General features: G+C 62.5%; 54 protein-coding genes and 1 pseudogene (2 of these 55 running past the window's edge). 23 read left to right on the forward strand and 32 right to left on the reverse strand.

The annotated features are described in order from the left end of the window. The 3 genes from dxs to HWE01_RS02055 form a co-directional block, all read right to left on the reverse strand. Positions 1-57, reverse strand: the 5' end (the start) of a protein-coding gene (dxs, locus tag HWE01_RS02045; protein WP_008331873.1) for a 1-deoxy-D-xylulose-5-phosphate synthase. 1,809 nt of this gene lie to the left of the window's left edge; 57 of the gene's 1,866 nt are visible here — the first part of the coding sequence; its start codon is at positions 55-57; the stop codon falls past the left edge of the window. Between the two features lie 91 nt (positions 58-148). After that, the gene (locus tag HWE01_RS02050; RefSeq protein WP_034350971.1) at positions 149-1,096 is read right to left on the reverse strand and encodes a polyprenyl synthetase family protein; all 948 of its coding nucleotides are present in this window, start codon (positions 1,094-1,096) and stop codon (positions 149-151) included. After that, positions 1,096-1,380 (reverse strand): exodeoxyribonuclease VII small subunit, encoded by a 285-nt coding sequence (locus tag HWE01_RS02055; RefSeq protein ID WP_241820972.1) that lies wholly within the window; start codon positions 1,378-1,380, stop codon positions 1,096-1,098. Before HWE01_RS02055 ends, HWE01_RS02050 begins: the two co-directional genes overlap by 1 nt. A gap of 267 nt (positions 1,381-1,647) precedes the next feature. On the opposite strand from HWE01_RS02055, the gene HWE01_RS02060 reads away from it, so the two are divergent. From HWE01_RS02060 to HWE01_RS02070, 3 genes are all read left to right on the forward strand, one after another. Then, entirely contained in the window at positions 1,648-2,769 is a 1,122-nt protein-coding gene (locus HWE01_RS02060; RefSeq protein WP_034350972.1) for an aromatic ring-hydroxylating oxygenase subunit alpha, read from the forward strand. Positions 2,770-2,999: 230 nt separating this feature from the next. After that, complete coding sequence (locus HWE01_RS02065; protein WP_008331881.1) at positions 3,000-3,917, forward strand: DMT family transporter; 918 nt, start codon at positions 3,000-3,002, stop codon at positions 3,915-3,917. A 50-nt stretch (positions 3,918-3,967) separates the two neighbouring features. Beyond that, positions 3,968-4,825 carry a sulfurtransferase gene (locus HWE01_RS02070; RefSeq protein ID WP_241820973.1) on the forward strand — a complete coding sequence of 286 codons (858 nt, stop codon included), beginning with the start codon at positions 3,968-3,970 and terminating at the stop codon, positions 4,823-4,825. Between the two features lie 79 nt (positions 4,826-4,904). Here the strand turns inward: HWE01_RS02070 and HWE01_RS02075 are convergent, their stop codons facing one another. The 4 genes from HWE01_RS02075 to HWE01_RS02090 form a co-directional block, all read right to left on the reverse strand. Continuing rightward, positions 4,905-7,088, reverse strand: coding sequence for a chemotaxis protein CheA (locus HWE01_RS02075; protein ID WP_241820974.1), 2,184 nt, complete (start codon positions 7,086-7,088; stop codon positions 4,905-4,907). Positions 7,089-7,121: 33 nt separating this feature from the next. Continuing rightward, a complete protein-coding gene (locus HWE01_RS02080) occupies positions 7,122-9,296 on the reverse strand; it encodes a methyl-accepting chemotaxis protein (RefSeq protein WP_241820975.1) in 2,175 nt (724 codons plus the stop codon). A 104-nt stretch (positions 9,297-9,400) separates the two neighbouring features. After that, complete coding sequence (locus tag HWE01_RS02085; protein ID WP_008331889.1) at positions 9,401-9,985, reverse strand: chemotaxis protein CheW; 585 nt, start codon at positions 9,983-9,985, stop codon at positions 9,401-9,403. A gap of 462 nt (positions 9,986-10,447) precedes the next feature. After that, complete coding sequence (locus HWE01_RS02090; RefSeq protein ID WP_006461975.1) at positions 10,448-10,600, reverse strand: rubredoxin; 153 nt, start codon at positions 10,598-10,600, stop codon at positions 10,448-10,450. A 98-nt stretch (positions 10,601-10,698) separates the two neighbouring features. Between HWE01_RS02090 and thiD the strand changes: the two genes are divergently transcribed. Then, complete coding sequence (gene thiD / locus HWE01_RS02095) at positions 10,699-11,547, forward strand: bifunctional hydroxymethylpyrimidine kinase/phosphomethylpyrimidine kinase (RefSeq protein ID WP_008331894.1); 849 nt, start codon at positions 10,699-10,701, stop codon at positions 11,545-11,547. Positions 11,548-11,583: 36 nt separating this feature from the next. Next, positions 11,584-12,867 carry a glutamate-1-semialdehyde 2,1-aminomutase gene (gene hemL / locus HWE01_RS02100; protein WP_241820976.1) on the forward strand — a complete coding sequence of 428 codons (1,284 nt, stop codon included), beginning with the start codon at positions 11,584-11,586 and terminating at the stop codon, positions 12,865-12,867. A gap of 164 nt (positions 12,868-13,031) precedes the next feature. On the opposite strand, the gene erpA is transcribed toward hemL, so the two are convergent. The 6 genes from erpA to rplM form a co-directional block, all read right to left on the reverse strand. Next, positions 13,032-13,397: an iron-sulfur cluster insertion protein ErpA gene (gene erpA / locus HWE01_RS02105; protein WP_241820977.1), complete on the reverse strand. Its 366-nt coding sequence runs from the start codon at positions 13,395-13,397 to the stop codon at positions 13,032-13,034. Between the two features lie 73 nt (positions 13,398-13,470). Next, positions 13,471-13,866, reverse strand: a complete 396-nt coding sequence (locus HWE01_RS02110; RefSeq protein WP_008331899.1) for a bactofilin family protein — start codon at positions 13,864-13,866, stop codon at positions 13,471-13,473. A 9-nt stretch (positions 13,867-13,875) separates the two neighbouring features. Then, a complete protein-coding gene (locus tag HWE01_RS02115; RefSeq protein WP_008331900.1) occupies positions 13,876-14,589 on the reverse strand; it encodes a DUF6776 family protein in 714 nt (237 codons plus the stop codon). A 23-nt stretch (positions 14,590-14,612) separates the two neighbouring features. Next, the gene (gene argC, locus HWE01_RS02120; protein WP_008331901.1) at positions 14,613-15,650 is read right to left on the reverse strand and encodes an N-acetyl-gamma-glutamyl-phosphate reductase; all 1,038 of its coding nucleotides are present in this window, start codon (positions 15,648-15,650) and stop codon (positions 14,613-14,615) included. Between the two features lie 293 nt (positions 15,651-15,943). Then, complete coding sequence (rpsI, locus tag HWE01_RS02125) at positions 15,944-16,336, reverse strand: 30S ribosomal protein S9 (RefSeq protein WP_006461968.1); 393 nt, start codon at positions 16,334-16,336, stop codon at positions 15,944-15,946. Positions 16,337-16,345: 9 nt separating this feature from the next. Next, the gene (rplM, locus tag HWE01_RS02130) at positions 16,346-16,774 is read right to left on the reverse strand and encodes a 50S ribosomal protein L13 (protein WP_006461967.1); all 429 of its coding nucleotides are present in this window, start codon (positions 16,772-16,774) and stop codon (positions 16,346-16,348) included. Positions 16,775-17,417: 643 nt separating this feature from the next. Between rplM and HWE01_RS02135 the strand changes: the two genes are divergently transcribed. Continuing rightward, positions 17,418-17,876: an OsmC family protein gene (locus HWE01_RS02135; protein WP_034350979.1), complete on the forward strand. Its 459-nt coding sequence runs from the start codon at positions 17,418-17,420 to the stop codon at positions 17,874-17,876. A gap of 80 nt (positions 17,877-17,956) precedes the next feature. Here the strand turns inward: HWE01_RS02135 and coq7 are convergent, their stop codons facing one another. The 9 genes from coq7 to HWE01_RS02180 all read right to left on the reverse strand — a co-directional run bounded on the left by coq7 (position 17,957) and on the right by HWE01_RS02180 (position 28,918). Then, positions 17,957-18,583 (reverse strand): 2-polyprenyl-3-methyl-6-methoxy-1,4-benzoquinone monooxygenase, encoded by a 627-nt coding sequence (gene coq7, locus HWE01_RS02140; RefSeq protein ID WP_008331904.1) that lies wholly within the window; start codon positions 18,581-18,583, stop codon positions 17,957-17,959. Between the two features lie 100 nt (positions 18,584-18,683). Then, positions 18,684-19,718, reverse strand: a complete 1,035-nt coding sequence (pyrC, locus tag HWE01_RS02145; protein ID WP_008331906.1) for a dihydroorotase — start codon at positions 19,716-19,718, stop codon at positions 18,684-18,686. 225 nt (positions 19,719-19,943) lie between these two features. Then, on the reverse strand, positions 19,944-20,672 hold the full coding sequence (locus HWE01_RS02150; protein ID WP_008331909.1) for an amino acid ABC transporter ATP-binding protein: 729 nt from the start codon (positions 20,670-20,672) through the stop codon (positions 19,944-19,946). A gap of 82 nt (positions 20,673-20,754) precedes the next feature. Next, positions 20,755-21,450 (reverse strand): amino acid ABC transporter permease, encoded by a 696-nt coding sequence (locus HWE01_RS02155; protein ID WP_008331911.1) that lies wholly within the window; start codon positions 21,448-21,450, stop codon positions 20,755-20,757. A 3-nt stretch (positions 21,451-21,453) separates the two neighbouring features. Continuing rightward, complete coding sequence (locus HWE01_RS02160) at positions 21,454-22,203, reverse strand: amino acid ABC transporter permease (protein ID WP_241820978.1); 750 nt, start codon at positions 22,201-22,203, stop codon at positions 21,454-21,456. A gap of 187 nt (positions 22,204-22,390) precedes the next feature. Then, positions 22,391-23,338 (reverse strand): amino acid ABC transporter substrate-binding protein, encoded by a 948-nt coding sequence (locus HWE01_RS02165; protein WP_034350981.1) that lies wholly within the window; start codon positions 23,336-23,338, stop codon positions 22,391-22,393. 926 nt (positions 23,339-24,264) lie between these two features. Continuing rightward, complete coding sequence (locus tag HWE01_RS02170) at positions 24,265-25,557, reverse strand: Glu/Leu/Phe/Val family dehydrogenase (RefSeq protein ID WP_241820979.1); 1,293 nt, start codon at positions 25,555-25,557, stop codon at positions 24,265-24,267. A 328-nt stretch (positions 25,558-25,885) separates the two neighbouring features. After that, positions 25,886-26,926, reverse strand: a complete 1,041-nt coding sequence (locus HWE01_RS02175; RefSeq protein WP_241820980.1) for a LysR family transcriptional regulator — start codon at positions 26,924-26,926, stop codon at positions 25,886-25,888. Positions 26,927-27,013: 87 nt separating this feature from the next. Next, positions 27,014-28,918 (reverse strand): ABCB family ABC transporter ATP-binding protein/permease, encoded by a 1,905-nt coding sequence (locus tag HWE01_RS02180; protein ID WP_241820981.1) that lies wholly within the window; start codon positions 28,916-28,918, stop codon positions 27,014-27,016. A 167-nt stretch (positions 28,919-29,085) separates the two neighbouring features. Between HWE01_RS02180 and HWE01_RS02185 the strand changes: the two genes are divergently transcribed. Both HWE01_RS02185 and HWE01_RS02190 read left to right on the forward strand, forming a co-directional pair. Continuing rightward, positions 29,086-29,520, forward strand: coding sequence for an acyl-CoA thioesterase (locus HWE01_RS02185; protein WP_241820982.1), 435 nt, complete (start codon positions 29,086-29,088; stop codon positions 29,518-29,520). A 113-nt stretch (positions 29,521-29,633) separates the two neighbouring features. After that, positions 29,634-30,584, forward strand: coding sequence for a 2-hydroxyacid dehydrogenase (locus tag HWE01_RS02190; protein WP_241820983.1), 951 nt, complete (start codon positions 29,634-29,636; stop codon positions 30,582-30,584). A gap of 143 nt (positions 30,585-30,727) precedes the next feature. On the opposite strand, the gene HWE01_RS02195 is transcribed toward HWE01_RS02190, so the two are convergent. The 7 genes and pseudogenes from HWE01_RS02195 to HWE01_RS02225 all read right to left on the reverse strand — a co-directional run bounded on the left by HWE01_RS02195 (position 30,728) and on the right by HWE01_RS02225 (position 40,054). After that, complete coding sequence (locus tag HWE01_RS02195; protein ID WP_008331924.1) at positions 30,728-31,090, reverse strand: DUF1851 domain-containing protein; 363 nt, start codon at positions 31,088-31,090, stop codon at positions 30,728-30,730. 48 nt (positions 31,091-31,138) lie between these two features. Further along, a pseudogene (locus HWE01_RS02200) lies at positions 31,139-31,288 on the reverse strand (GAD-like domain-containing protein); the annotation flags it as partial. Continuing rightward, complete coding sequence (locus tag HWE01_RS02205) at positions 31,224-32,432, reverse strand: DUF2169 family type VI secretion system accessory protein (protein WP_241820984.1); 1,209 nt, start codon at positions 32,430-32,432, stop codon at positions 31,224-31,226. The gene HWE01_RS02205 and the pseudogene HWE01_RS02200, both read right to left, overlap by 65 nt. Positions 32,433-32,445: 13 nt before the next feature. Then, the gene (locus tag HWE01_RS02210; protein WP_241820985.1) at positions 32,446-34,530 is read right to left on the reverse strand and encodes a type VI secretion system Vgr family protein; all 2,085 of its coding nucleotides are present in this window, start codon (positions 34,528-34,530) and stop codon (positions 32,446-32,448) included. A 326-nt stretch (positions 34,531-34,856) separates the two neighbouring features. Then, positions 34,857-36,557: a long-chain fatty acid--CoA ligase gene (locus HWE01_RS02215; RefSeq protein ID WP_241820986.1), complete on the reverse strand. Its 1,701-nt coding sequence runs from the start codon at positions 36,555-36,557 to the stop codon at positions 34,857-34,859. A gap of 252 nt (positions 36,558-36,809) precedes the next feature. Further along, positions 36,810-37,946: an aminopeptidase gene (locus HWE01_RS02220; RefSeq protein WP_241820987.1), complete on the reverse strand. Its 1,137-nt coding sequence runs from the start codon at positions 37,944-37,946 to the stop codon at positions 36,810-36,812. An 8-nt stretch (positions 37,947-37,954) separates the two neighbouring features. After that, positions 37,955-40,054 carry a molybdopterin-containing oxidoreductase family protein gene (locus HWE01_RS02225; protein ID WP_008331938.1) on the reverse strand — a complete coding sequence of 700 codons (2,100 nt, stop codon included), beginning with the start codon at positions 40,052-40,054 and terminating at the stop codon, positions 37,955-37,957. A gap of 107 nt (positions 40,055-40,161) precedes the next feature. Between HWE01_RS02225 and HWE01_RS02230 the strand changes: the two genes are divergently transcribed. Beyond that, positions 40,162-40,971, forward strand: coding sequence for an AraC family transcriptional regulator (locus HWE01_RS02230; RefSeq protein ID WP_241820988.1), 810 nt, complete (start codon positions 40,162-40,164; stop codon positions 40,969-40,971). On the opposite strand, the gene HWE01_RS02235 is transcribed toward HWE01_RS02230, so the two are convergent. Then, complete coding sequence (locus HWE01_RS02235; RefSeq protein ID WP_502798412.1) at positions 40,968-41,591, reverse strand: LysE family translocator; 624 nt, start codon at positions 41,589-41,591, stop codon at positions 40,968-40,970. The two genes, HWE01_RS02230 and HWE01_RS02235, sit on opposite strands and share 4 nt — an antisense overlap. 158 nt (positions 41,592-41,749) lie before the next feature. Here HWE01_RS02235 and HWE01_RS02240 point away from each other — a divergent pair, with 158 nt between their 5' ends. From HWE01_RS02240 to HWE01_RS02255, 4 genes are all read left to right on the forward strand, one after another. After that, positions 41,750-42,943, forward strand: a complete 1,194-nt coding sequence (locus HWE01_RS02240; RefSeq protein WP_008331944.1) for a M20 aminoacylase family protein — start codon at positions 41,750-41,752, stop codon at positions 42,941-42,943. A 130-nt stretch (positions 42,944-43,073) separates the two neighbouring features. Then, positions 43,074-43,424, forward strand: a complete 351-nt coding sequence (locus HWE01_RS02245; RefSeq protein WP_008331946.1) for a DUF1304 domain-containing protein — start codon at positions 43,074-43,076, stop codon at positions 43,422-43,424. Positions 43,425-43,439: 15 nt separating this feature from the next. Next, positions 43,440-43,958, forward strand: coding sequence for a DUF695 domain-containing protein (locus tag HWE01_RS02250; RefSeq protein ID WP_241820990.1), 519 nt, complete (start codon positions 43,440-43,442; stop codon positions 43,956-43,958). Between the two features lie 216 nt (positions 43,959-44,174). Further along, the gene (locus HWE01_RS02255; protein ID WP_008331958.1) at positions 44,175-44,894 is read left to right on the forward strand and encodes a DUF4088 domain-containing protein; all 720 of its coding nucleotides are present in this window, start codon (positions 44,175-44,177) and stop codon (positions 44,892-44,894) included. A gap of 18 nt (positions 44,895-44,912) precedes the next feature. Here HWE01_RS02255 and HWE01_RS02260 read toward each other — a convergent pair whose 3' ends face one another. Then, entirely contained in the window at positions 44,913-45,689 is a 777-nt protein-coding gene (locus HWE01_RS02260) for a DUF3047 domain-containing protein (RefSeq protein ID WP_008331961.1), read from the reverse strand. 228 nt (positions 45,690-45,917) lie between these two features. Continuing rightward, positions 45,918-46,910: a LysR family transcriptional regulator gene (locus HWE01_RS02265; protein ID WP_008331968.1), complete on the reverse strand. Its 993-nt coding sequence runs from the start codon at positions 46,908-46,910 to the stop codon at positions 45,918-45,920. Between the two features lie 242 nt (positions 46,911-47,152). Here HWE01_RS02265 and araD1 point away from each other — a divergent pair, with 242 nt between their 5' ends. From araD1 to HWE01_RS02315, 10 genes are all read left to right on the forward strand, one after another. Then, a complete protein-coding gene (gene araD1 / locus HWE01_RS02270; RefSeq protein ID WP_008331969.1) occupies positions 47,153-48,148 on the forward strand; it encodes an AraD1 family protein in 996 nt (331 codons plus the stop codon). Between the two features lie 201 nt (positions 48,149-48,349). Next, the gene (locus tag HWE01_RS02275; RefSeq protein WP_008331973.1) at positions 48,350-49,033 is read left to right on the forward strand and encodes an amino acid ABC transporter permease; all 684 of its coding nucleotides are present in this window, start codon (positions 48,350-48,352) and stop codon (positions 49,031-49,033) included. 9 nt (positions 49,034-49,042) lie between these two features. Next, a complete protein-coding gene (locus HWE01_RS02280; protein WP_008331975.1) occupies positions 49,043-49,693 on the forward strand; it encodes an amino acid ABC transporter permease in 651 nt (216 codons plus the stop codon). Then, a complete protein-coding gene (locus HWE01_RS02285; protein ID WP_034350988.1) occupies positions 49,677-50,411 on the forward strand; it encodes an amino acid ABC transporter ATP-binding protein in 735 nt (244 codons plus the stop codon). The genes HWE01_RS02280 and HWE01_RS02285 overlap by 17 nt, the downstream gene beginning before the upstream one ends. Positions 50,412-50,478: 67 nt before the next feature. Continuing rightward, the gene (locus HWE01_RS02290) at positions 50,479-51,285 is read left to right on the forward strand and encodes a transporter substrate-binding domain-containing protein (protein WP_008331980.1); all 807 of its coding nucleotides are present in this window, start codon (positions 50,479-50,481) and stop codon (positions 51,283-51,285) included. Positions 51,286-51,384: 99 nt separating this feature from the next. Then, entirely contained in the window at positions 51,385-52,920 is a 1,536-nt protein-coding gene (locus HWE01_RS02295) for a UxaA family hydrolase (protein ID WP_034351254.1), read from the forward strand. A 258-nt stretch (positions 52,921-53,178) separates the two neighbouring features. Further along, a complete protein-coding gene (locus HWE01_RS02300; protein WP_175344997.1) occupies positions 53,179-54,354 on the forward strand; it encodes a fumarylacetoacetate hydrolase family protein in 1,176 nt (391 codons plus the stop codon). A gap of 16 nt (positions 54,355-54,370) precedes the next feature. Further along, on the forward strand, positions 54,371-55,135 hold the full coding sequence (locus HWE01_RS02305; RefSeq protein ID WP_008331986.1) for an SDR family oxidoreductase: 765 nt from the start codon (positions 54,371-54,373) through the stop codon (positions 55,133-55,135). Between the two features lie 150 nt (positions 55,136-55,285). Further along, positions 55,286-56,236: an SMP-30/gluconolactonase/LRE family protein gene (locus HWE01_RS02310; protein WP_241820991.1), complete on the forward strand. Its 951-nt coding sequence runs from the start codon at positions 55,286-55,288 to the stop codon at positions 56,234-56,236. Between the two features lie 158 nt (positions 56,237-56,394). Further along, a protein-coding gene (locus HWE01_RS02315) for an acyloxyacyl hydrolase (RefSeq protein WP_008331988.1) crosses the window boundary here: on the forward strand, positions 56,395-56,752 show its 5' portion. It continues 197 nt past the right edge of the window; the window shows 358 of its 555 coding nt (coding positions 1-358); it begins with the start codon at positions 56,395-56,397; its stop codon lies off the right edge, out of view.

Below are 56,752 nucleotides of genomic sequence, written 5' to 3' on the forward strand. Positions count from 1 at the left end.
TTGAGGGCGGGACAGGCGGCGCAGGTCGGCCGGGTCGTTGATGGTAGTGAGGAGCATCTGTTCTTACCGTGTTGGGATCTGAAGCCCGCGCCTGGCATATGCCGCGCGGTCCGTCTTCATGCCTGGGTTGTGTCGGTGATCGGGTCGCTCAAGTCTTTCTCTGCACGATCAGGTCGGCCAGCTCGCGCAGGCGGCGCGCCTTCTCGCCAAAGGGCAGCAGCGCCGCATGCGCGTTGCCGCGCAGTTTCTCGGCCAGCGCCTGAGATTCGGCCAGGCCCAGGATCGAGACATAGGTCGGCTTGTTGTCGGCCGCATCCTTGCCCGCCGTCTTGCCCAGCGTGGCCGAGTCGGCGGTGGCATCAAGGATGTCATCGACCACCTGAAAAGCCAGGCCGATGGCGCGCGCATACTCGTCCAGCGCGGCGCTCTCGTCGGCCGTCAGGGCCTTGCCGCCCAGCGCGCCCAGCAGCACGGCTGCGCGCAGCAGGGCACCGGTCTTGAGGCGGTGCATCTGTTCCAGTTCGGCCAGCGACAGGGTCATGCCGACGCTGGCCAGGTCAATCGCCTGGCCGCCGCACATGCCCACCGAACCGGCCGCCTGGGCCAGCAGGTTGACCATGCGCAGCTGGCGCGCCGAAAGACCGGGATCGTGCTGGCCGAGTTCGGCCTCCAGTGGCGCCGACAGGGTCTCGAAAGCCTGTGCCTGCAGGGCATCACCGACCAGCAGCGCAGTCGCTTCGTCGTACTGCACGTGCACGGTAGGCTTGCCGCGGCGCAGGGCATCGTCATCCATGCAGGGCATGTCGTCATGCACCAGCGAATAGACGTGGATCATCTCGACTGCAGCCGCAGCCCGGTCCAGCAGCACGCGCGGCGTGGCGAAGATGTCTCCGGCCGCGTAGACCAGCAGCGGGCGCACCCGCTTGCCGCCCTCCATGGCAGTGTAGCGCATGGCTTCGTGCAGGCGCGCCGGCACTACCGAAGTCGGCGCCAGGAAGCGGTCCAGCACGTCTTCCATGCCACCCTGCACCTGACCAGTCCAGTCGGCAAAAGCTAGCGGGGCCTGCGCGCTGGCGGCCGGCATCTGTGCATTCATCAATCGTCCCCGGCGGAAGCGTCCGCTGCGTTGAAGGGCTTGAGCATGTCGCCCTCGAGCAGCTTGACCTGGCTGTCCACCTTCTCGAGCTGACCGGCACAGAACTTGACCAGTTCGGAACCGCGCTTGTAGGCGGCCACCGAGGCTTCCAGCGGCAGCTCGCCGGCTTCCATGCGGGCCACGAGCTGTTCCAGCTCCTTCATCGCGTCCTCGAAGGAGACAGGCAGGGCCCCGGCCGCCGCAGAGGCAGCAGCAGAGGATGCAGCAGCAGAGGTTCTAGGCATATCGACCCATTCAAAAATTCAGCCGGGTATTTTAGAACAAACCGGCGATCCCCAAGTCAATGAAGGGCGTGGAAATGTCGGTGCATTTCGAGCCGAGCTTGTAAATTCGGCCAATTTACTGGCATTTTGGCCACAAAACCCGGCCCCTTATGGGGGTTTTATGGCATAATCCACGGTTCTGTCCAAAATTTCCTCTTCATATTATTTGAACACAGGTTTTTGCGGATTTTCTTCCTTAGGTTGGTGCAAATTAATTTGGGGGCGGAAATGTCCGATCTTGCTACTTTTGCCAAATTGGCGCGTTCAAACGCGCAACTTCCAGTCCACGTCTACTTCGACGAACCGCTCCATCAGCGGGAACTGAAACAACTCTTCCAGCAAGGACCTCGTTACGTCGGCCATGAGCTGATGGTGCCCGAAGCGGGTGACTATGCCACGCTGCCGTGGGAAAACGAAGGCCGCATGCTGGTGCGCAATGCGCAGGGTATTGAACTGCTGTCCAACGTGTGCCGTCACCGCCAGGCCAAGATGCTCGATGGTCGCGGCCATGCTGCCAACATCGTCTGTCCCCTGCATCGCTGGACCTACGATCTGAAGGGCGAACTGATCGGCGCGCCGCATTTCGGCGAGACGCCGTGCATGAACCTGTCCAAGACTGCGCTGCAAAGCTGGAACGGGCTGCTGTTCGAGAACAACGGCGTCAACATCGCCGACAAGCTCAAACACCTGGGTGTGACGCGCGATCTGGATTTCTCGGGCTATCTGTACGACCACACCGAAGTGCACGAGTGCGACTACAACTGGAAGACCTTCATTGAGGTCTATCTGGAGGATTACCACGTCGAGCCCTTCCATCCTGGCCTGGGCAACTTCGTGAGCTGCTCCGATCTGAAGTGGGAATTCGGCCGCGACTACAGCGTCCAGACCGTGGGCGTGAACCACGGCCTGATCAAGTCCGGCTCGCCCACCTACGCCAAGTGGCAGGAAAAGCTGCTGCAGTTCTCCAACGGCAAGCCGCCCAAGTACGGCGCCATCTGGTTGACGCTCTACCCCAACATCATGGTGGAGTGGTATCCGCACGTGCTGGTGGTGTCCACGCTCTGGCCGACCGGTCCGCAGAAGACCACCAATGTGGTGGAGTTCTACTATCCGGAAGAGATCGCCCTCTTCGAACGCGAACTGGTGCAAGCCGAGCGCGCCGCCTACATGGAGACCTGCGTCGAGGATGACGAGATCGCCCAGCGCATGGATGCCGGTCGTCGTATACTGATGGATCGCGGCACCAGCGAAGTCGGTCCCTACCAGTCGCCCATGGAAGACGGCATGCAGCACTTCCACGAGTGGTATCGCCAGCAGCTGGACGTGCCGCAGGGAACCAGCACACCATAACCAGGCCCACAGGCCGCGCAGGGGGAAAGCAGATGCAGGCAACGCGGCAAGCTCACGACGGACGCAATCTGCGTCGTCATTGTCCGCCGCCCTCGCCCGACCTCTGCTCCTGCTGCACAACGGCAGCCCCGGTTCACGCCGGGGCTGCCGTTTTCTTTGGCACCGGCGCCTGCCCGGCTCTTACTGCCTGCGCCTTGCTCCCTCTCCCCTCACTCTACTGAACCGCCGCCATGCAATCGCTCTGGATGCTCGTTGCCTCATTCCTCTTTGCCGTCATGGGTGCGTGCGTCAAGCTCGCCAGCAGTTACTACTCGACGTCGGAGATCGTGCTCTGCCGGGGCGTGATCGGCGTGCTCTTCATCCTCGGCCTGATCCGTGTGCGCGGCGGCACGCTGCGCACCCCCTTCCCGCGCGATCACTTCATCCGCGGCGGCGTGGGCGTGATCTCGTTGTGGATGTGGTTCTACTCCTTCAGCCTGCTGCCGGTGGCGACGGCGACGACGCTGAACTACATGTCCTCGATCTGGATCGCGGTGATGCTGTTCGTGGCCGGCTGGTGGCAGGGACAGAAGAAATTTGAATGGGGACTGGCCGGCACGGTAGCGCTGAGCTTCCTGGGCGTGGCACTCTTGATGCGGCCTTCGCTCAATGCCGAGCAGTTGCTGGGCGGTGCCATCTCGCTGGCCTCCGGCGTACTCTCGGCACTGGTGTACCTGCAGGTGCGCAAGCTGGGACTGCTGGGGGAACCGGAGTACCGCGTGGTGTTCTACTTTTCTGCCACCGGCGTTCTGGCCGGTCTGATCGGTAGCGTGGTGACCGGCCGCGTACCGCTATGGCACAGCCATTCCTGGATCGGTGCACTGCTGGTGCTCATGATAGGCTTGACGGCCACCACCGCGCAGATTGCCATGACGCGCGCCTACCGGCTCGGCAATACGCTGGTCACCGCCAACCTGCAATACACCGGCATCGTCTTTTCCAGCCTCTTCGGGGTGCTGATCTGGGGCGACGCGCCGGGCTGGATCGGCTGGCTGGGCATGGCCATCATCCTGGCCAGCGGCATGTTGGCCACCTATCGCAACCAGCGCAAGACTCAGGCGCTGGCCAGGAACGTTCCCAAGGTGGACCCGATCGCCACCGAAGTGTGAATCACCGAATCCTGCCCGTCTGCAGGGCCTATGAACAAAAGGAGAGCCTCATGACCTATCAGACCCTCATCAGCGCCAGCGAGCTGAAGTCGCGCGCGCAATATCTGAACATTGTTGTCGTGGATTGCCGTCACGACCTGAGCAACCCCGCCTTCGGCCGCGAAGCCTACGCTGCCGGCCACCTGCCGCAGGCACGCTTTGCCCATCTGGATGAGTTGCTCTCCGGTCCCAAGACCGATGCCGCCGGGCGCTTCCACGGTCGCCATCCGCTGCCGGACCGTCAGCAGTTCGTGCAGGCCATGCGCGAGCTGGGCATCAACAACGACACCCAGGTGGTGGCCTATGACGCCCAAGGCGGCATGTATGCCGCGCGCCTGTGGTGGCTGCTGCGCTGGATCGGCCATAGCGACGTGGCCGTACTCGATGGCGGCATGGCGGCCTGGCAGGCACTGGGCGAGACCCTCACCAGCGAGATACCTGGACCGGCGGTGCCCGGCAACATCCAGGATCTCTCCTCGCTGGTAAAGACGGTGGATGCGCAAACCCTGCTGGACAATCTCAAGAGCCAGACGCTGCAGGTGGTCGATGCACGCGCACCGGACCGCTTCCGCGGCGAGAACGAAACCATCGATGCCGTGGGCGGCCATATCCCGGGCGCGAAGAATCGCTTCTTCAAGGACAACCTGCAAGCCGATGGTCACTTCAAGAGTGCCGCGCAATTGCGCGAGGAATGGCTGTCGGTGCTGGGTGACCCGCAGGCCGCAGTGATGCAGTGCGGCTCGGGCGTGACAGCCTGCCACAACCTGCTGGCGCTGGAAGTGGCGGGCTTGCCAGGGGCGCATTTGTATCCGGGCTCGTGGAGCGAATGGAGTTCCGATCCGCAGCGCCCGGTGGCCACAGGCCACTGACAGGCGCAGCCAGCGGTCCCGGGCGAACGTGTGCCTGGTGCGAACGCCGAAGCAGGCGCCGCTGGCCCGCCCAAGACCACTATCGTACGTTGGCAGCCGCCGCGCCGTCATCGACGCGGCGCGAGCCGGCCAGCAGCAGCGGGTTGATGATGAGCACGATCTGCCCGTCTCCCAGCACGGTGGCACCGACCATGCCGGACAGCGTAGCTACCTGCGGCCCGACCGGCTTGACCACCACTTCGCGGTTGCCGCTGACGTGATCGGCCATGATGACCATCAGTTCATCGCCGTTCTTGATGAGCAAGGCAAAGGCCGAATCCGCTTCACCACTGCCTGGCGGCGACACCGGCGGCGGCTCGTCCAGCAGGCTGTGCAGTGGATGCAGCGCCAGTTGCCGGCCATTGACCTCCAATGCGCGCTGCGCCAACGCCTGGCGCGCCTGTTGGCTGCGCAGCTGGATCACGCTGTCGATGAGGGTGGAGGGGATGGCGTACTGCTGCTGCCCGTGATGCAGCAGGCAGACCTGCTGCACCGCCAGCGACAGCGGCAGATAGAGCGTGAAGAGCACGCCCTGCCCCGGCCACGAATGCACGGTGATGCGCCCGCCCAGCGCGGCCACTTCGGCGCGCACCACATCCATGCCGATGCCGCGCCCGGCCAGGGCCGAGACCTGAGCGCTGGTGCTGAAGCCGGGTTCGAAGATCAGCTCGGCCAGGCGCGCCTCGCTCCAGTGCTCCACGCCGGGCAGACCACGTTGCAGCGCCTTGCGGCGAATGGCGGCGAGGTCCAGGCCGTGGCCATCGTCGCGCACGCGAATGACGGCTTCATTGCCTTCGTGCCCGGCCTGGATGCGCAGGTGGCCGCTGGTCGGCTTGCCGGCCGCGCGGCGCAAGGGCGCCTCCTCGATGCCGTGTACGGCGGCATTGCGCAGCAGGTGTTCCAATGGCCCCATGAGGCGCTCCAGGATGGCGCGGTCGATCTGCAGGCGGCAGTCCGACAGGTCCAGCGCCAGGGGCTTGCCGGTTTCGGCCGCGACCTGGCGCGCCAGGTGCTGCATGCGAGGCTCCATGCTGTTGAACTTGACCATGCGTGCATGAATAAGCTCCTGTTGCAGCTCACGCGTGGTGCGACCTTGCAGCCGCAGCCCTTCCCGGGTTTTCATCACCCGCTGCAACAACTGCTTCTGGCGCGCCATGGCGGCCGCCAGGGCTGCTTCCATGACCTGGGCCAGCTCGCTCAGGCCTGCACTGGCGTCACCTCGGGGGACCAGGCTGCCCTGCTCCCAGCCGCGCTGCCAGCGCCGCAACTGCCGGGCCAGGGAGTCCAGTTCTTCACCAAGTACGCGGGCATCGCCCTGCAGGGCGCCTATTTCATTGTCCAGCTGGGCACGGCTGATCGACACTTCACCCACCTGGTTCAGCAGCCTGTCCAGCACGGTGGTGCGGATACGTACCAGCGGCGCAGTCAGCCGTCCCTCGGCGGCCTTGCTGCCCGGCGCGGGGGCGGGCATGGTCGCGCTGGTGGCAGCACCGGGCAGGGCAACCAGGCCCTGTTCCAGGATGCTGAAATGTTCTACCGCCTGGTCATACAGGGCCAGCAAGGCAGCCACGCTGCGCGGCGCAGGACTACCGGGGCTGCCCAGCCGTTGCAAGGCGCCTTCCATGTCATGCAGGCAGCGGCTCAGGTGCAGTGCCCCCACCATGCGCGCGCTGCCCTTGAGCGTATGCAGGGGACGCGCCAGTTCGGCCAGCAGACTGCTCTCGACGGCATCGGGATGCTCGCCCTCGGGCAGCACCAGCAAGGTCTCGCCGATGCCGGCGATGAGCTCTTGCGCCTCCTCCAGGAACACCGGCAGCAGCACCGGATCGATGACTTCGGGCGGCAAGCGGGTCGCCGGCGTCAAGGCTCCGTCCAACTGGGCTGACAGGGTCTGGATGCCGGCTTCGATGAGATCTTGCAGGCCCGCCTGTACACCAGCCTCGCTGCAGTGCTGCAGCTGTTGCAGCAGGCCCGAGGCCGACTCGGCAAAGACGCTGGCGCCGCTGTTGGCGGCGTAATCGCGCAGCGCCGCCAGCGTACGCAAGACCAGGGCGGGCAGTCGCGGCGCACCGTCTCCCTGACCGAGGCGGGCGGCCCAGGCGGCGCTTTGCTGGCGCACGATCACCAGCAGCGGACGCAAGGTCTCGCGCAAGCGTTCGTCAACGCCGCCCGGGCGTACGTCGGCTGAGGTGACGACCGAGGAAGGGCACTGGGCGGCTGGCATGTCGTGTCCGGTGATCATGGGCGGCAATCGGGGTCAAGTCACCTTGATGCGGAAGCGCGAGACCGAGCTTTCCAGCTGGCGGGCGGCATCCCACAATTCTTCATACAGCGTGGACACCTGCTCGCGGCTCTGCTCGATGATGTCGTTCTCGCGCAGGATGCCCTGGATCTGCTGGGCCACGCCATTGGCCGACACCGCCTGCCCGCGGGTGGATACGGCCATGCCCTGGATCAGTTCGGCCAGGCGCTTGGAGACGCTGCGGATATCGGCCAGGGCACTGCCGGCTGCATCCGACAGCACGGCACCATCAGTGACACCGGTGGTGGATTTTTCCATCGCCACCACGACGTCGCGGGTATCGGCCTGGATCATCCTGACCAGCGCGCCGATTTCGCGCGTGGCGGCACTGGAGCGCTCGGCCAGGTGCTGCACTTCCTCGGCCACCACCGAGAAGCCGCGCCCGGCCTCGCCTGCCGAGGCGGCCTGGATGGCGGCATTGAGCGCGAGCACATTGGTGCGCTCGGTAATGTCGGAAATGAGCTCGGTGATCTCCCCGATCATCTGCGACGAGGCTCCCAAGCGCTTGATGCGCTCGGAGGTCTCGCGGATCTGCTCTCCGATGCCGTCCATGGCCTTGACCGCATCTTCCACCGCGCGCGCGCCACGCTCGGCCACCACCACGGCGTGGCGGGCGACATCGGCGGATTCGTCGGCCGAGACCGAGATACCGGTGATGTGATTGGACATTTCCAGCATGGCCTGGGCGATGCGCTGGATGCGCCGCGCCTGGGCCCGCGCGGCGGCGCCCAGCTCGGTGGTGGTGCCGCGCACATGTTCGGAACTGTGCGCCACCTTGGCGGCCATCTGCGTGACCTGCTCGACCAGTCCGCGCAGGGCTTCGACGGTGTAGTTGACGGAATCGGCGATGGCTCCGGTGACATCGTCCGATACCGTGGTATGCACCGTCAGGTCGCCATCGGCCACGCGCTGCAGCTCGGTCATCAGGCGCAGCACGGCAGCCTGGGTCAGGTGGTTGGCGCGCATGGCCTTTTCTTCTTCCTGCTGGGCCAGCTGACGCTGCAGCTCGGCCTCCTGGCGCCGCAGCTCGGCGGCGGCGGCGTTGTTGCGGCTGCTCTGCAACTGCACCAGGGCAATCCCGATGGCACTCAAGAGTGCCAGCGCCATCGCGCAGAGCACCGCCCAGAAGGTCCAGGAACGCGCTTTCAGGGCCACCCGGTAGGCTTCCTGCAGGTCGGTCAGATGGCGCTTGAGGGTCTCGTTTTCAGTGAAGACCAACTGCTCGGAACGCTTGGCCGCGATGAAATTCTGCAGATTGCCCAGAATGCCGGTGACCTGCGGCTGGTAATCGCCGAAGACCCGCGTGAGGTCCTGCAGCTTGGTACGCAGGTCGGGATCGCTGGCAGCCCGCAGGCGCAGCATGTCGTTGCCCTCCAGCAGACTCTTGAGCAGATCGCCGAAGGCGGTGATGTCCTTGCCGAGCATGAAGGCGGTTTCGGCGTTGACGCCATCGGAGGTGAGGAACTTATTGGAGCTGCGACCCAGGCGCAGGGTCAGCATCACCAGTTGGCTGGCAGCGGTCATCTCGCGCGTGGTCGGGCGGCCCTGGGACTGCAGCATGGCGATCTGCTCGCTCAGGTCCAGCATGACCGGCAGCAGTTCGTTGAGCCGCTTCAGGGTGGTGCCAAACCCGGTCAGTTCCCTTTCCATGCCGAGGATGGTCTCGGCCGCCAGGTCGGTACGGCGCCACAGACGTGCCACGTTCTCCAGCGCCGGCTTGAGGGCAGGATCAGGCAGGCCGATATTTTGTCCCTGGTAGGGCCCGCCGCTGCTGAGCAACAGCAGCCCGCGGTTGAATTCGAGACGGCTCTGCGCCAGTTGCACAAAGGCCTGTGGATTGCCCTGTATGGCATTGGGCACGGCCTTGCCGATGCGCTGGGAGTGCATCACCAGGTCCGATGCCAGATTGGTCTGCAGGGTGGCCAGCAGATACAGGCGCGCTCCCAGCCACATGAACAGGCACAGCGCGGCCAGCGACAGCGCCAGCACGCCCAGCAGCACCCGGGTCTGGGTGCGCAGTGAATAACGATGCAGCCAGGGCAGGCGCAGACCGCTGCCAGGCGGCACGGCAGGCCGCCTGGCAGCGGCCACGGCATTCTTTTTCGACAGAGACGGCAAGGTCGGTTCCATGGCCGGTGTTCCTATTCCCTCTTGGCAGATCTCGAAGATCTTTCGGATTTCTCAGGTATTTCAGGTATTCGTATTGCCCGCACTGCTGATCCGGCGACCCGCTGCTAGCGGCCGATCTGCAGGAAACGGCTATCCTGGATCAACTGCGACAGGTCCAATTCATCCCATTGCTGACCACTGTTGTCTTTATAACGTCCGTTGATGCCCGGTAACGCGATTTCCGTCTCGAAGTTTTTCGATATTCGCGTCATTTCTGTGATGTCTCGCAGGCCCAGGACGCGTGAGAGCAGCAAAGCGCAATGGGGTGCCAGGCCATCGGCCAGCAGCAAGGCATGACTACCGCGCCCGATTTCCTGCAATGCGGCCTCGGCCAGTCCCATGAGGTCAGCCAGGCCGATGAGACTGCCGCGGATGTTGAGCAGACCGAGAAACCACGCCTGCGTGGCCGGGACGGGCGTGACGGGCAGGCCGGCCAGCGGGACGATCTCGCCGGCCTGGGCCAGCGGTATCAGATAGTGCTGCTCGCCCATGGCCACCGCCAGGCGGCGCGAGCGCATGCTTTCATTGTCGGACGCGGCCATGCGCGTGATCAGCGAGGCCTGGAACTGCTCCAGCCCCTCGCGCTCCTGCAGGCCGGGCGAATCGCAGACGGGGGCTGCATCGATGACGAAATCCTTGGTGTGTGGCATACCAGCCTCATGTGACAGTTGGAAAAGGCCATGTCATCCGGCACGCCCGGCATGGGCGATGCGCACGCACGCCATACCGCTCCGGCGGCGCGATGGCGTGGCTGGACTCAATGACAAGACCGTTGGGGGAGGTTGCCTCACGGCGGACGGGCGGACATCTGTGCGTCCTGTTTCCGGTCACGCAGGCAAAGCTGGTACTGGAGGAGATTTTACCCAGAAAAGTTCACCGTTTTTCCAGCGGGCAAAGGGCCTGCACCACCAGGCAGAAAAAATGATGGGAAAACGAGACGAACCCGTGAGATTGGGAGAGTTTGATCCACATCAAATCCCGCCCAGCAGGAAAAAAGAGCGGTGTACGGCGCCTCTTCGGGTGAAGGAGACGCCGCCAGCGCAGCGCCAGGAGCCTGGCGCCGGTGCGCGTTGCCGAAACCGTCGGCGGCGGTCATTGCGTTCAGGCGGCGATCAGATCGCCACCATCTCGAAATCTTCCTTGCGGGCGCCACATTCCGGGCAGGTCCAGTTGATGGGGACGTCGTCCCAGCGGGTGCCTGGGGCGATGCCTTCTTCGGGCAGGCCTGCTTCTTCGTCGTAGATCCAACCACAGATCAGGCACATCCAGGTTTTGAATTCGGTTTGGCTGCTATTCGTCACGGCTGACTATCCCTAAAATCAATCAAGTAAAATGCTAAGTCAGCTATCTTAATCTACTCGACGTGCAAAACCAAACTCCTCCCCTCATCCTCAGCTTCGGCGCCGCCGATCCGGTCGGCGCCACGGGCGTGCAGGCCGATCTCGCCACTTTCGCCGCCATGGGCTGCCACGGTTTGTCGGTGGTGACGGCTTTGCTCATCGGCGACACCGCCCGCGTCGAAGACGTGCAGGTGGTCGACGTGGACTGGGTCGCCGACCAGGCCCGCGTGATCCTCGAAGACATGGCCGTGGCCGCCTTCAAGGTGGGCGCCCTGGGCAGTATCGAGAACATCTCGGTGATTGCCGAGATCGTCTCTGACTACCCCGACGTTCCGCTGATCCTGGACCCGTTCATCAGCGCCCTGGCCAATCAGGAGGACGAGGATGACCGCCTGATTGCCATCCGCGAACTGCTGATCCCGCAGGCCACCGTACTGATCTGCTCGGCCGGCGAGCTTACCCGCCTGGCCGAGACCTGGCGCGAACCGGTGCCGGGCGATGCGCTCGAACTGGACGCCATGCACATCATCGAGATGGGCTGCGAATACCTGCTGGTGACCAATACCCAGACCGACCTGCAGGAAGTGGCCAATTCGCTCTTCGACGAATCCGGCCTGGTGCGCCAGGATGCCTGGCCGCGCCTGCCCGGCTCCTTCGTCGGTGCCGGCAGCACGCTCTCGGGCGCCATGGCGGCCATGCTGGCCAATGACCTGGAAGTGCCGCTGGCAGCTTCCGAGGCGCAGGAGTTCACCCTGGCCGCGCTGGCCAATGCCCAGCGTATCGGCATGGGCAAGCTGCTGCCCGACCGCTATTTCTGGGCGCGCGAATCGGAGGATCCCGCCGATCTGGACGCGCCGCCCTCCATCAACTGATCTGATCCACGAATCCGGACTCGACTCCGCAAGCTCATGACCAAGACCAATGCAACCCTGTTCGCCCGCGCCCAGCAAAGTACGCCGGGCGGCGTCAACTCCCCGGTACGTGCCTTCCGCTCGGTAGGCGGCACGCCGCGCTTCATCGAACGCGCCGAAGGCCCCTGGTTCTGGGATGCCGAAGGCCAGCGCTACATCGACTACATCGGCTCCTGGGGCCCGGCCATCGTCGGCCACGCCCATCCGGAAGTGGTCAAGGCGGTGCAGCTGGCGGCCGCGCGCGGCCTGTCCTTTGGCGCGCCGACCGAGGCCGAGATCGAGATGGCCGAGGAAATCATCAAGCTGGTCCCCTCCATCGAACAGATCCGCCTGGTCTCCTCCGGCACCGAAGCCACCATGAGCGCGCTGCGCCTGGCCCGTGGTGCCACCGGTCGCGACAAGATCATCAAGTTCGAAGGCTGCTATCACGGCCACGCCGATTCCCTGCTGGTCAAGGCCGGCAGCGGCTTGCTGACCTTCGGCAATCCGACCTCGGCCGGGGTGCCGGAAGATTTTGCCAAACACACCCTGGTGCTGGACTACAACAATGCCCAGCAGCTGGAAGAAGCCTTCAAGACTGCCGGCAACGAAATCGCCTGCGTGATCGTGGAACCGGTGGCCGGCAACATGAACCTGGTGCGGGCCACCGACGAATTCCTGCGCACCATGCGCCGCCTGTGTACCGAATACGGCGCCATCCTGATCTTCGATGAAGTGATGTCCGGTTTCCGCGTGGCCCGTGGCGGCGCCCAGGAATTGAATGGCATCGTCCCCGACCTGACGGCGCTGGGCAAGGTGATCGGCGGCGGCCTGCCGGTGGCGGCCTTCGGCGGTCGTGCCGAGGTGATGAAGCATCTGGCGCCGCTGGGCGGGGTCTATCAGGCAGGCACGCTGTCGGGCAACCCGGTCACCGTGGCGGCCGGCATGGCGACCCTGAAGATCATCCAGCAGCCCGACTTCTACGAACTCCTGGCAGCACAGACCCGCAAGCTGACCGATGGCCTGAGCGCGGCGGCCAAGGCGGCTGGTGTGCGTTTTGCCGCCGATGCGATTGGCGGCATGTTCGGCCTGTACTTCGATACCAAGGTGCCGACCAGCTATGCCGAGGTGATGCAGGGCGACAAGGAGCGCTTCAACCGCTTCTTCCACAAGATGCTGGATGCGGGCGTGTACTTTGCACCGTCGGCCTTCGAGGCTGGCTTCGTATCGGCCCAGCACAGCGATGCCATCATCGAGGAAACCATCGCCGCTGCGGCAAAAGCCTTCACTGAATTGGGGTAAGGCGAACAAGGGCTTTTGCGGCGTCCAGGAACAGACGTCGGGAAGGCCCGCCGGACGGTGGCCCCAGGCCGATATGAAGATTCAAGACATGAAAAAAGGACGCCGAGGCGTCCTTTTTCTTCATCTCCCCGCAAACCAGCATGGTACGGGGAGTCTGGCGGCACTTACACCGAGAAGGAAGAGCCGCAACCGCAAGTGGTCGTGGCGTTCGGATTCTTGATGACGAATTGCGCGCCTTCCAGGTCGTCCTTGTAGTCGATCTCGGCGCCCACCAGATACTGGTAGCTCATCGAGTCGATCAACAGCTGGACGCCGTTCTTGCTCATGGTGGTGTCGTCTTCGTTGACGATTTCATCGAAGGTGAAACCGTACTGGAAACCCGAGCAACCACCACCCTGCACGAAGACGCGCAGTTTCAGGTCGGGATTGCCTTCTTCCTCGATCAGCTGGGCCACCTTGGCGGCTGCGCTGTCGCTGAAGTTGATCGGGGCGGGCATGTCGGTTTGTTGCAGTTCGGCTGCGGCATTCATTTCGGGCTCCTGCTGGGCTTGAGGCGGATCAATACATTAGATCGATAAAGCCATTATAAGCGCTTGCGGATTTTCATGCTTCCGACGATACGGCCAGCTTCAGCATGGGCGTCTCCGCCTGCTGGTCATGGCTGAGCTTGCCCGACACCAGGGCCCCGCCGTGCATCTCCAGGGCCTTGTAGAAGACGTTGCCGGTAATGCGAGCCTTGGGCTGCAGCTCCAGCAGTTCGGTGGAGTGGACGTCGCCAATGATCTCGCCATTGACGATCAGATGCGCGGCACGCACCTCGCCGATCACCTTGGCGTGTTCCGAGATGACCAGCACGCTGGGCTGACCGCTCTCGGCATTGATGTTGCCGGTAATGGTGCCGTCAATGCGCAGGCCGCCCTTGAAACCGACGTCGCCCGTGATGCTGGTGGACATGCCGATGAGGCTGTCGATCGTGCTCTTGGTCTTGCGTGTAAACATGGAATCACCTCACAGATCTACCGACTGCTGGGCACGCACCTGGCCGCGGTCGAGAACTCGGACCGCCACCGATTTAACGATGGCGCCCTCGGGAATGGTCAGCAGGCCTTCGACCCGCTGATAGTACTTGAATGCGAGCCGGTAGCGCGCCTGGTCAGTGGCATTGCTCTCCGGAAAGTTGATGGTAACACCTTTGCCGCCCTGCACCATATTGACACTAAGCTGTAGGTTTCCTGCAAACTGTTGCGTTCCCCCACCACCCTGCATGACCAGCACGCGATAGCGTACCTGGTTGGGCGCCGCCTGTTCGGCCTTGAAGCGCTGGATGGTGATGCCGGGCGCGCCCAGGTTGGTGGGCAGCAGGCTGTCGAAGAAAGCCAGGTCTTCCTTCTGACGGTTGTTTTCCGCCTCCAGGTTCTTGACCTGGGTCGCCAGGGTGGCCTGCGCCGTCTGGGCAATCTTCAATTCATTTTGCGACGCGTTGGCGGCGGATTGCAAGCGCTCATTTTCGGCGCTCAACTTCTTGACCTGCTCGCTCAACTGCTCGATCTGCTCGCTGGCATCGCCGGCATCGGCCTGCAGGCCCGGCAGGTTGTTGCGGCCGAGCTGGTAGGTCCAGACCGCCGCCGCCGCACCCACGCCCACCACGGCAGCCCACAGAAGGATCATCAGCGGCCAGGGCAGGTGCCGCTTGATGGTCATCTTCGGCGCTGAAATCGTCATGCGCCGACGCCACAAGCGGTACTTCACGGCAGGACCGGGACCTGCTGCAGGCCGGTGGTTTCTTCCAGCCCGAACATCAGGTTCATGCACTGCACGGCCTGACCGGAAGCGCCCTTGACCAGGTTGTCCTGGACCACCAGCACCACCACGGTATCGCCATTGTCCGGACGATGCACGGCCAGGCGCAGCATGTTGGAGGCGCGCGTGGTGCGGGTCTCGGGATGCGATCCGAAGGGCAGCACATCGACGAAGGGCTCATCCTTGTAAGCCTCCTCGAACAGGGCCTGCAGGGCGGCGTTGTCGATGTCCTTGTTCAGACGCGCGTAGAGGGTGGAGTGCATGCCACGGATCATCGGCACCAGGTGCGGAGTGAACAGCAGGCCCACCTTGTCACTGGTCAGGTGCGAGAGGCGTTCGATGGTTTCGGGCGAGTGGCGATGGCCGGAGACGCCATAGGCCTTGAAGTTGTCGGAAGCTTCCGAGAACAGCAGGCTCAGTTCAGCCTTGCGGCCAGCGCCGGAAACGCCGGACTTGCAGTCGGCGATCAGGTGCGAGGCATCGATCACGCCGGCCTTCAAGAGCGGGGCAAAGCCCAGCTGCATGGTGGTCGGATAGCAACCCGGGTTGCCCACCACGCGCGCCTTGCGGATGGCTTCGCGGTTCAGTTCGGGCAGGCCGTAGGCGGCTTCCTTCAACAGGTCTGTGCAGCTGTGCGGCAGCTTGTACCACTTCTCGAAGGCGGCCACGTCCTGCATGCGGAAGTCGGCAGCAAGGTCGATCACCTTCACACCGGCGGCCACCAGTTCCGGGGCCTGGGCCATGGCCACGCCGTGCGGGGTGGCGAAGAAAACCACGTCACAGTCGGTCAGGCGCGCCTTGTCGGGCGAAGAGAAGGCCACGTCCACGCGGCCGCGCAGGGAAGGATACATCTCGGCCACCGGCATGCCGTCTTCCTTGCGCGAGGTCACGGCTTCCACCCGGGCCTGGGGGTGCGTGGCAAAAATACGCAGCAATTCGACACCGGTGTAACCGGTTCCGCCAACGATACCTACCTTGATCATGTCTGTTCCTTGCGAAAAAAAGCGAAGAAATACGCCGTGGCGGATGAGCGCTGCAGGTACGCGCATCGACTGCATCGACCCCATCGCGACATCACACGCCGGAAAGCTTTCAATTCTAGCAGGAGAATATTTCCCCCTGATTTCCCATTGGGAAGTTATTTCCGTAAATAGCCGGAATACTCGTCACAATGCGAGACGCGCTGTCGGTACCGCCCCTTGCGGCAAAGCAGGCAGGCAAGAAAGCAAAAAGCCGTCGGCAGCATGCCGACGGCTTTCCGTAATGCAGGAAACGATTAACGCTTCGAGAATTGCTTTGCGCGACGTGCCTTGCGCAGACCAACCTTCTTACGTTCGACTTCACGCGCGTCACGGGTGACGAAGCCTGCGTTGGACAGAGCCGACTTCAGGCCTGCATCGTAATCGATCAGAGCGCGGGTGATGCCGTGGCGAACAGCGCCGGCCTGGCCGGACTCGCCGCCACCGTGGACGTTCACCTTGATGTCGAAACGTTCGACGTTGCCGGTCAGTTCCAGCGGCTGACGGATCACCATCAGGCCGGTTTCGCGGGAGAAGTATTCAGCGGCGGGCTTGCCATTGACGATGATGTTGCCCGAACCTGCCTTGATGAAAACACGCGCCACTGCACTCTTGCGACGGCCGGTTCCGTAATTGTAGTTACCGATCATGTCTGTTCCTTAGAGGGCGAGGGGTTTCGGTTGCTGGGCCGAGTGCGGATGGTTGCCATCTGCATAGACCTTCAGCTTCTTGATCATGGCGTAGCCCAGCGGACCCTTGGGCAGCATGCCCTTGACGGCCTTCTCCAGCGCACGGCCGGGGAAACGCTGCTGCATCTTCAGGAAGTTGGTTTCGTAGATGCCGCCCGGATAACCGCTGTGGCGGAAATAGGTCTTTTCAGTGGCCTTGGTGCCGGTCACGCGCAGCTTGCCTGCGTTGACGACGACGATGAAGTCACCGGTATCGACGTGCGGAGTGAATTCGGGTTTGTGCTTGCCGCGCAGTCGGAGTGCCACTTCGCTGGCAACACGTCCGAGGACCAAGTCCGTCGCGTCAATCACGAACCACTCGCGCTGAACCTCATGGGCTTTAGCGGAAAAGGTCTTCATGTTTGACTTTCTCTATCAGTATATAAACGCTCAAATGGCGGTTCCGCTCATGCGGGCCAGCCGGCCGATGCCTGCTGTCCTTGCTGCTTCGCTTTGCGGACTCATCCTTCTATCTTCCCGAGCGCATGGGAAAGCCGGCAAGTATAGCCTTTTCAAGGACTTAGCGTCAAAAGGTTTCGCGGGATTGTGGCGGCGATCCGGCAATTTTCCCGGGTTTTATCGCGGGAAGGCGGCATTTCGTTGCCGCCGGAGCAACTTTGCATCGTGCTTTGACCGAGTTTGCCGGAAAAAAGACAAAAAAAACCCGGACACTGAGGTTCCGGGTTTAATCCACACCAATGAGGAGGGTGGAGGAGACATCGTTACGTGCTGCAAAAACTTCCGTTGAATTCAATATAGCAAAGCGGTTTGTGCGACGCAATAACGCGCAGCGAATAAATTTGTAACTGTCTGCAAGCGGCATCACTACTGAGTTACAAGTTGCCGAAAGCGCAGTGGAAATGCGATAGATGAATAATAATTCGACAATTTTTCCGCAGCGCAAAAATCATGAAGCTTCACATGCCCTCCCCTGCACTGGCTGCGGGCGCGCGCATCAAAAGCTACAATACGCAGCTTCATGGAACCGATTGGGACGATACAGATGGAATGCACAGTACGTTGGACCGGCTTGTCCGGCATGACCTTCACGGCGGAAACCGGTTCGGGCCACCTGCTGACGATGGATGGCGCGCCCGATGGCGGCGGCCGCAACCTGGCGCCGCGTCCGATGGAAGTGGTGCTGGCCGGCACCGGCGGCTGCACCGCCTATGACGTGGTGGTGATCCTGCGCAAGAGCGGCCAAGACGTGCGCGGCTGCGACGTGACCCTGAAGTCGGAACGTGCCGAGACCGATCCCAAGGTCTTCACCAAGATTCATTTCCACTTTACCGTGCGTGGCCGCAACCTGAAGACCAATGTGGTCGAGCGCGCCATCAAGCTGTCCCACGACAAGTACTGCTCGGCCTCGATCATGCTGGAGAAGACGGCCGAGATCACGCACTCCTTCGAGATCATCGACGACCTGACCGATACCTCCTCGGCGGCCGCCCAGCAGCAGTAAGGTCCGGTATTGGATGCAGCAAGAAAAAAAGCGGCCGGGGCCGCTTTTTTCATGTCCGCCACGCCTGTGGCGATCCGATATCAGATCCGGTAAGCGACCGTGGTCATGACCTTGGCCATGGCCTTCATCATCCCGCGCACCGGAGCCGGCACTTCGGCCGCCCCCAGATCACGTGCGGCCTGGCCGTGTTCGATTTCATCCAGGCGCATCTGGTCGACGATGGCGCGCGAGCGGTTGTCCTGGGCCGGCAGCTTGTCCAGGTGGCCCAGCAGGTGGTGCTCGACCTGGCGTTCGGTCTCGGAGACGAAGCCCAGGTTGCGCGCATCCCCCAGCCGTGCCGCAATACTGCCCAGTACATAGGCCCCGCCATACCACAGCGGATTGAGCAGACTGGTATGTGAACCCAGCTCACGCAGGCGTTCGGCAGTCCAGGCCAGGTGATCCTCTTCCTCAATGCCTGCGCGCCGGAAGGCTTGCTTGATATCCTCGGTCTGGGCAAACCGGCCCTGGGCATCGTAGAGCGCCTGGGCACAGACCTCCCCAACGTTGTTGACCCGCATCAGCCCGGCCGCGTGGCGCTTCTCGGCCTCGTTCATGACACCGTCCGGCAGGCCGCGCCCCGGGTTGGGACGGCTCTCGAACACCACGCCGTTGATCACGCGCAGCGCCTTGTCGAAATCGGTAATCAGTTCATCGACGAATTGCATACAGCTCGCCTTTCTTTCGTTGTGATGGACAGCCCGGCCCTTGCAGTCGGAAGCCGGGGACGAAGCAACACGGCTGATCCGCGAAGCAGACCAGACTCTGTCAGACCATCTTCCAGTGGATCTGTTCGCCCGCCGACAGCGGCACCACGGTGGCCTCGCCCATGGGCAGCTCGGCCGGGATGGCCCAGGTCTCGCGCTTCAGGGTGACGGTGCCGGTGTTGCGCGGCAGGTTGTAGAAGTCCGGACCGTTGAAGCTGGCGAAGGCCTCGAACTTGTCCAGCGCACCGGCGCTGTCGAAGGCCTGGGCATACAGCTCCAGCGCGTGCAGCGCGGTGTAGCAGCCGGCACAGCCACAGGCGTGCTCCTTGGCGCCCTTGGCATGCGGCGCCGAATCGGTGCCGAGGAAGAACTTGTCATTGCCCGAGGTCGCTGCCGCCACCAGTGCCTTGCGATGGGTCTCGCGCTTCAAGACCGGCAGGCAGTAGTAGTGCGGACGAATGCCGCCCTTGAAGATCTCGTTGCGGTTGAACAGGAGGTGGTGCGCGGTGATGGTGGCCGCCGTCGGGCCCTCACCGGCCAGTACGTAGTCGGCCGCTTCCTTGGTGGTGATGTGCTCGAAGACCACCTTCAGCTCCGGCATGGCCTGACGCAGCGGCTTCATGATGCGCTCGATGAAGACGGCTTCGCGGTCGAACAGGTCGATCTCGGGGTCGGTCACTTCACCGTGAACCAGGAAGGGCATGCCCACTTCCTGCAGCACTTCCAGGGTCTTGTAGCACTTGGAGAGATCGGTCACGCCGGCATCCGAATTGGTGGTGGCGCCGGCCGGATAGAGCTTCACGGCCTTGACGAAGCCGCTTTCCTTGGCACGGCGGATTTCCTCGGGCGGGGTATTGTCGGTCAGGTAGAGCACCATCAGCGGCTCGAAGTCCATGCCGGCGGGCAAGGCCGCCAGGATGCGATCGCGATACGCACCGGCTTGCGCGGTGGTGGTCACCGGCGGCTTCAGGTTGGGCATGACGATGGCGCGGGCGAACTGGCGTGCGGTATGCGGCAGCACGTCCTGCATGGTGGCGCCGTCGCGCAGGTGCAGGTGCCAGTCGTCCGGGCGGGTGATGGTCAATACGTTGCTCATTGCGATGCTCTTTCGGTCTTGGAGTGGGGGGCAGTCTCAGTGTCTGGCAAGGCATCCCGGCGGATGCGGGCTGTGGAGAGCCAGCCGCGATGTCTTCAAGGGCGACATTCTACCGTAGCCGTCAAGCACCCCGGGAGCAAGCCCTGACCCGCTTTTGACCTGGCACAAACGACAAGGGCCGCCCCGTTGCCGGAGCGGCCCTTGCATTGACTCAGGCTAGAGCGATCAGTGGGTGATGATCTTGGCCAGGAAGTCACGTGCGCGTTCCGAGCGCGGCGAAGCGAAGAACTCGTCCTTGGCGCAATCTTCCACCACCAGGCCCTTGTCCATGAAGACCACGCGGTTGGCGACCTTGCGGGCAAAGCCCATTTCGTGGGTCACGACCATCATGGTCATGCCTTCCTGGGCCAGGCCGACCATGACGTCCAGCACTTCATTGATCATTTCCGGGTCCAGCGCCGAGGTCGGTTCATCGAACAGCATGGCGATCGGGTCCATCGACAGTGCGCGGGCAATCGCCACGCGCTGCTGCTGGCCGCCGGAGAGCTGGCCGGGGAACTTGTCCTTGTGTGCCAGCAGGCCCACGCGGTCCAGGTACTTCAGACCCTTTTCGGTAGCCTCTTCCTTGGAACGACCCAGCACCTTGATCTGGCCGATGGTCAGGTTCTCGCGGATGGAGAGGTGCGGGAACAGCTCGAAATTCTGAAACACCATGCCGATGCGCGCGCGCAGCTTGGACAGGTTGGTCTTGGGGTCGCCCACCGAGACGCCATCGACCGTGATGGTGCCCTTCTGGAACGGCTCCAGACCGTTGACGGTCTTGATCAGCGTGGACTTGCCCGAACCGGACGGGCCGCACACCACCACCACATCGCCCTTCTTGACGGAGGTCGAGCAGTCGGTCAGGACCTGGAAGCTGCCGTACCACTTGCTGACGTTGTTGAGTTCAATCATTGGATTCTCCTGGATTTCTGAATTCTGGATTCACTGGCCGCCACCTGGCGCAACAGCGCACGGGCGGCGGCCGTCAAAGGCATTAGCGGATGATGGCGATCTTCTTCTGGAAGCGCTTCACCAAGGCCGACAGGCTGAAGCTGAGGATGAAGTAGACCACGGCCACGAACAGATACATTTCCACCAGACGGCCATCACGCTGCGCGATCTTGGAGGCGCTGGTGACGAAGTCGGGCACCGAACCCAGCACGTAGACCAGCGACACGTCCTGGAACAGCACGATGGTTTGCGTGAGCAGAATCGGGGTCATGTTGCGGAAGGCCTGCGGCAGCACCACGTTGCCCATCATCTGCCAGTAGTTCATGCCGATGGCATAGCCGGCGAACACCTGACCACGCGGGATGGACTGGATACCCGAACGCATGATCTCGCAGTAATACGCCGCCTCGAACAGGATGAAGGTGATCAGGGCCGATTCGAAGGCGCCGACCTGGATAGGCTCGGAGGCACCGATGATCCAGGCGCCGATGAAAGGCACCAGGAAGTAGAACCAGAAGATCACCAGCACCAGCGGAATGGAGCGGATCAGGTTGACGTAGGTCGTGGCGACGAATGACAGCGGCTTGTTGGACGACAAGCGCATCATGGCCAGGAGCGTACCCAGGATGATCCCGCCCAGCATGGCCGAGAAGGTCAGGATGAGCGTGAACTTCAGGCCGGTCGTGAAGAGGTAGACCCAGGAACGCTGGATGACGTCGAAATCGAAATTGCTGAACATGGATCAATGCCCTCCTGCGCTGGTGCTGCCGCCGGTGATATAGCCGGGAACGGCGGTGACTTTTTCCAGCAGACGCGCCAGGAACAGCGCGATGACCGAAATGATCACGTAGATGATGGTGGCGCCAGTGAGGGCCTCGAAGGTCTGGAAGGTGAATTCGCGCATCGAGTAGGTCGCCGCGGTCAGTTCCACCAGACCGATGGTCAGCGCCACCGAGCTGTTCTTGATGATGGCGGCAAATTCGTTGGTCAGCGCCGGAATGATGATGCGGAAAGCCATCGGCAACAGCACATAGCGGTAGGTCTGCGTGGGCGTCAGGCCCAGTGCGGTGCCGGCCATGCGCTGGCCGCGCGGCAGCGCCTGGATGCCGGTGGTCACCTGCACGGCCACACGGGAGGAAGTGAAGAAGCCCAGGGCCAGGGTCGCGGTCACGAAGGACGCATCCGGCAGGCTCTTGATCCAGTCACCGAGGGCCTTGGGCAGCAGTTCCGGTATCACGAAATACCACAGGAACATCTGCACCAGCAGCGGGATGTTGCGGAACAGTTCCACGTAACCGTTGGCAATGCGCACGACCCAAGGCTTGGTGGTGGTACGCAGGGTACCGAAGATGGTGCCCAGGACCAGTGCCATGATCCAGGCGCAGGCGGCCGTGGCCAGGGTCCATTTCAGGCCCGCCAGCAGCGTATCGATGTAGGGGATGCCATCGGGAGACATCTCCCAGAAGATTCCCCAATTCCAGTTGTAATGCATAAATGGCCTCGTCTGTGTTCGAAGTCTGTGTTCTCGGGCGCGGTCACCAGGCAAATGCCGCGCCGCTTCTTGTTGGGTCAGCACCGGCGCCACCCCTGCCTTGCTGCCGGGCAAGCGGGGCAGCTCCGGCTAAACAAAACGGGGGACAGGCCCCCGTTTCATCCAATTGCATGAAGCAATGTGCTGATTACTTCTTCTTGCCCATGTTCTTCTGCGCTTCCGGCACGACAGCGTAGGCAGCCGGATCGTAGGAGTCCGTCGGCTTGGCCAGCACGGCCTGCAGCTGCGGGCTCATCGGCACGTTCAAGTTGACACCCTTGGGCGGGATCGGCGACTGGAACCACTTGGCGTAGATCTTCTTGATGTCGTCACCCTTGTAGACCACGGTCAGCGCATCGTCCACGACCTTCTTGAACTCCTTGTCACCCTTGGGCAGGATCAGGCCGTACGGCTCGACCGACAGGGCTTCCGAGGACACCTGGTAGTCGCCCGGCGCCTTGGAGTTGGCAGCCAGCGAGGACAGCAGGATGTCGTCCATCACGAAGGCAGCGGCACGGCCGGTTTCCACCATCAGGAAGGCTTCGGCGTGGTCCTTGGCAGCCAGGATGTTCATGCCCAGGTTGCGTTCGGCGTTCAGCGCAGTAATCTGCTTCAGGTTGGAGGTGCCGGAGGTCGACACGATGGTCTTGCCCTTGAGGTCATCCAGCGTCTTCAGGTTGGCCGACTTCTTGGACAGGAACTTGTTGGCGGTCACGAACTCGGTCATCGAGAAGGCCACCTGGTTCCAGCGCTCCTGGTTGTTGGTCGCGGAGTCGCAGGAAATGTCGGTGGTACCGTTGGCGATGAGCGGAATGCGGGTGGCCGACGTCACGGGCACCATCTTGATGTTCAGCGAGGTCAGGCCCAGCTTCTTCTGGATCGCGGTCGCGGCCTTCAGGCACAGGTCGATCGAGTAGCCCTGATAGGACTGCTTGTCGTCCAGATAGGAGAAGGGGATCGACGAATCGCGCACACCCAGCGTCAGGGTACCCGAGTCCTTGATCTTCTTCAGACGGCCGGTGAATTCCTCAGCATGCACCGAGCTCATCAGTACGCTTGCCCCAACCAAAACCCCTGCTAGCTTCAATAACTTCATTGTGTGACCTCCTGGAAAAATTTTTTACGTAACGTATCAAATGACCCGCTGGCGGATCCGCTTGCGCGGAGCCCGACATCGGGCTGGCCGGCCGAATTGACGAACCTGTTATTGTTCTCTGCCGTGTCGCCTATTCTGTGTGCTAACACAGTTCTTTGCCAGCTTTGTTTGATGCACCACTGGTGACGTCTTGCAACGACCACCCCCTCGGTGATCCACAGGCTGGCAAATTACCCAAGCGCAACTGGCGGCGGGCGCATTGTACGACATATGCCGCCCGGTCAGGCAATCCGCAAAAACCCTCATGGCCGCAACACCACGATCCGATGCGCTGAGGACGGCTTCGCACCACGCAGGAAGCGCTGGCCCAGCCACAGACGCCACGACAGCACCCCCGTTCCGGTCAGCAATATCCATGCCAGAAACCAACTGCACAGGCCACACGCGAGCGTGCAGGCGCAGCCGACGACACGGTCTGTCGAGGCGACGGGCAAGGGCTTCGAGAGAATCCGGAAGTGGCAGCGCCAAGCCCGTGTGGAGGCGGCTTGCGAGGCGATATGAAGAAAAGTGCAAGGAAGCAGCGAGCGCAGCGTCCTGGGGACGAATGCGAGTGCGGCAGGGATGAAGGGATCTGTCAAAAACACGTCGCCTCGTCCACAGTGCAAGGTCGGCTGGCACGCCCTGCGAGGCAGACGCCGAACCGGACGCACATGCGGCAGCGCCCGACATGTCGATGCCGGGTCCCGTACTGAAGATATTGCGCCGCAAGGCTGGTTGGCCTGCGGTGCGCATGCGCACTGCAACCACGTCTCCTCCGAACCAGAGTGTTCTGGAATCATGGCCGACGATCTGTGGCGCACTGCGCCGCCGTCTTGGGCCGTGGTGGTCCGGTGCTCGCCGGACCGATCTTTCAAGGCATCACTGCATCACGGATACAGACCGCGCATCTCGCGCGCCTGCAGCACGCGGGTACAGGCCACGATGAAGGCTGCCGTACGCAGCGACACCTTCTTCTCTTCGGCCAGCTGCCAGACGGCGGCAAAGGCTTCGCGCATGATGCGGGTCAGGCGCAGGTTGATTTCGTCTTCGGTCCAGAAGAAGCTGGAGAAGTCCTGCACCCATTCGAAGTAGCTCACCGTCACGCCACCGGCGTTGGCAATCACGTCGGGCACGATCAGCACGCCCTTGTCGCGCAGGATGTCGTCGGCAGCCGGCGTGGTCGGGCCGTTGGCGCCTTCCAGGATGATCTTGGCCTTGATCTGATTGGCGTTGGCTTCGGTGATCTGCTGTTCCAGTGCGGCAGGCACCAGAATGTCGCAGTCGACCGACCAGAATTGGGCACGATCGGTGATCTCGTCCGCACCAGGGAAACCCTTGACGCTGCCATTGCTGGCGACGTACGTCTGCAGTGCCGGCACGTCCAGGCCAGCGGCGTTGAAGACCGTGGTCACATGATCCTGCACGGCCACCACCTTGGCGCCGGCTTCAGCGAACAGGCGTGCAGCGATGCCGCCGACGTTGCCGAAACCTTGCACCGCGACCTTGGCATCCTTGATGTCCATGCCGCGCTTGACAGCGGCTTCGCAACCGACCACGAAGACGCCGCGACCGGTGGCTTCATGACGGCCGAGGCTACCGCCCAGCGAGATGGGCTTGCCGGTAACCACGCCCGAAGAGGTGCTGCCCTGATTCATGGAATAGGTATCCATCATCCAGGCCATGATCTGCGAATCGGTGTTGACGTCGGGAGCCGGAATGTCCTTGTTGGGGCCGATGATGATGCCGATCTCGCTGGTATAGCGGCGCGTGACGCGCTGCAGCTCACCACGGGAGAGAGTCTTGGGATCGACGCGGATACCGCCCTTGGCGCCACCATAGGGCACGTTCACGGCGGCATTCTTGACGGTCATCCAGGCCGACAGCGCCATCACTTCGGAGAGCGTCACATCCTGGTGGAAACGCACGCCGCCCTTGCCGGGGCCGCGCGAGGTGTTGTGCTGCACGCGGTAGCCTTCGAAGTGGGCGATGGTGCCATCGTCACGTTCGATGGGGACATCAACCACCAGGATGCGCTTGGGTCGCTTCAGGGTTTCCACCCAGCGCGCCAGCGAGCCCAGGTAGGGTGTCACGCGGTCGATCTGTTCGAGATACACGCCCCACGGACCGATGCCGTGCGGGACGAGATAGGAAGGCACTTCGTGATTAGGTACGTTCGACATGATGCAATCGCTCCTTTGGATAGCCGTGCTGTTCAAGACGAGAGGCCTGCAAATTCCGAAGTTCGCCAAGGCATGTTACTCCGTCGGCAGCGGCCTGCAAGTCGCGCCGGCAGGGCGCGCACCAAGGCGGCGACGGAGGCGCGCCTGCCAGCCCGGCCCTGGTGCGCCAGCTGGAAATTCGTGCCTGTCCGATTCAGCGCCGCCATCGTAGCCAGCCGGCCAAAACAAGGCTAATGCTTTGTGAGCATGTAATTATGCAGCGCCTGCATAACCTTTGAAAACCCTCTATCACAAAGGGATTGCGCCGTTCTAGCCTGTTAATTTTTGATCAGGATTCGCGTTTTTCAGTAGTGCGTGCCGACTTTGCGCCCGCAGCCCTTGCGGGGCTGGCGGGAGCCGACCTGGGACGCTCACCACGCTCGCTGCGCCCCGTCTTTTCTTGCCGCTGCGCATCCAGATCCACCAGGTATTCCCACAGCCGCGCCACCAGCGCCTTGCCGGTACGCTGCGCGGTCGGACGTTCACGATAGAGGCGGATTTCCATCTCCACTTCCCACTCCCCGGTCGGACCATCAGTGCGGGCGAGCTGGCGATTGCGCACCTCGCGCACCACCGAGGATTCCGGCAGGAAGGCCACCCCGTGCCCCTCCAGCGCCATCATCTTGAGACTTTCCGACATGTCGGTCTCGTAGTGCTTCATCAGGTGCAGCGGGCGCTTGGTGTCGGCCATCATCAGTTCCACCATGCGGCCCAGGTAGGCATTGCTGGTGTAGGAAAGAAACGGCACGGGCGCCTTGGCACTGCCCGGAAAGACGTAATCCGGCTTGCCATTGCGGTCGCAGCGCGAATACGGACGCAGGGTTTCGGTGCCCATGGTGAGCATGTCGTAGCGGCTGGCATCGAGCTGCACCGGCTGGCGCGGATGGTGATAGCACAGCAGCAGGTCGCAGCCGCCTTCGACGATGGTCATGACGGCATCGTGGACGTTGAGCGCGATCAGGCGGGTATTGATGGAGCCGAACCCCGACTCCAGGGCGCTCAACCACTTGGGCATGTAGGTCAGCGAGAGCGTATGGGGGACGGCGAAGTCGATGGTGGTCTGGGCCGTGGGCCGCTTGCCGCGCAGCAGGGCGCGGGTGTTGTTGATCTGGCCCAGCATGGCCACGGCCTGTTCATAGAAGACTTCGCCGGCGGCCGTCAGGCGCGTGGGATAGGAGGTGCGGTCGATCAGGTCGGTGCCCAGCCAGGCTTCCAGCGACTGGATGCGCCGCGAGAAGGCCGGTTGCGTCACATGCCGCAGCTCCGCCGAGCGACTGAAACTGCGCGTCTCCGCCAGGGAGACGAAATCCTCAAGCCATTTGCTTTCCATTGCCCGCCCACTTCCCTTTCCAGGTCGAATGGGCGAATTGTGCCGCTGCGCCCGCGCCGGCGCAAGCTGCACGCGCGTATGGAGGCCTTAGCGCCGTCCGGCCGGCATCAGCACCGTGGGTTCGGCGTCCGGCTCGCCTGCCGGCACGGCGCCCTCGGGTTGCGGCAGCGCCGAACCACCCTCGTCCTCGGCCCCGGCCTGCTGGCGCAGCCACATCTGCGCATACAGACCATTGGCCATCAACAGTCCTGCATGCGTACCGCGTTCGACGATGCGACCGTGATCCATCACCAGGATCTGGTGGGCATTGACGATGGTGGACAGGCGATGCGCAATGACCAGCGTGGTCCGCTCACGGGCGATTTCTTCGAGCTGTTGCTGGATGGCCTGCTCGGCGCGCGAGTCGAGGGCCGAGGTGGCTTCATCGAAGATGAGGATGGCCGGATCCTTGAGCAGGGTGCGGGCAATCGCCACGCGCTGCTTTTCACCGCCCGACAATTTCAGTCCGCGCTCGCCGACCATGCTCGCATAGCCTTCCGGCAGCGATTCGATGAAGTCGTGGATATAGGCCGCCTTGGCCGCCGCCACGATCTGCTCTCGCGTGGCGCCGGGCTTGCCGTAGGCGATGTTGTATTCGATGGTGTCGTTGAACAGCACCGTGTCCTGAGGGACGATGCCGATGGCCTGGCGCAGCGAGGCTTGCGTGACATTGCGCACATCCTGCGCGTCGATACGGATGGCGCCCTGGTCGACGTCGTAGAAGCGATACAGCAGACGCGACAGCGTCGACTTTCCCGAACCGCTGTGGCCGACCACGGCGGTGGTGGTGCCGGCCTGCACCTTGAAATCGACATCGAAGAGGATCTGGCGATTGCGCTCGTAGCTGAAGTCCACATGCTCGAAATGCAGTTCCGCACCTTGCGTCCTGAGCGGCTGCGCACCGGGCCGGTCGGCCACTTCGCGGTTTTCTTCCAGCAGCGAGAACAGGCGTTCCATGTCCGCCAGACTCTGCTTGATTTCACGATAGAGCACACCGAGGAAATTGAGTGGAATGTACAACTGGATCATGAAGGCATTGACCAGCACCATGTCCCCCAGAGTCATGCTGCCATCGATGACACCGGCGATGGCGCGCCACAGGATGAGCGTGACCGCAATGGCGATGATGGCGGACTGCCCGGTATTGAGCAGCGAGAGCGAACTCTGCGATTTCACCGCCGCGCGCTCATAGCGCTGCAGACCTTCGTCATAGCGGCGCGCCTCAAATTCCTCGTTGCCGAAATACTTCACCGTCTCGTAGTTGAGCAGCGAATCGATGGCGCGCGTATTGGCGTGCGAATCCAGCTCGTTCATGGTACGGCGGAAATGCGTGCGCCACTCGGTGACCGTGATGGTGAAGAGGATGTAGAGCACCAGCGCACCGGCGGTGATCAATGAGAACCAGATGTCGTAATGCGTGATGAGATAGGCCAGCACCAGCACGATCTCGATGATGGTAGGCAGGATCGAGAAGAGCGTATAGGACACCAGCGTAGAGACGCCACGCGTACCGCGTTCGATGTCGCGCGTCATGCCGCCGGTCTGGCGGTTCAGGTGGAAGCGCAGCGACAGCGCATGCAGATGGCGGAACACCTGCAGCGCGATGGTCCGCACCGCCCGCTGCGTGACGCGGGCGAACATCAGTTCACGCAATTCGGTAAAGAGTGCGGTGGCCAGCCGCAGTGCGCCATAGGCCACCAGCAGCCCGAGCGGCAACACCAGCAGGGCTTGCGGGTGGGCGGGCGTGATGGTCATGGCATCGACCAGCTTCTTCAACACCAGCGGCACGCCCACGTTGGCCAGCTTGGCACCGACCAGGAAGGCCAGCGCCAGCATCACGCGCCATTTGTAGGTCCACAGGTAGGGCAGCAGCGTGCGCACGACTTCCCAGTCGCCGCGCTGGCGTTTGATGGGGGCTTGCGGTGAGGAGGCGGAATTGGGGTAGCGGCGCATGAGCGGGTCAGGATGAAAGGGATCGGGCACGGCAATACAGCAGGAGGGCAACATCCGATACACTAGGCTGTTGCCGCGCCTGCGGGCGCACAGCCGCAAACCCGCAAACCCGAATTATAAGAGCCATCCCGGCGCGCCGCCGGACATCACCTGCAAAGGAGCCTTCCATGTCGTCCACCGTTTCCCAACTTCCGCCGGGCAAGGCGCCGCAATTGCGCGTCATGCCCATGCCGTCGGATGCCAACGTCTATGGCGACGTCTTCGGTGGCTGGATCATGGCCCAGGTCGACATCGCCGGCTCGCTGCCGGCTACGCGCCGCGCCAACGGGCGGGTGGCGACGATTGCGGTCAATTCCTTCCTGTTCAAGAATCCGGTGTTCGTGGGAGACCTGCTGTCCTTCTATGCCGATATCGTCAAGGTCGGCAATACCTCCATCACGGTCAACGTTGAAGTCTATGCGGAGCGCAATCGCCTGCAGACCGAGATCGTCAAGGTGACCGAAGCCACCCTCACCTACGTGGCCACCGATGAAAACCGCAAGCCGCGGCCGTTGCCGCCGCTGGATCCGGTGCGCGAAGCGGGGGCCAGCCCGGCGAGCTGAGCGCCGCTCTTCCCATCCTGCGGGCTTGAAAATTTTTCAGCCCGCAGGGTGCGGCACAGACGTATCGTTATGCCTCCCTCTCTGTCTTCCTCTTCCTCTTCTTCATATTGCCCATGACCTCCTCCAGCCGCCCTGTCGTCCTCATCGTCGCCCGTCTGCCGCAGCACCTGCTGGACTTGCTGCAGCAGAACTTCACCTGCCACAACCTCATCCTCGATCCGCTCACCGATGCAGCGCTCGATGCCATCGCGCCGCAGGTGCGCGGAATTGCCGCCAATGGCGAAGCCAAGGTCGGGCGCGAGTTCATGGCGCGCTTTCCGTCGCTGGAGATTGTCGCGGTGTTCGGGGTCGGCTATGACGGGGTGGATGTGCCGGCCGCCCGCGAGCGTGGCATCCATGTGACCCACACGCCTGACGTGCTCACCGAGGATGTGGCCGACATGGCCATTGCGCTGATGCTGGCCGTGGCGCGCAACGTGGTGCGGGCCGACCGCTTTGCCCGCAGTGGCGAATGGAAGAAGGGACCCTTCCCCTTCACCACCAAGGTCAGCGGCGCGCGCCTGGGCATCGTCGGCCTGGGCCGCATCGGGCAAGCCATTGCGCAGCGGGCGGCCGCGTTCGACATGCAGATTGCGTATCACAACCGTTCGCGCAAGGACGTGCCCTACACCTATGTGGAAGACATCGTCTCGCTGGCGCGCGAGGTCGATTTCCTGGTGATGATCACGCCGGGTGGTGCCGGGACGCGGGCGCTGGTCAATGCCGAGGTGCTGGAGGCGCTGGGCCCCAAGGGCTTCCTCATCAATGTGGCGCGCGGTTCGGTGGTGGATGAAAAGGCGCTCATCGCGGCGCTGCAGGCCGGGACGATTGCCGGTGCGGGGCTGGACGTGTTCGAGAATGAGCCGAACATTCCGGCTGAACTCGCCGCGCTGGAGAACGTGGTGCTGACGCCGCACATGGCCAGCGGCACGCTGGTCACCAGGACGGCCATGGCGGAACTTGCGTTCACCAATTTGCAGGCGCATTTTTCTGGCAAGCCGGTTGTGACGCCGGTACCTGATTGAAGCTTCATACAGGGGGAAAGCCGCTGCCGGAGGGGGGCACTGACAGCGGATTTTTGCCGATGGGTTCAGGGAAGGCGGTTCGGTCCAAGGAGTCTTGTCCTGAGTCATTCCATACTTGGTTGATGACTTGGGGTGTGCTATCACTACTGCGTGTCTGACTCGTCCAGCCACTCTTCAATGTCGATCCCCGAGAATGGGAATGTTGGCTCGCCGAACATGCGGAGAAGCGTCAGGTGCACATTGGCCTTCACTTTCACCAGATTTTCGAGCAGGAAGCTCCCGCCCAGGACGATGGCGGGCTGGAAACCATATATTTCATGCGGTTCAAGCGGACCTAGTTTGGATCGCGCACGTTCAAAGAGGGGCTGACCATCCTCGTCTTTCAGGTCAAACTGATCCGGCTCAAGGCATGCGAATAACGAACGAATCGAAAAATCCAAGTCTTCCTTGGATTTGGGCTTCAGTTCATTTTCGAAAGCAGAGACGCTATGGAGCACGCAGTTCATCGAAACGCTGCTGCCTGTCTTCTCTCCACACACGTAGAGTTTGCCAAATGCAGACCTCGCAATGACGTGGAAGACGTCAACTCCCTCCAATTCGGTGTCCGCGAGCCACTCATCGACGAGACCTGCATAGTCATCAGGGTTGACTGTGCAAAAGAGTCCATTGGCATATGCGGCCGTCTTCAAAGCGGACCAGCACAAAGGGCAAATGCCCCGGCAGCACGAACGACAGCAGCGTGTTGCCCGCTGCGTCCCGGGCTGTTGCGGCAGCCTCAGGACTCAGGTTGGACAGTGTGATGGTTTCATCGCCATCCAGATGAGGAATGACTTGCTGGTCCGCAGGCGCAGCGTTCCAGTACGCAAAATCAAAATCAGCGGGCAACCCGGGATGCCGCCCTTCCAGCCACTGCTGGTCGTAAGTGCCCGCGAGGCGCAGGCGGGGCTGCCAGGCGCGTCCGACAATGCCCAAGCCCACTGGCATGCACGCTTCACCAAAGCGTAACGGGGGCTCATTGCGCGCTTGAATTTGCGGCACGGGTACCCGGGTTGCTTTTGTCGCACGGAGATACCATTCCTCCGCAAAGCCAAGGCCTATCGGATTGTGTTCATGCACCGCATGGGCGATGGCTTGCTGCATATCGCCGTCAGTGGCAGATTCAGGCAACGGCTTGCGCTCTGGAAGTCGATGCTTTTTGTTCACACGTGTGGCCGCCGGGTCGGTTTCAAGAATCTTGTTCTCGCCTCCGTAGGCGTATTCGTAACGTAGTGGCAGCGTCGTGATGGCTTGTGGCGTAGTCAGCTTCCATGCGGGAAGCACAAACAGCGTCAGCGCCCGGAGCAAGGCAGAACGCCTGCGCCATTCGCGTGGACCCGTGACAAGCAGCGTCTTGGACAAAATGAGCGGGCCTTGCCTGGCCTGCTCCGTCAAGCGCGTACACTCTTGCCGCCACTGCGCCATGCGCTCGGGCGAAGCATGCTGCAAGGGATTCAAGCCATGAGGTTCAGGCGGCAACTCGGGCTCGACCGGCGCGCCGTTGATCTTGATGGCGACCTCGAACTCGCGGGCCGCGCGTCCCTGCGGCGCGTGCGCGTCGGCAATGACGATGACGTCGGTATGCGGCTTGTACGGCGCCAGATCCGATTCCTGCCTGACGCTGGAGCAGTTCAGTTCGCCGTAGTACTCGTCGGAGGTGACCAGCGGTGTTTGCTCGGGTGCGAGCAGGAGCTGGCCGTCATCCTGCAATTCAAAAGTCAGTCGCATCGCGACGACGTGAAAGCGCTGGTCATGCTGGTCGAGCGCGTCGAACGCCATCGCCGGATAAGGCGTGAGGTTGCGAAATTCCATGATCAGTGCCCGGTTAGTTGATATCGACGTCTTTGCCGGACAACTGCATCGGCCCGCTGGCCTCGATGCCGATCTCGGCACCGTTGATGGAGATCTTGCCGTCGGCCGTCATGCGCAAACTGGCCTTGCCCACCGAAATGGAAAGCTCCTCACCCGCCGTGATCGACAGGGTGTTGCCGACCTTGGTGATCTGGTTGATGCCAACGACCGTCGCCATCACAGTGCCCACGTTGAGGTTGTAGGCCAGGCCGACGTTTTCCATGCGGCCCATGCCGACGTTCTGCATGTAGGCCATGCCGATGGTTTCGGTCTTCATCCGCGCAACATGGGTCGACCAGTTCTTGCCGATCTGGTCCTTGCGGTTCTTGCCGATGGTCTTGGTACGGTTGCTGCCGATGCTGATGGTTTCGTTGTTGTCGACCGTCTCGGTGCGGTCATGCCCGATGTGGGAGGTCTCGTCGTGGTCGATGGTCTTGCGGCGATCATGGCCGACCCATTTGTCTTCGTCGTGCTCGACCTCGGTCAGCTGGTCGCGCTCGGCGTGCAGCCATAACTGCTCCTGGCCCTTCTTGTCTTCGAAGCGCAGCGCATTGGCATTGTCGTAGCCGCCCTTGGGCGTTGACCGCGTCAGGATGCCGCTCTGGGTCTTGTTCGCCGGCAGCTCCCAGGCGGGCATGTTGGCGGCATTGGGCACCATGCCGGTGATGAGTCCGCGATCCGGATTACCGTCCAGGAATTGCACGATGACTTCACAACCGATGCGGGGAATGAAGGTCGCGCCGAAGTTCGAACCTGCCCAGGCAGTGGCCACCCGCAGCCAGGCCGAACTCCCTTCATCGAACTCGCCGTCGCGGTCCCAATGAAATTGGACTTTGACCCGGCCATACTCATCCGTGTAGATTTCTTCGCCCTTGGGTCCCACGACAGTAGCCGTTTGCAGGCCATAGATTTTTGGCTCGACGCTGTTGAAGCCGCGGCCGGGACGCCAGGGAATGAGCTTGCGGATACAGGTGAAGCGGTTCTCGTAGTGCGGCGCAATGCCGTTGTTGACGTGGTAGTTGTTGGTGGCACTGTGGTGCGTGTCGATGATGAGGAATTCGCACTCTTCCTTGCTGCCGCCGTCGAAGTGGCCGGTGAGACGGAACCAGCGGCCAGGTACCACATTGCGGTTGTTGCCTGCGGCCTCGAAGAACTTGCCCGCTTGTTCGAATTCTTCCATGCGTTGCGTGGCGAGAAGGTCGCCGTCCTGGCGATCCTTGAATCCATAGGCACCGGCGTATTCGTAGGCCTCCTTGCGCAGGACCAGACCTTGATTGTTGCGTGTCGGGACCTCGACGGTTTTTGGCCAGGGGGATTTGAAATCGTAGGAAGTCAGGGTCACGCTTGCAGGCATGATGTGCCGCTCAGCTGACCATTCATGGATACCGTCTTCTTCCTGCGAACCGGCATGACGCTGGAATGCGATCTCTACGCCATCGATGGCCTCAGCCAGGGTGGAGTCGTCGCCCAGTACCAGCTTGTGACCGTTGGCCGTATGTTCATAGGCATAATGCCAGCCTGCGGCCTCCCAGCGCCTGCTCAGGTAATTGTGGTCGGACTCGTTGAACTGGCACGCCTCGGTCACGGGCAGGTCTTCCCCGTGATGGCGGAACTCCCAATCGGGCAAGGCGCTGTAATGCTCGAAGATGCTCCGCGTCTGCTCGTACAAACCCACACCATGGAACAGCATGCAGTTCGTGCGCAAGGAAAGATACTTCAGCCAGGGGCCTAGCCTGGCTTCGTAGAATGCGATATCGCCATCAGTCCTGACGAACCGGAAGCTGAAGACGTGACCGGTGAAGTAGCGCAGGCTGCCGTCTTGGCGGACGAGCTCCACGCAAAGCAGTTTGCCTTGGAGGTCCTTGAGTTCGAGCGTGGCATTGTCGGCCAACAGCTCGACGGTGAATTCGAAGTCGCGTGACAGACCTTCGCTGGCGTCGAGCTTGTTGACGAGCAGTTCAGAAAGGGGAGCGTCGTTGTGCGGGAAAGTGAGCCGCAGAATGCGGGCGTGCTGATAGTCTGAAAGCAGCCGTTCCAGACCCTGGAGGGTTTTGCGCATGCAGGATTCCTGTGTTCATCAAGTTTCCCTCCCTGATGTAACACCGGCGCGCATTTTAATATTTCCCAATGGAAACGTGCAACTCCTGAATGACGATGGCGAGCGACTGCATGAATTTTCGCCCCAAGGTGCAATAACTCTTCAGGCAAGGAGCCGGCCTGCCCCTCCAGAGAATCCGATCTGCTCAGGAAAATGACGACTCACCACCCGCCATGTTATGTGAGCCCAAACTGAAAAGGCCTGGGTCCGGTGCAATACCGAACTCAGGCCTTGATGCAGAAACTGACTGACGAACGCAAGAAGATCAGATTACGGCAGCGCTCGTTTCACGCCGCCTGCTTCTGCGCCGCCTTCGCAGGATCATCCCGCAACTCGCGGCGCAGAATCTTGCCCACGTTGGTCTTGGGCAGCTCATCACGGAACTCGATGTACTTCGGCTTCTTGTAGCCGGTGAACTGTTCCTTGCAGTACGCCATCAACTGCTCGCTGGTCAGCGACTTGTCCTTGCGCACCACGAAGAGCTTGACCGCTTCGCCGGTATGCTCATCGGGCACTCCAACGCAGGCGCATTCCAGCACACCGGGATGCTGCGCCACCACGCCTTCGATTTCATTCGGATAGACGTTGAAGCCGGAGACCAGGATCATGTCCTTCTTGCGGTCCACGATCCTGGTGTATCCGCGCGCGTCCATCACACCGATGTCACCGGTCTTGAAGAAGCCGTCCGGTGTCATGACCTTGGCCGTCTCGTCAGGACGCTGCCAGTAACCCGGCATCACCTGCGGACCACGAATGGCGATCTCGCCCGGCTGGCCCAGTGGCACAGGCTGGCCGTCGTCATCGAGGATGGCGATTTCGGTGGACGGCAGCGGCAGGCCGATGGTCCCGGTGTATTCATCAATGGTGCAAGGGTTCGCGCTGGCGATCGGCGAAGTTTCGGACAAACCGTAACCTTCGATGATGGGGCAGCCGGTCAGCTTCTTCCACTTGTCGGCCACGCTCTTCTGCACCGCCATGCCGCCACCCACGCAGCAGCGATAGCCGGAGAAATCCAGCTTGGCAAAGTCGGCATTGTTGAGCAGCGCGTTGTAAAGCGTATTGACCGCCGGGAAGGTGTTGACCTTGTACTTGGCCAGCTCCTTGACGAACCCCGGAATATCGCGCGGATTCGGGATCAGCAGGTTCAGCGCACCTTCACGCGTGCCCAGCAGGTTGCAGACGGTGAGTGCAAAGATGTGATACAGCGGCAGTGCACAGACGAACACCAGCTGGTCGATGGGCTTGCCGGACTTCAGCGCCGGGGTCAGCCATTCTTCGGCTTGCAGCACGTTGGCGATCAGGTTGCGATGGGTCAGCACCGCCCCCTTGGCCACGCCCGTGGTACCACCAGTGTATTGCAGGAAGGCGACATCATCGGGCGTGAGCAATACCTTCTGCAAGGTCTTGCCCTCGCCCTGCGACAGCGCGCGGCTGAAGGAGACGGCATTGGGCAGCGACCAGGCCGGCACCATCTTCTTGACGTGCCGCACCACCAGGTTGACGATGGCCCCCTTGAGCATGCCGAGCAGCTCGCCCATGCTGGCCACCACGATGTGCTTGACCTGGGTATGGGCTACCACCTTCTGCAACGTGCAGGCAAAGTTCTCCAGCACGAAGATGGCTTCGGCACCGGAATCCTTCAGTTGGTGTTCCAGCTCGCGGGCAGTGTAGAGCGGATTGACGTTGACCACCGTGTAGCCGGCACGCAGGATGGCGGCAATGGCGATCGGGTATTGCAGCACGTTGGGCATCATGATCGCCACGCGAGCACCCTTCTGCAGGCCCAGGCCTTGCAGCCACGCGCCCATCGCACGCGACATGGCATCGAGTTCGCCATAGCGGAGATACTTGCCCATGCAGACGTAAGCGTTCCGATCGGCATGCTTGGCGAAAGCCTCTTCGATCATCTGCACCAGCGAACCATAAGCGCTGGGATCGATATCAGCGGGAACGCCTGCGGGATACGATGCAAGCCAGAATCTTTCCATAGTGTGTCCTCTGTCTCCGGTCATAACGTGCGCTGGGGCTGCGCAGTGAGGCAAGACCACCGCGTTGGCGCGCACAGCAAAAAAAGCACGAGTGTTTTTTTATTTAACGCAGATGCTATCCAGCATTCGACGGCGGGGCAAGCATTTTGCGCCCCAAATTTGAGATTTTTTGCAAAATGGCTGCCAACGGCAGCGATATCACGGTCAGTCCCGGCCTGTTACGTTCAACGGCAAGCCAGCGACTGCCCAAATTTATCCGCCATGATACGCCGGCCTACCGTCCTTGGGCCGGCCATTGGTGCAGGGTGGAAATATTTCTGCATCGGCCTTGCCCCTGCTCAAGGGCGCATCACCGAGGGCGGCATGACGTGCCGCCTTGTCCATGCGCGACAGCGTGCGCACCTTGTCATAGAAATCAGGGAAGCCACTGCTACGCGCAAACAATTGACGGAACGCCGGCACCAGATCGTGATACGCCCCCACCAGCGCCAGATGCGCATTGGACAAGGGCATGGCAAACCAGCGGTCGTAACCGGCATAGCCGTGCCAGCGGCTGGCCTTGATCTGCGCGTATTCGGCATGCAGGGCGGCGAAGATGGCGGCCTTGCACTGGCGTTTTTGGGCGTCACTGGCGTGGCTGTCGTAGTTTTCCTTCAACCGGGTGCGATACTTGTCCAGCAGGGCCAGGAATTCGCGCTTGCGGGCGGCAAAGCGGTGGTAGGCCTCGACCATCGCCGGATCGTGGCGCGCCGCCAGCCAGCGCTCCACGCCCAGCTCTTCCACGGCCACCGCAAAGCCTTCATTGAAGGAAGTATCACCAGGCGCATACACCGTCTGGTGCGCCAGCTCATGGAAGATCAGCCGCGCCAGTTCGCCATCGGGATACTGGATGAAGGTCGAGATCACCGGATCATCGAACCAGCCCAGCGTGGAATATGCCGGCACGCCCGCCACCTGGACGTCGTAGCCCTCGGCCTTGAGCGTCTCGGCATAGGCCTGGGCATCCTTGAGATGATAGTAGCCGCGATAGTCCACGCAGCCCGCAATCGGGAAGCACCATTGCTTGGGCTGGAGCGAAAGTTCGGGTGCGGCCACCACGTTCCACAGCACGAAGGGCCGGTCCAGCTGGGCATAGCTGCGATAGCTGCCATTGTCGGGCAGATCCAGTTCGGTGACGGCGTAGCGGCGGATCTCGCGCACGGTCTGCAACTTGGCCTTGAGCGCAGACGAGGTAGCGGGATCATCAATCCAGTCCTGCAGCGGCTTGGCCTGGGCCAGCAGCGAAAACTGGCCATGTGCGGCCTGGGCGTAATACGAGACGCTTGAGCATCCCGTGAGCGCCCACAGCGCGGCAACGATGGCGCCCCATCGCACACGGCGGCGCAGCACGGAAAACCTCAGGCCGCCACCGGCTGCTGCAGTTTCTCCACCTGCACCAGTACGTCGTAGAAAGTCGGCGCATTGCCCATGTCGGTCAGGCGCTGGCTGGTGACTTCGTTGGCGTTCTTGCCATCGGCGGCAAATTTCTTCCACCAGATCGACAGGCCCACCACCAGTCCCATGCGCGCCTTGTCGGTCACACGCACGCGTGCCTGCATGCTGCCACGGTCATTGAAGATGCGGACCGTCTCACCCTGGGCGATGCCGCGTGCGGCGGCATCCTGCGGGTGCATGTCGAGGTGCGGCTCACCTTCCGTATCACGCAGGCTCTGCACGTTGACGAAGGAGGAATTGAGGAAATTGCGTGCCGGCGGCGAGATCATCGCCAGCGGGTATTTCGCGCCCAGCTGCGGATTGCTGGCCACCGATTCATAGGGCGCGATATAGGTCGGCAACGGATCGAGACCTGCGGCCTTCATCTGCTCGGAATAGAACTCGCACTTGCCCGAGGGCGTGGCAAACCCGCCTTCGGCAAAGGGCGCCACCGGCACCGACAGGCGCTGCCAGCCCTTCTGCTTCAACTGTTCCCAGTCGTAGCCGACGCTGCGCGGGTCGTCGCGCTTGAAGGCCACGGCGGCCAACTGATCGTCGCTGTCCTTGAAGCAGTCCTCTGCAAAGCCCATCGCTGCGGCCAGCAGGCGGAAGATCTCGGTATTCGGTTTGGCCTCGCCCAGCGGGGCGATGGCGGCATTGTTGGCCATCATGTAGACGTGGCCATACGAGGCATGCACATCGATGTGCTCCAGCTGCGTAGTCGCGGGCAGGAGGATATCGGCATAGTCGGCGGTATCGGTCTGGAAATGTTCCAGCACCACCGTGAACAGATCCTCACGCGCAAAGCCCTGCGCCACCTTGCCCGACTCCGGGGCCACCGCCACCGGGTTGGAGTTGTAGACGATCACCGCCTCCACCTGGGGACCGAAGTCGGGCGAAGCCGGCTTCAACAAGTCATCGCCGATGGTGCTCATGTTGATGACGCGGCTGGGCTTGCCATGACGCGCGGCCAGGTCGGGACGGCTCAGGGCGGCGGCATCCTTGGGGAAGCTGTCCGACACCGACAACTGGATGCCTCCCGAAGCATGACGCCATGCACCGACCAGCGCCGGCAGGCAGGCCACATTGCGCGCGGCCATGCCACCGCCGCGTACGCGCTGCAGGCCGTAATTGGCGCGGATGAAGGCGCCCTCCCCGGCCAGCGCGACGCGGCCGTATTCGCGGGCCAGGTTCTGCACTTCGTCCGCACTGATGCCGCACACTTCAGCGGTACGGGCCGGAGTCCATTCAGCCACGCGCTCCTTGAGCTGGTCGAAGCCCAGCGTATAGCGTGCGATGTAATCGTGGTCCAGCAAGTCTTCTGCGATCAGCACGTGCATCAGGCCCAGCGCCAGCGCGGCATCGGTGCCGGGCAAGAGCGCGATGTGCTGGTGGCATTTCTCCGCGGTCAGCGAGCGATATGGATCAATGGCGATCAGGCGTGCACCGTTGCGCTTGGCCGCTTGCACACGGGTCCAGAAATGCAGGTTGGAGGCAATCGGATTGCCGCCCCAGATGATGATGAGCTTGGCGTGATCGACCTGCTCCAGGTCGGCACCGATGCGCGCGCCGATGGTGTAGCGATAGCCTGCGCCACCGGCCGAGGCGCAGATGGTGCGGTCCAGCTGCGAGGCACCGAGACGGTTGAAGAAACGGCCGGCCATCGATTCGCCCTGCACTTGGCCCATGGTCCCGGCATAGCTGTAGGGCAGGATGGCTTGCGGATCGCGCAGGGCGATCTGGCCCAGGCGCTCTGCGATGGTGGCGATGGCCTCGTCCCAGCTGATGCGTTCGAACTTGCCCTCGCCCTTCTTGCCCACGCGGCGCATGGGGTGCAGCAGGCGGTCCTGGTGATAGGTGCGCTCGGCATAGCGCGAGACCTTGGTGCAGAGCACGCCGGCCGTCGGCGGGTGCGCCGGATCGCCGCGCACTTCGGTGGCGACGCCGTCCTTGACGGTCACCAGCAGGGCGCAGGTATCAGGGCAATCATGGGGACAGGCGGCACGGACGATGGTGGTGGTCATGGCAGAGAAGAAAGCGGGGAAAGAAAAAACGGAAGCCCTCGGCGCGCGCGAGGCAAGCAGCTACTTTATCTTAAAATGGCGCGTCACGACTCTTCCGTAGTGCTGCCATGTCTCCTTCACCGCACTTCTGGCGTCCTCCCGCCCTGCCCTTCTTCGAAGGCCGTCGCGCCACCGGCAGCCTGTCCTGCTATGCGCCGCATACGCATGACAGTTTTTCCATCGGCGTCGTCGACGGTGGGCACAGCGTCTTCACGCTGGCCGATCGCAGCGAGCCCATTTTCCCTGGCGACGTGATCCTGGTACAGGCTGGCGATGTGCACAGCTGCAATCCGGCAGACCTGCAGCGCTGGAGCTATCGCATGTTCCATCTGGACACCAACTGGCTTGCCGCCCTGCTGGCGCAAACCCCGGCCACATGCGGGTTGCTGGCGCGCATGCCGTCGCAGGTCGTGCGTTCGCCGGAGGCACTGCAATGGCTGGACCGCATGACGCATGCGCTGGAGCATGGCCACCCGGACCTGCAGAGCGAAGTGATACGTTGCCTGCAGCAAGTGATGCGCGCGTGCGCCGATGCCTGCGCGCCCGCGCAGCACGGCGATGCGCCCGAAGACGACGGCCTGCAGCGCGCCCATGATTACCTCCTGGCCCATTGCCGCGACCGCGTCTCGCTGGCGACCCTGGCGGAACTGGCCGGCACCAGCCGCTACCAGGTGATCCGCCAGTTCCGCCGCCGCTTCGGGCTGACCCCGCATGCCCTGCAGCTGGACATGAGGATCCGCCAGGCACGCACCCTGCTGCAGCGGGGTGCCAGCACCGTCCATGCCGCGCTCGATACCGGTTTTGCCGACCAGAGCCACTTCCATCGCGCCTTCAAGTCCCGGGTGGCGGCCACACCGCTGCAATATCGCCGCGCCTAGCTGCGACTGGCGACCAGTGCGGCGGCAGCGAGCATCAACAGCAGGCCCGCGCCCCGCTCGATGAGCGGCAGCACGCGCGTGAGCGCCCGCATCACGCGCTGCTGTCCGATGAAATACACCAGCGCGGCATCCCAGGCCAGTACAGCCCCGAACATCCAGATGCCATAGAAGAGCTTGGTCGACGCACCGGTCTGCGCGGACACGATGACGGTGAACAGGCCGAAGTAAAACACGCCATTCTTGGGATTGAGTGCGGCCGATAGAAACCCCGTCCCCAATGCGGCCCATGGCGCGACCTTGGCAGTCAACATTGCCGCATCAGGCAAGACCGCCGCGTGCCGTCCGGCGCGCCAGAAGACCCATCCCAGCCAGGCCAGGTAGAACGCCGCCAGCCACTGCATGGCCGCCAGCAGCAGCGGCGCTCGCTGCAACAGGCTGAAGCCGCCGATGGCCAGCGCGATATAGAGCCCGTTGGCCAGCGCAATCCCCAGGGCGGCAGCCAGCCCATAGGCCTGCCCATGGCGCAGGCTGCCCCGCAGCAGCAACAGGAAATCCGGACCGGGACTGGCCAGCGCCAGCAGGTGCGCACCCGCCAGCAGGAAGAATTCGGAAGAAAGCATCATGTTTCCTGGCGCCTGCCCGGCGCCCCCTGATAAAAATGTGCATGCTAGGCAGGCTCGCGGCCGCTGTATTGAACGAAATTGCACAGGCGCTCTTGCGCCGCCAAGGCGCGGTAAGATAGGCACACTTGTTACCAACGCCATTGCACCAGACTCCCATGAAACTCATCGACCCCATCGTCCAGTTCCACGCCGAACTGCAGAAGATCCGCCGCGACATCCACGCCCATCCCGAGCTGTGCTACGAAGAAGTGCGCACCGCCGACGTGGTGGCGCAAAAGCTGACCGAGTGGGGGATTCCAGTCGTACGCGGGCTCGGTGTCACGGGCGTGGTCGGCATCATCAAGGCGGGCGACAGCCCGCGCGCCATTGGCCTGCGGGCCGACATGGATGCGTTGCCCATGGCCGAAATCAATACCTTCGACCATGCCTCGCGCCATCCCGGCAAGATGCACGCCTGCGGGCATGACGGGCATACCGCCATGCTGCTGGGCGCTGCCCGTTACCTGGCGCAGCACCGCAATTTCGATGGCACCGTCTACGTGATCTTCCAGCCGGCTGAAGAAGGCGGACGCGGCGCCGAGCGCATGATCCAGGATGGCCTGTTTGAAAAGTACCCGATGGATGCCGTCTTCGGCATGCACAACTGGCCGGGTATCCCGGCCGGGCATTTCGGTGTGACGCCCGGTGCGCAGATGGCTTCCAGCAACGAATTCCATGTCACCGTCCGGGGCAAGGGATCGCACGCGGCTCAACCGCACAAGGCGGTCGATCCGGTGATGACGGCGGTTCACATCGCCCAGGCCTGGCAGAGCATCGTGGCACGCAACGTCAATCCGAACGATCCCGCCGTGGTATCGATCACCCAGATCCATACCGGCAGCGCCACCAACGTCATTCCGGATGAGGCCATGATGGTCGGCACCGTGCGTACCTTCAGCCTGCCGGTGCTGGACCTGATCGAGCGCCGCATGCAGGAAATCGCCGAGCACACAGCCGCCGCCTTCGATGCCACGGTCGAGTTCCGCTTCAACCGCAACTATCCGCCGCTGATCAACCATCCCAAGGAAACCGCCTTCGCCGTCGAGGTACTGACCGAACAGTTCGGCGCCGAGCATGTGGATGCGCAGACCGAGCCGACCATGGGTGCCGAGGATTTCGCCTTCATGTTGCAGCACAAGCCGGGCTGCTACGTCTTTTTGGGCAATGGCGATGGCGGTCATCGCGATCAGGGCCATGGACTGGGTCCGTGCAACCTGCACAACCCCAGCTACGATTTCAACGACGACCTGTTGCCCATCGGCGCCACCTACTGGGTGCGACTGGCCGAGAAATTCCTGCAGGCGAAGTAAGCGCGGCAGCGCCGCGCAGGGCATTGGCGAGCGGGCCCATTTCAGGCATGATCGCCAAAGCCCGCCGCCCGGAGAACTCTGTACGCAGCGACGGCGCCGCAAGAACGTATAACGACAACAGGGAGAAACCTTGCACACGCTCGCCACCATTCTGGTTCTGCTGGTCGCTCTGGAACATGTCTGGATCCTGATTCTGGAAATGTTCCTGTGGACCAAACCGCTGGGCCTGAAGACGTTCCGCCAGTCGCGCCAGGCCGCCGAAGCCACTCGCGTACTGGCCGCCAACCAGGGCCTCTATAACGGTTTCCTGGCCGCCGGGCTGTTCTGGAGCCTGGCCACGGGCGATCATGCCGTGCAGGTATTCTTCGTGAGCTGCGTGCTGGTGGCCGGCATCTATGGCGGCCTCACCGCCAAGCGCAGCATTCTTTACATCCAGGGCCTGCCCGCCTTGCTGGCGTTGCTGGCCTTGCTGGCAAGTTGAACCGGCCCGACGACCATGACCCGCGCCCTCTTGCTGGCCTTGCTGCTCCTGCTGGCGCGCTCCGGCCTGGCGCAGGATACCGAGCCTGAGTGGTGGAGTTACCAGTCCCAGCGCGGGGAGAGTCTGAGCCTGATCAAACTGGACATGAGCTTGCGGCGCAGCTTCCCGTTGTCCGGTTTTCCGTACGTGGTGGTGACCCGGGTGAGTTACGTTCCCGCCACGCCCGACGGCTTGCCGGCGCTGCCCGAGCAGGATCGGCTGGAAGCCCTGTCCGACCAGCTGGCTGCCGCCATCGCCAAGAAGACCCGCAGCCTCTACGTGGGTACGGCGTTCAGCCAGGGATTGCAGCAATCCTGGTTCTACGTGACCGATCCCAATGGCCTGGAGCCCGTGGTCGCTGGCGTGCACGCCCAACTGTGCCAAGGCTGCAAGACCAGCACCGCGATCCTGGCCGATCCGACCTGGGCGCTCTACCGCGATCAATTGCTGCCCGACTGGGAAACCCGGCAGCGCTACGGATTACGCAGTTACTAGGGCCTGTTCACATTAAATCTGCGAGATGCAGATTTAATGTGAACAGGCCCTAACATTCAGCCCCGGGGCGAACAGGTAAAGTTTACGGGACGAACTGCCGATAACAAGTTTCCTGACAGCATCATCATTGACATTGCGTCATCACAACCAGCCCGGTATGCCGCCAGTCGCGGCGGCCGGAACCACAACGTCGGACCGGGTCCGAGGGGAAGCCGCATGAAACAGATCAAACTCATCCTCAAGGACGAGATCTACGACTCGCTGGAGCGGGACTATCACAACTTCGTGCGGCTCTCGACCAAGATCGACTCGGGCTTCGTCAAACCCTCCTTCGACAGCTACCTGCTGGCCAAGCTCTCCGAGAACACCAATTTCCTCACCGAAGAAGCGGTACAGCACCTGATGCTCTCGGGCCAGTATGCGTGGGCGCGACGGGCGATGGACAAGGAATTCCCTGACGTGGTGCAGATCCTCATCGAGCAGGCCGCCAACTACGGTTTCTGGATCGCGGTGCGCCATGACTGGGGTACCGAAGAACTGGTCAATGCCTCGCGGGCCTGGGCCAGCGCCATCATCAAGCAGGCCAAGGGAGATGAAACCCAGATCGACGTGCTGGCCGCGCAAATCAAGGCCTCTGCCACCAATATCGCCGTCGTGCAGGAGCGTCTGAAGACGCCTGCCTCGCAACTGGCCCATGCGATGGTGCAGGAACTGCGCGAAACCCACATTGCCATCGAACATGCCTCCGGCATGGTGGCGCGCGAAAAGCTGGGGGCCATGCGTACCCTGCTCAAACTCGGGCGCGCCTACGGCAACGTCTCGGAAAAGGCCGAACAGGACATGATGGACAAGCTCAAGCGCGAAAAACCCTGGCTCTTCGACACCGGTCCCAAGGGTTTCTGGGGCCACGTCGCTGCCTGGTGGCGCGGGGTCTGAACCCGCAGTCCGGTTTCTTCAGGGAGCCTGCACGGGCTCGGCCTGGCGCATGAGGCGGATGTCGCCATACCAGGCTTGCATCTTCTGGACGGTGTTGTCGGTATCGGTGAGCACCCCCACACCGATCAGGCGGCCGGGCTTTTCACCGAAGGCGCGCTCATAGTCCTCGGCCACGTTGCGTTGGTAATTGCGCCACTGCCCCACATGTTGCGCACCGCTTTCGGCCACCAGCATCTGGATGCGGCCAGTGCGGCCGTTGGCGATGACCGTGCCCACGGGCGCCTTGGGATCCCATACGTACATCAGCGTGGCATAGGGTAAATCATGGCCGGTAAGCAACTTGGCCGTATCGAAGAGGATGGTATCCATCAGCGAAAGCTTGTCGTGGTCGCCATCGAAGGCCAGCACGATGCGTACGGGAGAGTCATCGGTTTCCCGGTGCGCGAGGTCGGCGCCGGGAATCATACCGGCCGCCTTCCAGCTCCAGATCAACCAGGGTTTCTTGTTGATGTCGATGTCGACCGGATGACGCAGCCCGGAAGAAGCGCGGTCAGCAACGGCATGCAGCACGCTGCGGCCATTGTCCTGTACCAGGCCGTATTGGGTCGGAATCTTCTTGCGGGTAAAGACCAGGGGCTCCCAGCCAGCCGGCAGGCCTTCGGGCGGGTTGGCCGAGAACAGCGCCAGGGCCTGATCCAGCCGGGCCTGCCTGGCGACGTCGTTGGGCGGTTGCGGCTTCTGAGCGGCACAACCGGCCAGCAGGATGGCACCGGTCACGCAGAGCGGGACCAGCATGGTGTGCGTGAACGAGACTGGAAAGGACACAGGACCGAGAGCAGCAAGGCGCGTGCGCACGCGCGTGAGACGCAAATTCATGAAGGCCAACCGGAGAAATCGGAATCTGAGGGAAAGTCTGCGGCCACCCCGACCGCAGACGAACACTAACAGGAAAATCACGCGAGACGATATCGGGAAAACCCCTGGCAAGAAAAAAAACATCAGCAATGCAGCACGACAGCCTGCTCAGTTTTGCTGCCGCAGGATCTGGATGAACATCTTGGCCAGCGACGATAGCGTGCTGTTCTTGCGCGTAACGATACCGTAATGCTCGATGCGCGTCTTCAGGTTCACCGGCAGGATGCCCAGCATCTGGCGCGCGGCGAAGAAGTGGGCGATGTCCAGCGGCATCACCGCCACCATGTTCGATTGCGCCAGCAGGGTGATGGTGACGAAGGGCGAGGCCGTCTCGATCACGTTGCCGGGCACCTTGAGTCCCTCCAGCTTGAATTCATGCTCGATCCAGATGCGCATCGGCATGTTGCTGGAATACAGAATCCAGGAAGCCCCGGCCAGCTCCTGCAGGCGCACCTTCTGCGCCGTGGCCAGCGGATGGTCGATACCGCTGACGATGCACATGGGCTCGCCGCGCAGCATTTCGTAGTGATACAGATTGGGCTGCGAGCTGACCGAAGAACGCCCGATCATCAGGTCAATACGCCCCTGATCCAGCAGCAGCAGCTGACGCGCGCTGGTATCTTCGCTGATCTCGATGGAGACATCCGGCTGGATCTCGCGCAGGCGTGACAGCGCGCGCGTGACAAAGGGGGCCGCGCCCATGATGGTACCGATGGACAGGCGCCCGCCGCGGCCGCTGATCATGTTCTGCAATTCCTCGCGCAGGTTGGCCACGTCGCTCTGGATCAGGCGCGCATAGCGGATCACGCAACGCCCAAGCTCGGTGGCCTCGATGCCGCGCGGGGAGCGGTCGAACAAGGTCACGCCCAGCGCATCCTCCATTTCATGCAAGGCCTTGGTAGCGGCCGGCTGGGTCATGTGCATGACCTCGGCCGCCTTGTGCAGCGAGCCCTGCTCGTCGAGCGCCGTCAGCAATGCGACCTGGCGGAAGCGCAGGCGGCTGACGATGGAGCCGACCGAAGGCAGTGCATCGCCCGCGACGCCCGCAGGGCCGTCCTCTTCCAGTCGGTTATCACCCGATGAATTAAGCTCATTAGACATCCTCTTGCCAGCCTCTTATAGTCGTCCCGGAAAAACCACAATGCTAGCGCATCTGCCTCCTGCCCACGGCGATGCGTGAAAAAAGCTCAGGAGACGACGGGCAGATTGATCCACAGGTGGCTTGGCCTGACGGCAGTGTCCTGCCGCTTGCCAATCGCGGCCCCTGTTCTGCACTGCGTGCCTCCTGGCTCTGACCGCCCCTGACCGGCGGCCTGTGGATGAAGACAGTACAAGGAGACCCGGTGAGGCTGATTCAATATCGCGACCTGCATGGCCAACGTCATGTCGGCATCGTCAATGGTCCCGCCATCCAGGCGCTGGGCGAGGTCGCCACCATGCGCGAACTGGGCCTGCTGGCCATCGAACGCAACACCGGGCTGGAACGCCTGGCCCAACTGCTCAATACCGACCGGTCCGAGGACTACGCAGCGATCCTGGACGAGGGCCGCATCCTGGCACCGCTGGATCATCCCGATCCTGCACATTGTCGCGTCTCCGGCGCGGGCACCACACACCTGGGCAGCGCCACCACGCGCGACAAGATGCACCGCCGGCTGGAAGGCGATGAACTCGACAAGACCGATACGCAGCTGATGATCGAATGGGGCATTGCCGGGGGCCGTCCCGCCCCGGGTACTGTGGGCGTGCAGCCGGAATGGTTTTACAAGGGTGACGGCAATTGCATCGTCGCGCCCGGCCAGCCGCTGCCGCGTCCCGACTTCGCGCTGGATGGCGGCGAGGAACCGGAGATCGTCGGTCTGTACCTGATCGATGCCGCGGGTTGTCCGCGCCGCCTCGGCTTTGCCATCGGCAACGAGTTCTCGGATCACGTGATGGAGCGCCGCAACTACCTCTACCAGGGGCACTCCAAGCTGCGCCACTGCGCCTTCGGGCCGGAGCTGCTGGTGGGCCTGCCTCCTGCACACCTGATCGGCATGACACGCATCCGGCGCCGTGGCCGCGTGATCTGGGAACAGGAATTCCTGACCGGCCCGGACAACATGTGCCATGCCATCGAGAATCTCGAATATCACTATTTCAAATACGCGCACCTGCTGCACGCGGGGGACGTGCACGTGCACTTCATGGGCGCGGCCAACCTGTCCTTCGCCTACAGTGTGCGTACCGAGGACGGTGACAGCATCGAAATCAGTATTCCCGACTTCGGCGCACCGCTGGTCAATGGCATTGAGTACGTGAAGTCGATGTTTCAACCGGGCGGTGTCAGGCAGCTCTAGCTGCGCTGCAGTTGCACCGTCGTTGCAGCCACACCGCCCGGCCCCAGGCGCGCCGCCAGGCGCATGACATACCGGCAATCATGCCAAGGCCCCGACCTCGCGGTCATACAACAAGAGGCCGCCCCCAGGAAATTCAACCAAGGAGACCACCCTCATGCAGCTATACCCGCCTCGCCCCCACGCCGTAAGGACGGAGCGTCGATGAACTACACCTTCGATTTCATGAGCGTCTTCGCCAACTGGGACCGCCTGCTGATGGGCGCCTGGCTGACGATACAGCTCTCGGCCTTGTCCATCGTATCGGGCTTCGTGGTCGGCACGCTCTGCGCGATTGCCGGCAAGAGCCGACTGGCGCTGGTGCGCGGCCTGGTGCAGGCGTATGTCGAAATCATCCGCAACACGCCGCTGCTGGTGCAGGTGTTCCTGGTGTTCTTCGGCCTGGCCAGCATCGGCTGGAAGCTGACCGCCGAGACTGCCGCAGTCATTGCGCTCACCGTCAACGTGGGTGCCTATACCACCGAGATCATGCGCGCCGGCATCAACTCCATCCATCCGGGCCAGATCGAGGCGGCCGAATGCCTGGGCATGTCGCGCTTTCACGTCTACTGGCACGTGGTGCTGCTGCCGGCGGTGGAGCGCGTCTATCCCTCGCTGACCAGCCAGTTCATCCTGCTGATGCTGGCCTCCAGCATCACCTCGCAGATTTCGGCAGAAGAGCTGACCGCCACCGCCAACCTGGTGCAGTCGGAAACCTTCCGCAGCTTCGAGGTGTATGCAGTCATCGCGGTGGCCTACCTGGTGCTGTCCTTCCTGTTCCGGGGCGCCTTCTGGGCAATCAGCCAGATGGCCTTCGTGCGCAAGCGCAAGCTTGGCACCAATCTTTGAGGAGACGTGATGAACGCATTCAGTTTCCTGCACGTGGAATATCTGCTGCAAGCTGCCGTCTGGACCGTGGTGCTGTCACTGGTCGCCTTTGTCTTCGGTGGCGTGGCCGGTTTCGTGATCGCCTTGTGGCGGGTCTCGCCCAATGCCCTTCTGCGCGGCATCGCCAGTACCTACATCCAGGTGGTGCAAGGCATTCCGCTGCTGGTGATCCTGTTCGTTGCCTACTTCGGACTGGCCATCGCCGGCCTGAAGCTGACCCCGCTGGTGGCCGCCGGAATTTCCTTTGCGATCTACTGCGCCGCCTTCCTCGGCGAGATCTGGCGCGGCTGCATCCAGGCAGTTCCCAAGACCCAATGGGAAGCCTCGGAATGCCTGGGCTTCAACCGCTTCGAGCAGCTCACCAAGGTGATCCTGCCGCAGGCGATCAAGATCGCCACGCCGCCGACCGTGGGCTTCATGGTGCAGATCGTCAAGAACACCTCGCTGGCATCGGTGATCGGCTTCGTCGATCTCTCGCGCGCCGGCCAGATCATCAACAACTCGACCTTCCAGCCGTTCACCGTATTCGGCTGCGTCGCCCTCATCTATTTTTGCCTGTGCTTCCCGCTGTCAGCGCTGTCCAAGCACTTTGAAAGGAAACTGAATGTCAGCCATCGTTAAGATCAAGGACCTGCACAAGAGCTTCGGCAGCAACAAGGTATTGAACGGCGTGTCGCTGGATGTGCAGAAGGGCCAGATGGTGGCCATCATCGGCAAGAGCGGCTCGGGCAAGAGCACGCTGCTGCGTTGCCTGAACGGTCTGGAGAAAGTCGACGGCGGTGACATCCATGTATGCGGACATGATATTCATCATCCGGACAAGCTCAACCTGCGTGAGTTGCGCAAGCAGGTCGGCATCGTCTTCCAGAGCTACAACCTGTTCCCGCACCTGACGGTGGAGCGCAACATCACGCTGGCGCTGACCACCATCAAGAAGATGTCGACCGAGCAAGCCAAGACGATCGCCCACAAGGTGCTGCAACTGGTCGGGCTGGAAAACAAGAAGGAAGCCTATCCCGAGCAGCTCTCCGGAGGCCAGGCGCAACGCGTGGCGATTGCCCGCTCGCTGGCCATGGCGCCGGAACTGATGCTGTTCGACGAGGTGACCTCGGCGCTGGATCCGGAACTGACGGCCGAAGTGCTCAAGGTGATGGAAGACCTGGCACGCGGCGGCATGACCATGGTGCTGGTCACGCACGAGATGGCCTTTGCCCGCAAGCTGGCCGATGTGCTGGTGTTCATGCACCAGGGCCAGGTGTGGGAGATCGGCCCGCCCGACGAACTCTTCAGCAACCCGAAGACGGCTGAATTGCAGAAGTTCGTCTCCAGCGACCTGTGACGAGCACGTTTTCAGCTTGTATGGATTTTTTTTCAGCAGCACCCCTACAATCACTCAGGAGACATCAATGAAAAAACTGTTCAACTTCACCAAGAAGGCCGCCGCCATCGTGCTGGGCCTGGCCTGCTTTGCCCAGGCTGCCCACGCCGATGCGCTGGCCGACATCAAGGCGCGCAAGAAGGTGCTCATCGCCATCGACCTCGGGGCGCCGCCCTTCGGCATGACCAATGCCAAGCTGGAACCGCAGGGCTCGGATGTGGAAACGGCGCGCCTGCTGGCCAAGGATATGGGCGTGGAGCTGGAGATCGTGCAGGTGACCGGTCCCAACCGCATTCCCTTCCTGATGACCGGCAAGGCCGACATGGTGATCTCGTCCTTCTCCATCACCCCGGAACGCCAGAAGGTAGTCGCCTTCACCCAGCCCTATGGCGCCTCGCAGTTCGTGGTGGCCGCCCCCAAGAGCGAGAACATCAAGAGCCTCAATGACCTGGTCGGCAAGCGCGTGGCCGTGGTACGCGGCAACATGCAGGATTCGCTGCTGACCCCGATCGCGCCCAAGGGTACCAGCATCGTGCGCTTCGATGACGATGCCACCGTGACGGCGGCCATCATCTCGGGCCAGGTCGATGCACTGTGCACGCCCAATTCGCTGGCCTCGGCCATTGCCAAGCAGAACCCGTCCAAGAACCTGGAAACCAAGTTCGCCATCAAGGACATCCCCTATGCCATCGGCCTGCGCAAGGGCGAGCCGGCACTGGAGAAGTGGCTCAACGACTGGATCACCACCAACCTCAAGAATGGCAAGCTGCCCGGCATCTACCAGCAATGGGTGGGCAGCCCCATGCCTGATCTGGCCCAGTTCGCCGCCAAGTAAGACTGTCGTTTCCGGCATGCCGCGCCTGCAACCGGGCCCGGCATGCGCCCGCCGCCCGCGCGGCCAGCCTGCAGCATCCACGTTCTCACCGAGATCAACATGAAAGCACACTCTCCCGTCATCCGCCTGAATCCGGTCGATGATGTCGTCATTGCCCGCCAGCAGCTCATTTCCGGCACCGTACTGCAAGACGAAGGCGGCCTCAAGGTCCAGGGCCTCATTCCCGCCGGCCACAAGATGGCCACCCGCGCCATCGCCAGCGGTGAGCCGGTCAAGCGCTATGGCCAGATCATCGGCACGGCCAGCCAGGACATCGCGCCCGGCCAGCACGTGCACACCCACAACCTGGCCATGGCCGAGTTCTCGCGTGAACACCATTTCGGCGCGGACGTGAAACCGGTCGATTTCGTCGCCCAGCCGGCTACCTTCATGGGCATCGTGCGTCCGGATGGCCGCGTGGCCACACGCAACTACATCGGCGTGCTGACCTCGGTGAACTGCTCGGCCACGGCGGCCCGCGCCATCGCCGATTACTTCCGGCGCGATATCCATCCTGAAGTGCTGGCCGACTATCCCAACATCGATGGCGTGGTGGCGCTGACCCACGGCCAGGGCTGTGCGCTCGATTCGCAGGGCGAGCCCTTGCAGATCCTGCGCCGCACCCTGGCCGGCTATGCCACCCATCCCAACTTCGCCGCCGTGCTGGTAGTGGGCTTGGGCTGCGAGACCAACCAGATCTCCGGCCTCATGGAAAGCCACAACCTCAAGGAAGGCGAATACTTCCACACCTTCACCATCCAGGGCACAGGTGGCACCGCCAAGACCGTGGCGCTGGGGATCGAGAAGATCAAGAAGATGCTGCCCAAGGCCAACGACATCAAGCGCGAGCCGGTATCGGCCAAACATCTGACGCTGGGCCTGCAATGTGGCGGTTCCGATGGCTATTCGGGCATCACTGCCAACCCGGCGCTGGGTGCAGCGGTGGACTTGCTGGTGCGGCATGGCGGTACTGCCATCCTTTCTGAAACACCGGAAATCTATGGTGCCGAACACCTGTTGACCCGTCGTGCGGTGACGCCGGAAGTCGGTGAGAAGCTGCTGGCGCGCATTGCCTGGTGGGAGGAGTATTGCGCCAAGAACGATGCCGAGATGAACAACAATCCCTCGGCCGGCAACAAGGCCGGTGGCCTGACCACCATCCTGGAGAAATCGCTGGGCGCAGTTGCCAAGGGCGGCACCACCAACCTGGTGGATGTCTACAAGTATGCCGAGACCGTGACCGCACGCGGCTTTGTCTTCATGGATACCCCGGGCTATGACCCCATCTCGGCCACCGGCCAGGTCGCCGGCGGCGCCAACATGATCTGCTTCACCACCGGCCGTGGTTCGGCCTATGGCTGCGCACCGGCCCCCTCGCTCAAGCTGGCGACCAACACGGCGCTGTGGCAACGCCAGGAAGAAGACATGGACATCAACTGTGGCGAGATTGCCGACGGGAATGTTACCCCGCAGGAAATTGGTGAGCGCTTCTTCCAGATGATCCTCGACACCGCCTCCGGCAAGAAGACCAAGAGCGAACTGCATGGCTATGGGCAGGATGAATTCGTGCCCTGGCATATCGGTGTCTATACCTGATGCTGATGCAGATCATCAGGGCCCGGCTGCGTTTGGGCTAGTGTCATTCACAGTCAATCATGCCGATCCGTATTACCGCGACACAGGTCGCGTAATACGGGCTGCCGGCCAAGCATCCTTGCCTTCGGGCATCCACGCGGATGAGGATGCTTCGCCCGCGGTTGGTGCGGTCCGTCTTCCCCCTGCAGAACAACATATTGTGGCGCCGCCCGCTTCCCGTGTAGTCCGGGTACGCCTCCAACATAAGGAATCAAGAACATGACTCACAGTTACTCGCTCCAGGCCCACCTGCCTGAAGACCACGCACAGGCCACGCTGATCGGCCGTCTCTGGCAACCGGGCGTGGGCCCGGTGCTGGTGAGGATTGATGCCGATGGTGCGTATGACCTCACGCTCATCGCCGCGACGTCCAGTCAATTGCTGGAACTCGATGATCCCGCCGCCGCCGTGCGCGCGGCCACCAACATGACGCGCCTGGCCACGCTGCAGGAGCTGCTGGACAATGCCGACGCCGGCCGCCGTGACACTTCGCGCCCCTGGCTGCTGGCGCCCATCGACCTGCAGGCCGTCAAGGCCAGCGGCGTGACCTTCGTGGCCAGCATGCTGGAGCGCGTGATCGAGGAACAGGCACGCGGCGACGCCGGCAAGGCGGAGTCGGTACGCAAGGCGATCACGGCAGTGATCGGTGACAACCTCTCCAGCGTGGTGCCGGGCTCGCCGGAAGCCGCGCGCCTGAAGGAAGTATTGCTGGAGCAAGGCGTGTGGTCGCAATACCTGGAAGTGGGCATCGGTCCGGATGCGGAGATCTTTACCAAGGCGCAACCGATGTCGTCGGTGGGGCTGGGCGATGAGGTCGGCATTCATCCCAAGTCGGCCTGGAACAATCCGGAACCGGAGATCGTGCTGGCCATCAACAGCAGGGGCAAGGTGGTCGGCGCTACGCTGGGCAATGACGTCAACCTGCGCGACTTCGAAGGCCGCAGCGCACTGTTGCTGGGCAAGGCCAAGGACAACAACGCCTCCTGCGCAGTCGGACCTTTCATTCGTCTGTTCGACGCAAACTTTTCAATTGACGATGTACGCCGCGCCGAACTTACAATGCGGGTCGATGGTACGGAAGGCTTCACGCTCAAGGGCAGCAGCTCGATGTCCATGATCAGTCGCGATCCGCTGCAACTGGTGGAACATGCGATCGGGCCCAATCACCAGTATCCGGATGGGCTGGTGCTGTTCCTGGGCACCATGTTCGCACCGACCCAGGACCGCTTCGGTCCCGGCCAGGGATTCACGCATCAGGTGGCTGACATCGTCACCATCTCCACGCCCCGGTTGGGTGCACTGGTGAACACGGTGAACTTCAGCGACCAGACGGCACCGTGGACCTTCGGGCTTACCGCGCTGTTCAAGAATCTGGCCCACCGCAAACTCATTTAATCGCAAAGGAACAAGCATGTCCGCATCCACTGGCCGCCTCGCCGGCAAGACCGTCCTCATCACCGCTGCCGCCCAGGGCATTGGCCGCGCCTCCACCGAACTGTTTGCGCGGGAAGGTGCGCGCGTCATCGCCACCGACATCAGCAAGACGCACCTCGATGAGCTGGCCTCCATCGCCGGTGTGGAAACGCATCTGCTGGATGTCACCGATGACGCAGCCATCAAGGCACTGGTGGCCAAGGTCGGCACCGTCGATGTGCTGTTCAACTGCGCCGGCTATGTCGCTGCAGGCAACATCCTGGAGTGTGATGACAAGGCTTGGGACTTCTCCTTCAACCTCAATGCCAAGGCCATGTTCCATACCATCCGTGCGGTGTTGCCTGGCATGCTGGCCAAGAAGGCCGGTTCCATCGTCAATATCGCCTCGGCTGCATCGAGCGTGAAGGGGGTGGCCAATCGCTTCGCCTATGGCGCTTCCAAGGCTGCGGTGGTGGGATTGACCAAGTCGGTGGCGGCTGACTTCGTCTCGCAGGGCATCCGTTGCAATGCGATCTGCCCGGGCACCATCGAATCGCCCTCGCTGAACCAGCGCATCAGCACCCAGGCCAAGGAAACCGGCAAGAGCGAGGACGAAGTACGCGCCGCCTTCGTGGCCCGCCAACCCATGGGCCGCATCGGCAAGGCCGAGGAAGTGGCGGCGCTGGCGCTTTACCTGGCATCGGACGAGTCCAACTTCACCACGGGTTCGATTCACATGATCGATGGGGGCTGGTCCAACTAGGCAGGGAGCTGATGATCAGACAGATCAGACAGATCAGACAGGTGATGTAGATCAGGACGGCATGCTTCGCGCATGCCGTCTTTTCTTTGGGGGTGTCCGGTGCTGACAGTGTTGTGGATCAGGTTTATCAATCCAGATCCTCGCGGCATAATGGGCGCTTCCTCACTCAAGCTGACAGGCAAGCCCATGTCCCTGGCCTCCCCCGTGTTTTCCGCAGACACCTTCACGACCGTCTCTCCGAAACCCATGCTGCTGGGCGAATCGCCTTTGTGGCATGCCGAGGAAGGTGCGCTGTACTGGATCGACATTCCCGGCAAGGCGGTCCACAAACGCGTTCTGGCGACCTGGCAGCATCAGCGCTGGGACATGCCGGAAGAACCGGGCAGCATCGTCAAGCACGCGCAAGGCGGACTGGTGGTGGCTTTGCGTACCGGCATGTTCCATCTCAATACGGGCAATGGTGCGCTGTCGCTGCTGCTGGAGGCGCCTTACGATACGACACGGATCCGTTTCAACGATGGCCGCTGCGACGCCTCCGGCCGCTTCTGGTGCGGCACCATCTATGAGCCGCGCGATCGTGACGGCGGTACGCTGTACTGCTTCGAACGCAATGCACTGCGCGACGCGCATCATGCGGTGGTGACCTCCAATGGCGTGGCGTTCAGCGCGGACCAGCGCCTGATGTATCACGCCAATACGCCAGCGCACCGCATCCATGTGTATGACTATGACCTGGCCACCGGTCAGACCAGCCATTGCCGTCTGCTGCGCCAGTTCGACAGCGACAAGAGCGCGCCTGATTATGGCGGCCGTCCGGACGGGGCGGCTGTCGATAGCGAGGGGGCTTACTGGTGTGCCATGTTTGAAGGGGGCCGGGTGTTGCGGTTGTCCCCGCAGGGCGAGATCCTCCAGGAGATCCGGCTGCCGGCGCGGTGTCCGACCATGGTGGCCTTCGGCGGCGAAGATCTGCGCACCCTCTTCATCACGACCGGGCGCAATGGTCGCAGCCAAGAGGAGCTGGCGCAGTATCCTCTGTCTGGCGAGGTGCTGGCCATACGTGTGGACGTGCCGGGCAGACTCGAGTACAGCTATCGTCCCTGAGCCAGCGCCCGCTCTGTGGTAAGGACGCGGCAGAATCTTTCACGCGAGTATGCTTTAGTGATGATTATGAGAGAATACTGCGTCCCGCGGATGCCCTGGCGCCGCGCCGAAAACAAGCAAAGATCCTTCAAAACACTTTACGCGCTGAAAGAGAATCCATGACTAAATTGAAGAGCCTGGTCGCCAAGATCGCTTTTGCTGGCGTCGCCGCCGTTGCCATCCAGTCGCCCAGCTATGCCATCGACGGCATGTCGCTCGAATACGGCACCGGCAACAGCACGCAGCTGGCCCGTATCGGTGCCCAGTTCAACTGGGGTCCAAACTGGAATTTCTGGCAGTCCAATGGCACCCATATCGGTGGCTACTGGGATCTGTCCTTGGCCAACTGGCGCATGAACCACTACAACAACACCAGCGACAGCGGCAACCTGATCGACCTGGGCCTGACACCGGTGCTGCGCTTCCAGCGCGATGACGGCAAGGGTTTCTATGGTGAAGCAGGCATCGGTGTGCACC

Origin of the sequence: Herbaspirillum sp. C7C8, assembly GCF_022627875.1 — a bacterium.
Lineage (GTDB): Bacteria > Pseudomonadota > Gammaproteobacteria > Burkholderiales > Burkholderiaceae_D > Herbaspirillum.

Bases quoted from the DNA above. Each gene is read 5' to 3' on its own strand.
- HWE01_RS02150 (WP_008331909.1), bottom strand. From the start codon at position 20,672: ATGATTGAACTCAACAACGTCAGCAAGTGGTACGGCAGCTTCCAGGTC.
- HWE01_RS02155 (WP_008331911.1), bottom strand. From the start codon at position 21,450: ATGTTCAGCAATTTCGATTTCGACGTCATCCAGCGTTCCTGGGTCTAC.
- HWE01_RS02210 (WP_241820985.1), bottom strand. From the start codon at position 34,530: ATGCGCAAAACCCTCCAGGGTCTGGAACGGCTGCTTTCAGACTATCAG.
- HWE01_RS02260 (WP_008331961.1), bottom strand. From the start codon at position 45,689: ATGCTGGTCCCGCTCTGCGTGACCGGTGCCATCCTGCTGGCCGGTTGT.
- HWE01_RS02190 (WP_241820983.1), top strand. From the start codon at position 29,634: ATGACCTCCTCCAGCCGCCCTGTCGTCCTCATCGTCGCCCGTCTGCCG.
- HWE01_RS02280 (WP_008331975.1), top strand. From the start codon at position 49,043: ATGAACGCATTCAGTTTCCTGCACGTGGAATATCTGCTGCAAGCTGCC.
- pyrC (WP_008331906.1), bottom strand. From the start codon at position 19,718: ATGAGCAACGTATTGACCATCACCCGCCCGGACGACTGGCACCTGCAC.
- HWE01_RS02250 (WP_241820990.1), top strand. From the start codon at position 43,440: ATGACCCGCGCCCTCTTGCTGGCCTTGCTGCTCCTGCTGGCGCGCTCC.
- HWE01_RS02285 (WP_034350988.1), top strand. From the start codon at position 49,677: ATGTCAGCCATCGTTAAGATCAAGGACCTGCACAAGAGCTTCGGCAGC.
- argC (WP_008331901.1), bottom strand. From the start codon at position 15,650: ATGATCAAGGTAGGTATCGTTGGCGGAACCGGTTACACCGGTGTCGAA.
- HWE01_RS02110 (WP_008331899.1), bottom strand. From the start codon at position 13,866: ATGTTTACACGCAAGACCAAGAGCACGATCGACAGCCTCATCGGCATG.
- HWE01_RS02290 (WP_008331980.1), top strand. From the start codon at position 50,479: ATGAAAAAACTGTTCAACTTCACCAAGAAGGCCGCCGCCATCGTGCTG.
- HWE01_RS02195 (WP_008331924.1), bottom strand. From the start codon at position 31,090: ATGAACTGCGTGCTCCATAGCGTCTCTGCTTTCGAAAATGAACTGAAG.
- HWE01_RS02235 (WP_502798412.1), bottom strand. From the start codon at position 41,591: ATGCTTTCTTCCGAATTCTTCCTGCTGGCGGGTGCGCACCTGCTGGCG.
- HWE01_RS02180 (WP_241820981.1), bottom strand. From the start codon at position 28,918: ATGCGCCGCTACCCCAATTCCGCCTCCTCACCGCAAGCCCCCATCAAA.
- HWE01_RS02085 (WP_008331889.1), bottom strand. From the start codon at position 9,985: ATGCCACACACCAAGGATTTCGTCATCGATGCAGCCCCCGTCTGCGAT.
- HWE01_RS02295 (WP_034351254.1), top strand. From the start codon at position 51,385: ATGAAAGCACACTCTCCCGTCATCCGCCTGAATCCGGTCGATGATGTC.
- HWE01_RS02080 (WP_241820975.1), bottom strand. From the start codon at position 9,296: ATGGAACCGACCTTGCCGTCTCTGTCGAAAAAGAATGCCGTGGCCGCT.
- hemL (WP_241820976.1), top strand. From the start codon at position 11,584: ATGACCAAGACCAATGCAACCCTGTTCGCCCGCGCCCAGCAAAGTACG.
- rplM (WP_006461967.1), bottom strand. From the start codon at position 16,774: ATGAAGACCTTTTCCGCTAAAGCCCATGAGGTTCAGCGCGAGTGGTTC.
- HWE01_RS02075 (WP_241820974.1), bottom strand. From the start codon at position 7,088: ATGCCAGCCGCCCAGTGCCCTTCCTCGGTCGTCACCTCAGCCGACGTA.
- HWE01_RS02065 (WP_008331881.1), top strand. From the start codon at position 3,000: ATGCAATCGCTCTGGATGCTCGTTGCCTCATTCCTCTTTGCCGTCATG.
- HWE01_RS02170 (WP_241820979.1), bottom strand. From the start codon at position 25,557: ATGTCGAACGTACCTAATCACGAAGTGCCTTCCTATCTCGTCCCGCAC.
- HWE01_RS02050 (WP_034350971.1), bottom strand. From the start codon at position 1,096: ATGAATGCACAGATGCCGGCCGCCAGCGCGCAGGCCCCGCTAGCTTTT.
- HWE01_RS02255 (WP_008331958.1), top strand. From the start codon at position 44,175: ATGAAACAGATCAAACTCATCCTCAAGGACGAGATCTACGACTCGCTG.
- HWE01_RS02310 (WP_241820991.1), top strand. From the start codon at position 55,286: ATGGGCGCTTCCTCACTCAAGCTGACAGGCAAGCCCATGTCCCTGGCC.
- HWE01_RS02185 (WP_241820982.1), top strand. From the start codon at position 29,086: ATGTCGTCCACCGTTTCCCAACTTCCGCCGGGCAAGGCGCCGCAATTG.
- erpA (WP_241820977.1), bottom strand. From the start codon at position 13,397: ATGAATGCCGCAGCCGAACTGCAACAAACCGACATGCCCGCCCCGATC.
- HWE01_RS02055 (WP_241820972.1), bottom strand. From the start codon at position 1,380: ATGCCTAGAACCTCTGCTGCTGCATCCTCTGCTGCTGCCTCTGCGGCG.
- HWE01_RS02275 (WP_008331973.1), top strand. From the start codon at position 48,350: ATGAACTACACCTTCGATTTCATGAGCGTCTTCGCCAACTGGGACCGC.
- HWE01_RS02090 (WP_006461975.1), bottom strand. From the start codon at position 10,600: ATGTGCCTGATCTGTGGTTGGATCTACGACGAAGAAGCAGGCCTGCCC.
- HWE01_RS02115 (WP_008331900.1), bottom strand. From the start codon at position 14,589: ATGACGATTTCAGCGCCGAAGATGACCATCAAGCGGCACCTGCCCTGG.
- HWE01_RS02135 (WP_034350979.1), top strand. From the start codon at position 17,418: ATGGAATGCACAGTACGTTGGACCGGCTTGTCCGGCATGACCTTCACG.
- HWE01_RS02240 (WP_008331944.1), top strand. From the start codon at position 41,750: ATGAAACTCATCGACCCCATCGTCCAGTTCCACGCCGAACTGCAGAAG.
- HWE01_RS02175 (WP_241820980.1), bottom strand. From the start codon at position 26,926: ATGGAAAGCAAATGGCTTGAGGATTTCGTCTCCCTGGCGGAGACGCGC.
- HWE01_RS02060 (WP_034350972.1), top strand. From the start codon at position 1,648: ATGTCCGATCTTGCTACTTTTGCCAAATTGGCGCGTTCAAACGCGCAA.
- HWE01_RS02070 (WP_241820973.1), top strand. From the start codon at position 3,968: ATGACCTATCAGACCCTCATCAGCGCCAGCGAGCTGAAGTCGCGCGCG.
- HWE01_RS02305 (WP_008331986.1), top strand. From the start codon at position 54,371: ATGTCCGCATCCACTGGCCGCCTCGCCGGCAAGACCGTCCTCATCACC.
- rpsI (WP_006461968.1), bottom strand. From the start codon at position 16,336: ATGATCGGTAACTACAATTACGGAACCGGCCGTCGCAAGAGTGCAGTG.
- coq7 (WP_008331904.1), bottom strand. From the start codon at position 18,583: ATGCAATTCGTCGATGAACTGATTACCGATTTCGACAAGGCGCTGCGC.
- HWE01_RS02165 (WP_034350981.1), bottom strand. From the start codon at position 23,338: ATGAAGTTATTGAAGCTAGCAGGGGTTTTGGTTGGGGCAAGCGTACTG.
- HWE01_RS02230 (WP_241820988.1), top strand. From the start codon at position 40,162: ATGTCTCCTTCACCGCACTTCTGGCGTCCTCCCGCCCTGCCCTTCTTC.
- HWE01_RS02300 (WP_175344997.1), top strand. From the start codon at position 53,179: ATGACTCACAGTTACTCGCTCCAGGCCCACCTGCCTGAAGACCACGCA.
- HWE01_RS02160 (WP_241820978.1), bottom strand. From the start codon at position 22,203: ATGCATTACAACTGGAATTGGGGAATCTTCTGGGAGATGTCTCCCGAT.
- HWE01_RS02225 (WP_008331938.1), bottom strand. From the start codon at position 40,054: ATGACCACCACCATCGTCCGTGCCGCCTGTCCCCATGATTGCCCTGAT.
- HWE01_RS02265 (WP_008331968.1), bottom strand. From the start codon at position 46,910: ATGTCTAATGAGCTTAATTCATCGGGTGATAACCGACTGGAAGAGGAC.
- HWE01_RS02205 (WP_241820984.1), bottom strand. From the start codon at position 32,432: ATGGAATTTCGCAACCTCACGCCTTATCCGGCGATGGCGTTCGACGCG.
- HWE01_RS02215 (WP_241820986.1), bottom strand. From the start codon at position 36,557: ATGGAAAGATTCTGGCTTGCATCGTATCCCGCAGGCGTTCCCGCTGAT.